Origin of the sequence: Pseudoflavonifractor hominis (genome assembly GCF_014288125.1) — a bacterium.
GTDB lineage: Bacteria > Bacillota > Clostridia > Oscillospirales > Oscillospiraceae > Pseudoflavonifractor_A > Pseudoflavonifractor_A gallinarum.
In genome coordinates this window covers 1-56,174 of the sequence record NZ_JACOPR010000001.1, presented here as the reverse complement: position 1 = coordinate 56,174, position 56,174 = coordinate 1, and the positions used below count along the sequence as shown (strand labels likewise).

Genomic DNA, 56,174 nt, shown 5'->3' with positions numbered 1-56,174 from the left:
GCCATCCCGGTGGCCCGGCGTCTGGAACAGCTGGGCGCGGACTACCTGGCGGTCGCCTCTCTGGATGAGGGCGCGGAGCTCCGGGTAGCGGGGATCACGGCCCCCATCCTGGTCCTGGGGCAGACTCCGACGGAGTTCGCGGCTGATGTGGTGCGTCTGCGTCTGACTCAGACCGTCTGGGATCTGGAGAGCGCCAAGGCCCTCTCTGCGGCGGCCCAGGCCGAGGGTAGAGAGGTGAAGATCCACCTCAAGGCGGATACCGGAATGTCCCGGCTGGGTCTGTGCTGCGATGCATCCCATTTGGAGCAGACGGCAGAGACCATGGCGGCTATCTGCGCCCTCCCGGGTCTGAACCATGAGGGCATCTTTACCCATTTTTCCGACGCCGACGGGAGCGAGGAGTTTACCATGCTCCAGTTTACCCGATTCCTGGACCTGATCGACAAGCTGAAGGACATGGGGATCACCTTTGCGATCCGGCACTGTGCCGCCAGCGCGGCCACCCTGCGCTTTCCGTGCACCCATCTGGATATGGTGCGGCCGGGGATCGCGCTCTATGGCCACTATCCCTCGCCGGAGTGTGAGGGACTGGACGGCGGTGCGCTGGAGCCGGTGATGACCCTCAAGACACGGGTGGCCGCCGTGGAAGAGCGGCCCGCCGGTGCCTGTGTGAGCTATGGCCGGACGGCCCGGCTGGAGGAGGATACCCGCCTGGCGGTGCTCCCCATCGGATATGCCGACGGCCTGTTCCGGGGCCTGTCCAACCGGGGCGTGGTCTCTTTGGGAGGCGGGCGGCGTCCCATTTTGGGCCGGGTATGCATGGACCTGTGCATGGTCCCCGCGGGGGAGAATGTCCACCCCGGCGATGTGGCCGAGGTCTTTGGAAAGGAGCTCCCGGTGGAGGAGCATGCAGACCTGCTGGGCACCATCTCCTATGAATTGCTCTGCGCCGTCTCCCGCCGGGTGCCCCGGATCTACCTGGAGTGAGCAAGGAACCACTGCCTGTGCCGGAGCATAAAATGACCCGGGGAGAGTATCGCCGGGCCGACGGAGGGCACACAGCTTCCGGGGGATTTTCCCGGCGCCGTGTATAAATCCCGCCGTGCCGTGGGAGAATCATAGTAGCTTGGCGAAGGGGGGAAAACCCCGGTGACGCCGGCCACTATCTTCCGGCGGAGTGTGAGCTTTTGTGGACAACAGCGTGAAACGTGGAGACATTTTTTATGCCGACCTGAGTCCTGTGGTGGGCAGCGAGCAGGGGGGCGTGCGTCCGGTTCTGATCGTGCAGAACGATACGGGCAACAAGCACAGTCCCACTGTCATCGCGGCGGCCATCACCTCTCAGACGGGCAAAGCGCGCCTGCCGACCCACATCGAGTTTGCGGCCGGGAGCTACGGGCTCCCAAAAGATTCGGTGGTCCTGCTGGAGCAGATCCGGACTCTGGATAAGAAACGGCTGCGTGAGCATATGGGAAGGCTGGACAGTACACTGATGAAACAGGTGGATTCCGCCATTGCAGTCAGCTTTGGCCTCCATCCCCAGCAGCTGGTCTGACCGCTGAGGCGGCAGAGACAGAACACACGGGACGCGGGCCGGCGAAAGGCTACATAGCAATATGCAGCATTTGCCGGCCTGGCGTCCGTTTTGGAATCGTACATAGGAGGACACCCATGAAAGCAACAAAGTGGATGCCGCGCCTGTTGGCCGGAGGATTGGTGACGCTGTCCCTGATGGGAGTAGCTCTGGCTGCCGCACAGGGCAGCCAGAGCGATCCCCTGGTGACACTGAGCTATCTCAATGAGAAGGCGACTCCCTCCATTCTGTCCCAGGTGGACAGCAAACTCACCCAGCGGGAGAGCGCCCTCAAGACCCAGCTGCAGCAGTTGGCGGACGGTTACGCCCAGGAGATACAGGGTTCCGGCGGAAGCGGGGGGAACGCCTCGGTCTATCAGGTGGTGACCCTGAAGCAGGGGCAGCAGCTGGTCGCGGGCACTTCCTGCGAGATCCTGCTGCGCAGCGGTACGGCGGTCTGTGTATCCGACTCCTCGCCCGGCCTGGTGGATATGACGGCCGGGAGCACCCTGGCGCCGGGAGGAGCATTGACTGCCAATCACCTCTACCTGGCCACCATTGAGGGGCGGGGCGTGAAGGCCTCCGGAGCAGTTACCCTGATGGTGAGAGGGAATTACAGCATCCGATAAGATGAAAAAGAGGGACAGCCCCCCAGGGGCTGTCCCTCTTTCTGTGATTATCCATTTCGCAGCCATATGGGCAGACGGGTGGGCTTCATCATGGCCATAAAGCAGAAGAAGACCCCTGCGGCCAGGCAAAAATCCCCTACGCTGGCAAAGCCCCGCAGAAGAGGAATGGGAAGATAAAAAATATCGCCCAAAAAGAGAAGCTTGGTCTCCGGACCGGCCAGGGCGTACATAGGGATGGCACCGGAGGAGAGGGCCTCCAGTCCCTGGGAGGAGAGCCGGAGAGCGGCTTGGGTACTGACCGGCATACGCCAGCCGTTGGCGGCAATAACCACCAGATTACACAGCAATCCAGCCCCGGCACACAGGGCCGTGCGTGTCCGCCGGCGGTTGCGCAGCAGGAACAGGCCCAGCATCAGATAGGAGAGGAGCAGCAGGGCCGGACCCCAGAAGCCGGAACCAGTCTTGGGCCAGGGGACCCAGGAGACGGCAATGTGCTGTATGAAAAGGGCTGCTATTGGTAGAAGAAGCCAGTGAATTCGGGCCTCCTCCCAGCGGGAGAGCCGTCCGCCGCCCATCCAGCCGATCAGCAGGCTGAGGATCACCGCGGCGGTCAGCATGGCGGGCCCTCCTCTTCCTCCGAGTGGGGATCGAGCAGACCGGACTCGGCCATGTCGGCGGCCACACGGGCCACCTCCGGGTGAAACTGTCGCCCTGCCTCGGCACGCAGAATTTCGGCGGCTACTTTGGGAGAGCGGCCGCTGCAATAGGGCCGGTCGCTGGTGATGGCGTCATAGGCGTCGGCCGCAGCCAGGATATAGACCTCCAGAGAGAGTTCCTCACCCCGGGTGCCGTCCGGGTAGCCGCCGCCGTCATAGCGCTCGTGATGATGGCGCACCATGTCCAGAATCTCCCGGTAAGAGTCGATGTTCTTCAAAATGTCTACCCCGATGACCGGATGCCGCTGAATGACGGCCCGCTCCTCCGGGGTCAGTTTTCCCGGCTTTTGCAGAATGGAATCGGGGATGCCGATCTTTCCGATATCGTGGAACACCGCCCCTGTCTGAAGCTGCCGGATCGCCTTGGAGGAGAGCCCCATGCGCCCGGCGATCTGCACGGCAAAGCGGGAGACTCGGGCGGAGTGACCCTCTGTATAGGTGCCCTTGGCGTCCAGAGCGGCGGTCAGCGCCTTCAGGATGCTGTATTGCTGCTGCACACTGCTCAGATAGAGCTTAAAGGAATAGCGGGCCAGCAGCAGCGGCAGCATGAAGAGGAAGGCCAGCCAGGCCCCTGCGGGCATCTGGAGCAGCATAGCCAGGAAATAGGCCATGGGAGCCGAACACAGGATACTGGGCAGCAGCCCCAGAAACATCTGAAGGATGGTAGGATAAAAGGAGACCTTGCCCTCCAGCAGGAAGAGGAAGAGCAGAATAAAGCTGTTGAGCACAATGGAACAGAACACGAAGAGCAGGGAGGGGAGCAGCACGCCGGGGAGAGACAGATCTCCCGGCACGCCATTCGCGGCGTGATAGAGGAACCCCGACAGAGTAAAGGACAAGTTGAGATTGCTGGTATTGAAGAGGGTTTTGACAGGGGCGGTATTGAAGATGTGGCAGTATCCGCCGCCGCTTTCCCGGGGATAGATCTCCAGCGGTTTGGTCAGAAAGACGATGGCAGTGGCGGTCTCAGGCCCCAGGAGCAAAACGGTGGCCAGAATGCTGATAAAGGACATATCAATGGTGCAGTCCGGACGGATATACAGCGGAAGACACCGGCAGAGCACACACAGAATCACCAGTGCCCCCAGCACATAGGGATCCTGCCAGGGGGCGTCCTGGAGACTGCGGCAGACAGAATAGATTCCGCTGCCCATTCCCAGCAGGATGACCAGGCCAATATACCAGGTAGAGGGTTGGTGTTTCTGCATGAGTGTCAAAACCTCCGAATAGACCCGTATGGACCGTCAGAATATGCGGGAACAGGCAAAAGCGGCCAGAAATTCCAGCCGCTTCTGCCTCACGAAGAATCGCTCAGCGCCAGTTAAAGTAAGCGCCGCCAGCGACCAGCAGGGAAACCAGGGAAGTCAGAGCAACCATGATTTTCGCCTTATTCATCGAATACAGCTCCTTTACCGGATACTCTGCCGTGTCGCTATAGGCAGGCTGTATTCGCTTCGCTCTATATGAAAAAGGGAAAAATTACAGGAGAGAGTCCGAAGAGGGGGGGAGGGTCAAAAGACGGCGGTTGACCGCATCCAGCGTGGCCAGAATCACGGAGAAATTGACGTCATCTCCCACATAGCAGGCGCCCAGCAGGGACTCGGTCTTTCCATCCAGTTTCAGGAAGAGACCGACCATCACCACCGGATGCTCTGCCAGAGCGGTGGTACGCACGGCCTCCACCGAGAACCGGCAGTTGGAAGCCAAAAGACAGTTGATGGCTTCTACCGTGGCGGCAGCAATGGCGCGGGTCCGTGTGCCCGAGGAAGGGGCGCAGCGGGACTCTCCCTCATAGAGCCGGTCGCCCAGACGGAGATGGACTTTGACCGAGACGCCGTCCCGGCTGCTGGCCATATCCAGACGCTCAAAGACCAGACGGCGGGGACCCTCCTTCAGCGGGGCAGGGATCTGAGCCACGCTGATGATCCGGTGGTCCAGCTCCAGCTGAAACTTGGCCAGCAGGGCGGACTGAACGTCCCGGACCACCTGTTTGGGACTGCGGGACTGATCGGAGAGAATATGGACCTCGCGCACGGTCTCTTCCTCCACATGAAATGCGGCGCCCAGCACACCTGGGAGCTGATTGACGAGCGCCTTCCAGGCCTCGGTATCCAAAACCATCGTCTGAGGTCCTCCTTTTGGTGGGACAAAAAAGTTACAACAACTGTTGCTATTATACAGAATCCGACGAAAAGGTGCAAGTATGTAACCGTATATTTTAGACAGAAAAAAGAGAAATTTTTTCCTTTTTCCCAAAACCTTCTCAACAGGGGCGGAAAGGCGGTCTAGGTGTGACAGCGCATGGTCTGACTGGCCGTCACATAGGAATAATAGGAGGGATGAGATTGCGGGAGAAATGAGGTGGAAGCGCGTGGAGATGCAGTTCGCACTGGCCGGTGGGCGGGGTTTTTTAAGGGTACAGGAAGAGGGGGGCAAGATCCACCTGTATGGGGAACTGCCGGAGGATGGACAGGGAATCTATAAAGGAAGGATACAGGGCGCCGGGGGAGGAAGCTACCTGGCAGGCACTTTTCTCCCAGAGGGGAAGAAGCTGTGTCTCCGGCGCGTGGTGTCCCGGGAGACGCTGAACGAGCTGGGGGCCTGGCCGGTGACGGGTGCGGAGGCGGTACTGGCCTTTTCCCGGGGCAAACCGGGCGGGGGAGAGCCCGTCCCGACCGGGTGGACACGCCTCTCTGATTTGCCTGCCCGTCTGGGAGACCCCCTTCTCCGCCGGGCGGCGGAGGGGGTGGCAGGGGCGCTCATCCGCCCGGTGGGAGAAGGCGTGGAAATCGCCGTACCCTTCACGGCGGGAGGACGATTTCACTTAACGCCGCTGTTCTGCCTGATGTGGGTGTGGGAGTGGGGTGGAGCCAGGTATGCCAGTGTCCGGCTGGACAAAAGGGGATGGCCGATTACGCCAAAAGACCGCCCCGGGAGAGAGCCGGAGCGGTCGAAAGGGAGGACAGATTAGCGGGAGGCGAGGAGGCGCATGCGGTGCAGGTGCAGGGCCATGTCGCCGCCCAGCTCCACCGAGCGGGAGCGGATTTTCTTGGGCACCGAGGGATAGTCCCGGTTCATCCGAATGAGGGAGGCGCGGGGCCACAGGGCGGTCATGCGCTGAAAGGGGTGACGGATGAGCCCGGGGGAGTTGAAGCCCACCCCCAACTCCAGAAAGACGGTATCGTCCTGGGCGGCCTCCGCCCAGAAGCGCTCAAAGGGGGCACGGTTGGCCATGACCTTCCAGGAGACAAAGACGTCCCTTCCGCGCATGTTCCGCACGGCGGGCGCGCCGCAGTGGGGACAGCGGGGGAGATCCTCCTCCCGACAGGCATAGGTGACTGGGTCCATATGGGCCACGATGGTGCGGTAGATGGCCTCGCCGTCCCACAGGGCGTCACAGCAGGGGACGGAACACTGAAAATCCGCGATGCTGTTCTGAGGACAGAAGATCCGGTCCGGATCAAATCCGGCCTTCTGGAACTGATCGTCGATGTTGCTGCTCAGGACGAAATAATTGCGCCCCTCCACCAGGGCCAGCAGGTCCCGATAGGCCTGGATGACCGGAAAATCGTACCGCGCCCAGAGGGCTTCGGCGGCGATCATGCCCTGCTTTTGCAGATAGGTGCGCGACGGGTCCCACAGGGCCTCCCAGAGGGTGTGGTAGCCCAGGGCGTGCAGAGCGGGAAAGTCCCGGCGCAGGACCTCCTCGGACTGGTAGTCCAGTCCGCCGGCGGCCGAGAGACCGGCCGCACCGCCGATGATGATATGTCCGGCCCTTTCCAGCAGAGAGACTGCCCGCTCCAGGGCGGGCGTGGGGTCCTGGGCCGCCAGCTCGGCCGCCCGGGCGGCATAGGCCGCCATCCGCTCGGCGTATGTCATGGAGTTCTCCTCCGTTTCATTTGAAACTGGTGCCTTTCTCCCAAAGGACGGCACACCCACATTATAAAAAGGAGCAAAGAAAAAGGCAAGGTTAAGGATAAAAACAGATTTTCGGAAAATAATACTTGCATCTTGGGAAAAGCTATTATATAATACCAGAGCATGATTACACACATCTGCTGATTCTGTGTCCGGTGCCCGCAAGGGTGGGCAGGGAAGATGAGGCGGATGGCGGTAACAACAAAAAGGAGGAAATAATCATGGCAGTCGTTTCTATGAAGCAGCTTCTGGAGGCCGGTGTCCACTTCGGTCACCAGACTCGTCGGTGGAACCCCAAGATGGCCACCTACATCTACACTGAGCGCAACGGTATCTACATCATCGACCTGCAGAAGACCGTGAAGAAGCTGGAGGAGGCCTACAACTTCGTCCGTTCTCTGGGCGAGTCCGGCCAGACCCTGCTCTTCGTCGGCACCAAGAAGCAGGCCCAGGAGGCCATCAAGGAAGAGGCCACCCGTTGCGGCGGTTACTATGTGAACGCCCGCTGGCTGGGCGGCATGCTCACCAACTTCAAGACCATGCGCGGCCGCGTGGAGCGCCTGAACCAGCTGAAGAAGATGCAGGAGGACGGCACCTTCGACATGCTGCCCAAGAAGGAAGTCATGAAGCACCTGGGCGAGATCGCCAAGCTGGAGAAGTACCTGGGCGGCGTCGTTGAGATGAAGAAGCTCCCCGGCGCTCTGTTCGTCGTGGATCCCCGCAAGGAGCGCAACGCCATCAACGAGGCCCGCAAGCTGCACATTCCCATCGTGGCCATCGTCGACACCAACTGCGATCCCGACGAGATCGACTACGTGATCCCCGGCAACGATGACGCCATCCGCGCCATCAAGCTGATCTCCGGTGTGATGGCCAACGCCATCCAGGAGGGCAAGCAGGGGCAGGACGCTCCCGCTGAGGAGACCGCCGAGGCTGCCGAGTAATTTTACAGAGATACAAACACATTGGGAGCGCCCGCCCGCGCGGGCGGGCGCTCCTTTTATACAAAAAATGGAGGTATGTGATCATGGCAATCACTGCTAAGGACGTACAGAAGCTGCGCGAAATGACCGGCGTGGGCATGATGGACTGCAAGAAGGCTCTGACCGAGGCCGAGGGCAATATGGACAAGGCCATTGAGATCCTGCGCGAGAAGGGCCTGGCCGCTTCCCAGAAGAAGGCTGGCCGCATCGCTGCCGAGGGTATGGCTTACGCCGCCGTCATCGACGGCATGGGCGTTGTGGTCGAGGTCAACGCCGAGACCGACTTCGTGGCCAAGAACGAGAAGTTCGTGGACTTCGTCAAGGGTGTGGCCGCCACTGTGGCCGCCAACAAGCCCGCCGACATGGACGCTCTGATGGAGTGCAAGTATGTTGGCACCGACCTGACCGTCACCCAGCAGCAGCAGGAGATGGTCCTGGTCATCGGCGAGAACATCAAGGTCCGCCGCTTCTCCTTCTTCACCGACGGCGTGTCTGTGCCCTACATCCACGCGGGCGGCAAGATCGGCGTGCTGGTGAACCTGGAGACCAGCCTCTCCGCCGAGCAGGTGGAGACCGTGGGTAAGGACGTGGCCATGCAGATCGCCGCTCTGAACCCCCGTTTCTGGGACAAGAGCCAGGTGACCCAGGACGTCCTGGACGAGGAAAAGAAGATCATGATGGTCCAGATGTCCAACGATCCCAAGATGGCCTCCAAGCCCGAGCAGGTCCGTGAGAAGATCGTCATGGGCAAGCTGAACAAGTTCTATGCCGAGAACTGCCTGCTGCAGCAGGAGTTCGTGAAGGACGGCTCCATGACCGTGGAGCAGTATATCGCTTCCAGCGCCAAGGCTCTGGGCGGCACCATCACCTTCAAGAACGCCGTCCGCTTCGAGAAGGGCGAGGGCATCGAGAAGAAGCAGGAGAACTTCGCCGAGGAGATCGCCAAGCAGCTGGGCAAGTAATTTCCCCTGCCGGCCAGATTTGAAGCAAGCGTCCCCGCTCTTTGCGACCGGGGAGCGAGAGGGACCAGGTACGTTTTGTACTTGGTCCCTTTTTTGCGCCGGCAGAACCGTATGCCGGTTGCGAACAAATTGTAAAAACTTTGCTTCAAGGCCTATGCAAACAGGGGAAAATAAGTTAAAATAACAAAAGACTGAAACTGGCGGTTTATCGGCATCCGCCCGGTGCCGCCTTACCATAGATATAAAAGGGGTTGACAGTATGAGTGAGCCGCAATACAAACGCGTTCTTCTGAAGATCAGCGGAGAGGCTCTGGCAGGTGACGCCGGCCGCGGACTGGATTTCGGTGTGATCGGCAGCGTATGCCAGGCGGTCAAACAGGCCATTTCCATGGGTGTCCAGGTGGGCATCGTGGTGGGCGGCGGCAATTTCTGGCGGGGCGTCAAGGACGGCGGCGGCCGGATGGAGCGTACCCGTGCCGACCACATGGGGATGCTGGCCACCACCCTGAACTGTCTGGCACTGGCCGATGTGCTGGAGCAGATGGGGGTGGAGGTCCGCGTGCAGACCGCCATTGAGATGCGGGCCTTTGCCGAGCCCTATATCCGCTCCAAGGCTATCCGCCATCTGGAGAAGGGAAGAGTGGTCATCTTCGGCTGCGGTACCGGCAATCCCTTCTTCTCCACGGATACCGCCGCAGTGCTCCGCGCCGCGGAGATCGATGCGGATGTGATCCTGCTGGCCAAGAATATCGATGGCGTGTACAGCGCTGATCCCAACAAGGACCCCACCGCGGTGAAGTACGACTCCATTACCTATGACGACGTGCTGGCGCAGCACCTCCAGGTGATGGATTCCACTGCCACCAGCCTGTCCATGGACAATAAGATTCCCGTCATCCTCTTTGCCCTGAAGGACCCCCAGAACATCATCCGGGTCCTGGAAGGCGAGAAGATCGGCACCATTGTGAAGGAGGAAAAGTGAGATGAACGCAGTCCACAAGCCCTATGACGAGAAGATGCAGAAGACCATTGACGTGGTCATCAGTGATTTCGCCAGCGTCCGTGCCGGCCGCGCCAACGCCGCCGTGCTGGATAAGGTGACGGTAGACTACTACGGCAGCCCCACCCCCATCAACCAGGTGGCCGCCATTTCCTCTCCCGATCCCCGCACCCTGACCATCCAGCCCTGGGATGCCACCATCCTGAAGGCCATTGAGAAGGCCATTCAGACCTCCGACCTGGGCATCAATCCCCAGAATGACGGCCGTCTTATCCGCCTGGCCTTCCCCCAGCTGACCGAGGAGCGCCGCAAGGAGCTCTCCAAGCAGGTGAAGAAGTACGCCGAGGCCGGCAAGGTGGCCATCCGCAACATCCGCCGGGACGCGGTGGACGCCTACAAGGCCATGAAGAAGAAGGCTGAGATCACCGAGGACGACCTGAAGGAGTACGAGAAGGAGATGCAGGACCTGACGGAGAAGCGCTGCAAGCAGATCGACGAGCTCTCCGCCAAGAAGGAAGCCGAGCTCATGGCGGTGTAAGCCCCGCTTGTTTGACAGTCTGAGTGCGGGACGCGGCGCGCCCCGCACTCAAATTCTGATTTGGTAGGAAGTAACACTATGCCCATCTTTAAACCGAAGCAAGCGCCGGGAGTCCAGGTGGACTTTACCCGGCTGCCCCGCCATGTGGCGATCATCATGGATGGAAATGGCCGCTGGGCCAAGCGGAGGGGCCTGCCCCGCACCGCAGGTCACGCGGCGGGGGCGGAGACCTTCCGAACCATCGCCACCTACTGCAAGGAGATCGGCCTGGAATATCTGACGGTCTATGCCTTTTCCACCGAGAACTGGAAGCGGCCGGAGGAGGAAGTCTCGGCCATCATGGGACTACTCAGAAAGTATCTGCAAGAGGCCATCGGCAAGATGGAGAAGGACCGGGTCAAGATGAAGTTCCTGGGCGATCTCTCACCGCTGAGCGAGGAGCTCCAGGCGTTGTGCCGCCGGACAGAGGAGATCTCCACCCACTACGATGGCTGTCAGGTCAATATCTGCCTCAACTACGGCGGCCGGGATGAGATCGTCCGGGCGGCCCGGGCCTTTGCGGCGGACTGCGCCGCCGGGCGGCAGGACCCCCAGGCGCTGGACGAGGCACAGTTTGCCTCCTATCTCTACACCGGCGGCATCCCGGACCCGGATCTGGTCATCCGCCCCAGCGGGGAGCTGCGCCTGTCCAATTTCCTGCCCTGGCAGTCGGCCTATGCGGAGTTCTATTTCACCGACGTGCTGTGGCCGGACTTTTCGAAAGAGGAACTCCACCGGGCGCTTCACGCCTATCAGACCCGCTCCCGCCGATTCGGAGGTGTCTGATGGGGAAGCGTATTCTGGTGGCCGTGGTCTTTATCCCGGTCATTTTTCTGGTACTCTTCGGCTTGGCACCTCAGTTTCCCGTGGTATTGCCGGCGGCGGTGGCCATTTTATCCATGATCGCCGTCCATGAGGTGCTCTGGTCCACGGGCTTTTTGAAGGATGCCGCCCTTACCTGGGGCTCCATCGTGCTGGCGGGTCTCATCCCTTTCTGGGTCTACCTGGGGGGCGATGAGGCCTGGGCCATGACGGGCCTCTTTGTGTATGTGCTGCTCCTGTTCCTGCGGGCTATCCGCAGCCACAAGACGATCACCACGGAGAAAATGGGAGGGGCCTTCTTCTTTACGGTCTTTATCCCCTTTTTTCTCTCCTCCTTTGTGCGCATCCGTGGGATGGAGCACTGGCAGGTGCTGATTCTGCTGCCTTTCCTGGCGGCCTTCCTCAGCGACGCCTTTGCCCTGTTCGCCGGGATGCTCTTTGGAAAGCATAAGCTGGCCCCTGAGCTCTCCCCCAAGAAAACGGTGGAGGGGGCCGTGGGCGGCTTTGTGGGAAGCATTCTGACGCTGCTGCTCTATGGAGCGGTGCTCCAGTTTGGGTTCCAGTTCCAGGTGAGCTATCCGCTCCTGGCCCTGTACGGCGCGGTGGGCAGCGCGGTCTCCCAGATCGGGGACCTGTCCTTCTCCTACATCAAGCGGGAGTATGGCATCAAAGACTATGGCAAGATCTTCCCCGGACACGGCGGTGTGCTGGACCGGTTTGACAGCGTGATTTTCTGTGCCCCCCTGATGGAGGCGCTGGTCCGGTGTCTGCCCGCCATCCGGGTCTGACGGAGGGAGGAGAGCGCATGCAGAAGATGATCTCGATCCTGGGCTCTACCGGCTCCATCGGCCGGCAGACATTGGACGTGGCCCGGGCCTGTCAGATCGGCGTGGCCGCCCTGACGGCCAACCGGGACGTGGTGCGCCTGGAGGCCCAGTGCCGGGAATTCCGGCCCAAGCTGGCCGTTCTGATGGACCCGGCGGCAGCCGACGACCTGCGGGTCCGGCTGGCCGACACGGGCATCCGGGTAGCCTCCGGCATGGAGGGTCTTCTGGAGGCGGCCACGCTGCCCCAGGCGGACACCGTGATCACCGCTGTGGTGGGAAGTGTGGGCCTGCGCCCCACTTTGGCCGCCATCCGGGCGGGCAAGCGGATCGGCCTTGCGAATAAGGAGACCCTGGTCTGTGCCGGAGAACTGGTGATGGACGAGGCTGACCGCTGGGGCGCTGAGATCGTCCCGGTGGATTCGGAGCACTCGGCTATTTTTCAGTGCCTCCAGGGCTGCCGGGACCGGGGAGAGGTCAAGCGCCTCATCCTCACCGCCTCGGGCGGTCCCTTCTGGGGAAAAACCCGGGAGGAGCTGGAGCATGTGACCTTGGCGGATGCCCTGCGCCATCCCAACTGGTCCATGGGCGCCAAGATCACGGTGGATTCGGCCACGCTGATGAACAAGGGCCTGGAATTTATCGAGGCCATGCGGCTTTACCGCCTTCCGCCGGAAAAAATCGCGGTGGTGGTCCACCGGGAGAGTATAGTTCACTCCCTGGTGGAATACACTGATAACGCGGTGCTCGCCCAGCTGGGGGTGCCCGATATGCGCCTGCCCATCGAATATGCCCTCACCTGGCCCAACCGGGGAAGTGCGGTGACCGAGCCGCTGGACTTGGTCAAGTGCGGGAACCTCACTTTTGCCGAGCCGGACGAGGAGACCTTCCGGTCCCTGCCGCTGGCCAAGGAGGCCGCCCGCCGGGGCGGAACGGCGACCGCCATCCTCAACGGCGCCAATGAGGCGGCCGTGGCCCGGTTCCTGGCCGGAGAGATCGGGTTCCTGGATATCCCGCGCCTGGTGGAACGGGCGCTGGAGCGGGTCCCCGCCGGACCGGCAGACACATTGGACGATGTTTTCGCAGCGGATGAGGCCGCCCGCGCCTGCGTCCGCTGAGAGTTCCCATCGGGGCGGCGCGGTCACGCGCCGCCCCTGCTTTTTCATTTGATTGGAGGTCCCATGCTGTATATTTTGATCGCGATCCTGATGTTTGGCCTGCTCATTGCCGTCCACGAATTCGGCCACTTCTTTACCGCCAAGCTCCTTGGGGTAAAGGTGAACGAGTTCTCCATCGGCATGGGGCCGGAGCTGTTCTCCCGCAAGAAGGGAGAGACCCAGTATTCCCTCCGCCTGCTGCCCATCGGCGGATTCTGTGCCATGGAAGGGGAGGAGGGGGACTCCTCCGATCCCCGCTCCTTTGAGAACAAGGCGGCGTGGCGCAAGGTCATCATCCTGGTGGCGGGGTCCTTCATGAATTTCCTAACCGGCGTGGTCATCCTCCTGCTGCTGTCCATCCCGGCCCGGGCCTATCTGCTGCCGGTGGTGTCCAGCTTCTCGGAGGGGTACGGGCTGGAGGACAGCGGCCTCCAGATCGGGGACCGGTTTCTGGAGATCGACGGCCATCCGGTCTGGATCTTCGGGGACGCCAAACTCCTGCTGGACCGGGCCGGGGACACGGTGGACGTGGTGGTGGAGCGGGACGGCGCCCGGGTGGTGCTGGACGATCTCCACATCCCCTATCAGGAGCGGCAGACCGAGCAGGGTATGACCCGCCTGCGGGGGATCAACCTGGGCGCGGTGGAGCGTCCGGCCACGCTCCTGGTGAAGGTGGAGATGTCGGTCAAGCAGTCCCTGGACTATGTGCGTATGGTTTGGTTCAGCCTGGGCGATCTGATCCGGGGCGCGGTGGGCTTCCAGGATCTCTCCGGCCCCATCGGCATTGTCAATACCATCGGTGAGGTGGGGAGCCAGTCGGCCACGCCTATGCAGGCCGTGCAGAATGTGATGAGCCTGGTGGCCTTCATCGCCATCAACCTGGCGGTGATGAACCTCCTTCCCATCCCGGCGCTGGACGGCGGACGGATCTTCTTCCTGCTGATCAACACGGTGGTGACCCTCTTTACCCATAAGAAGCTGGACCCGAAGTATGAAAACGCGGTCAACGTGGCGGGCTTTTTCTGCCTGCTGGCCCTGATGGCGGTGGTAGCCGTCAACGACGTGTACAAACTCATCCAATAAGAAGGGAGCGGCAGGTATGAGCAGACAGATTCATGTGGGAAATGTCCCTGTGGGAGGCGGAGCCCCGGTAACCATCCAGTCCATGACCAATACCCGCACCGATGACGTAGCGGCCACGGTGGAGCAGATCCTCCGTCTGGAGGCCGCCGGGTGTGAGATCATCCGGTGCGCCGTCCCGGACCTGGCCGCCGCAAAAGCGGTGGGGGCCATCCGGGAGCGCATTCACATCCCGCTGGTGGTGGACATCCATTTCGACTACAAGCTGGCCCTGGAGGCCGCGGCGGCTGGGGCCGACGCAGTGCGCATCAATCCGGGCAACATTGGCGGAGAGGACCGGGTCAAGGCGGTGGCCGCCGCCTGCCGGGCGCGGAACATCCCCATCCGCATCGGGGTCAACGGCGGCTCTCTGGAAAAGGAGCTGCTGGCCAAATACGGCGGCCCCACGCCCGAGGCCCTGGTGGAGTCGGCCTTTGGGCATATCCGGCTGCTCAACCGGTATGATTTTGACGATATCTGCGTCTCCCTCAAGACCTCCAGCGTGCCCAACACCATCGCGGCCTACCGCCAGATGGCCGCCCAGAGCGACTATCCCCTCCATGTGGGTCTCACCGAGGCGGGGACGCCCCGCATGGGCGTGCTGAAATCCGCGGTGGGGATCGGGGGACTCCTGGCCCTGGGGATCGGAGATACCATCCGGGTCTCTCTCTCGGCGGACCCGGTGGAGGAGGTCTATGCGGCCCGGGATATCCTCAAGGTGGTGGGCCTGCGGCGGGAGGGGGCCGAGCTGGTTTCCTGTCCCACCTGCGGGCGGACCAAAATCGACCTCATCGGCCTGGCCGAAGAGGTGGAGGAGCGCCTCAAGACGGTGGACAAGCCCATCACCGTGGCCGTTATGGGCTGCGTGGTCAACGGCCCCGGCGAGGCCCGCTCTGCCGATGTGGGCATTGCCGGAGGGGACGGCGAGGGCCTCCTCTTCCGGCGGGGCGAGATCGTCAAGAAGGTCCCCCAGAGCCAGCTGGTGGACGAGCTGTTCCGGCTCATCGACCAGATTTGAGCCGCATACCGATACATAGCTAGGAGCGTAGGTCCATGTCTGAGCAGAAGATACCCTTTTTACAACTTTTTTCCGCCTGGCGATCCGAGCCCGAAGTGATGGATGGGCTCCGGGGCCTTCTGGTGAAGCGGGCGGTGATTGACCCGGCGGAGCGCACGCTGCAGGCGGAATTGGAGGAGCCTCCCCACCTGGAGAGGGCGCTCCTCGCCCGTCTGGAGGGGGAGCTGCGGGAGGCATACCGTCTCCAGCTGGTGGAGCTGCTCCAGAGCGCGCCCGCGGCGGCGCCTCCTGAGACGCACCCGCCCATTCCAGCTCCGGAGCCGGTACCGGCTCCCGCACCGGCCCCAGCCCCTGTGGAAGCGCCCGTCCCCAGCGGCGTGGACGCCGATGCGGCCGAGGCCTTTGCCCGTACTGAGGCCATCCGGCAGGAGGCTCTGCGCAAGCTCAAGACGGCCCGGCCCAAGGCAAAGCCCAAGGCCGCCGCCAAGAGCAGCCGCCTTCTCTTCGGCAAGCGGGAGGTGAAGGGGGAGGCGGTGCCCATGAACACCCTGGAGCTGGACATGGGGACCGTTATTGTGGAGGGCGATGTGTTCGCCGTTGACCACAAGGAGCTCAAGAAGCGGGGCGCCTGGGTGGTCTCCTTCGATATGACCGACTATACCGGATCGGTGCGGATCAACAAGTTCTTCCCCGGCGAGGAGGGCAAGCCCATCGTGGACGGGGTGAAGAAGGGGCAGCACCTGGTGGTGCAGGGCCGCCTGAACATTGACCGCTTCACCAACGACATGGTGCTGGAGCCCTATGCCATCATGGAGGGGAGCAAGACCGTCAAGATGGATGACGCCCCGGAGAAGCGGGTGGAGCTCCACCTGCATACCACCATGTCCTCCATGGATGCCCTGACCCAGGTGGGCCCCAAGCTGGGACCGGACAAAAACGTGGTCAAGCGGGCCGAGTCGTGGGGACACCGGGCCATTGCCATCACCGATCACGGCGTGGCCCAGTCCTTCCCGGACGCCTGGCACTCGGCCAAGAAGATCAAGATCCTCTACGGGGTGGAGGCCTATTTTGTCAACGACGTGGACGACCGGGTGGTGGTCCACGGGGAGACCGAGCAGGACTTTTCAGGGGAGATCGTCTGCTTTGATATTGAGACCACCGGTCTCAATAAAAAGCGGGACCTCATCACCGAGATCGGCGCCGTGGTGCTGCGGAACGGGGAAGTGGCCGAGACCTTCAACACCTTTGCCGACCCGGGCCGCCCTCTGGACCGGAACATCGTGGAGCTCACCGGCATCACCGACGAGATGCTCCAGGGCGCGCCCTCCCAGGAGGAGGCCATCAACGCCTTCCTGGACTTTGCCGCCGGCCGGCCCCTGGCCGCCCACAACGCGGAGTTCGATATGGGCTTTATCGCCGAGGGATGCCGCCGGATGGGCCGGCCCTTTGAGAATACCTCTCTGGACAGCCTGATCCTGGCCCAGAACCTGCTGCCCCAGCTCTCCAAGCACAAACTGGACATCGTGGCCGAGCACCTGAACCTCCCGGCTTTCAACCACCACCGGGCCAGCGACGACGCGGCCACGGTGGCCTATATGCTGGTGCCCTTCTTCCGGATGCTGGAGGACCGGGGAGTCCACACCCTCCAGGCCATCAACCCGGCCATGACCAAGCTCCGGGGCGCGGGCAAGGCCAAGCGCCAGCCCAAACACCTCATCGTCCTGGCGAAAAACCAGCTGGGTCTGCGCAATCTCTATCAGTTGGTGTCCAAGGCCCATCTGGAGCACTACAAGCGCTATCCCATCATGCCTAAGAGCCTCATCAACCAGCACCGGGAGGGCTTGATCCTGGGATCGGCCTGTGAGGCGGGTGAGCTCTATGACGCGGTGGTCAAGCACAAGGACTTCCAGGAGCTCAAGCGCATTGCCTCCTGGTATGACTATCTGGAGATCCAGCCGGTGTGCAACAACGCCTTTATGCTCCGCAAGGGCATCGTTCAGAGCGTAGAGGAGATCCGGGACTTCAACCGCACCATCGTGGAGCTGGGCCGGGTGCTGGACAAGCCGGTCTGCGCCACGGGGGACGTCCACTTCCTGGACCCGGAGGACGAGGTCTACCGGCACATCCTGCTGGCCACCAAGGGCTTTGAGGACGCCGACTCCCCGCTTCCCATCTACTTCAAGACCACCACAGAGATGCTGGAGGAGTTCTCCTATCTGGGAGAGGAAGAGGCCTACAACGTGGTGGTGCGCAATACCAATCTGGTGGCCGACTGGTGCGAGGATGTGGTCCCCCTGCCCAAGGGACTCTTCGCCCCCAATCTGGAGGACTCGGAGGGCGAGCTCAAGCGCCTGGTGTGGGGCAAGGCCAAGGCCTTCTATGGGGAAGAGCCGCCCCAGCTGGTGGTGGACCGCATCAACATCGAGCTGGATGCCATCCTGGGCCGCCACTACGACGTGATCTACATGTCGGCCCAGAAGCTGGTGCAGGACTCGCTGGACCACGGCTATCTGGTGGGCTCCCGTGGATCGGTGGGCTCCTCCCTGGTGGCCTTTATGTCGGGCATCACGGAGGTAAACTCCCTGCCGCCCCACTACCGCTGTCCCAACTGCAAGCACTCCGACTTTGAGACCGGCGTGCGGGAGGGGTACGGCTGCGGCGCGGATATGCCCGACGCGGTGTGTCCCGTGTGCGGGACGCCCTATGTGAAGGACGGCTTCAACATCCCCTTCGAGACCTTCCTGGGCTTCGGCGGCGACAAGGTGCCCGATATCGACCTGAACTTCTCGGGAGAATATCAGGCCAAGGCCCACCGTCACACCTTTGAGCTCTTTGGAGAGAGCCACGTGTTCCGGGCGGGCACCATCGGCACGGTGGCCGAAAAGACCGCTTTCGGCTATGTGAAGAAATACCTGGACGAGCGGGCGGCCCATGTGACCCGGGCCGAGGAAAACCGCCTGGCCCTGGGCTGTACCGGGGTCAAGCGGACCACGGGCCAGCACCCCGGCGGCATGGTGGTTATTCCCCAGGACCGGGAGATCTACGATTTCTGCCCGGTCCAGCACCCGGCGGACGACACGGGGACCGACATCATCACCACCCACTTCGAATATCACTCCATGGAGTCCAACATCCTCAAGCTGGACATGCTGGGACACGATGACCCGTCCATGATCCGCATGCTGGAGGACCTGACGGGGATGGACGCCAAGACCATTCCCCTGGACGACCCGGACACCATGTCCATCTTCACCTCCTCCGAGGTGCTGGGCTATGCCAACGACAAGGTGTTGGGCCCAACCGGGGCGGTGGCCATCCCGGAGTTCGGTACCTCCTTTGTCCGGGGAATGCTGGTGGATACCCAGCCCACTCAGTTTGACATTCTGGTGCGTCTGTCCGGCTTCTCCCACGGAACCGACGTGTGGCTGGGCAACGCCAAGGATCTGATCGTCAACCAGGGCATCCCGGTCGGACAGGCCATCGGGTGCCGCGACGACATCATGATCTTCCTCATCTCCTGCGGTATGCCGGAAAAGCGCTCCTTCAAGATCATGGAGTCGGTGCGAAAGGGGAGAGGGCTGCCCGAGGGGGCGGAGGAGGAGATGCAGGCCGCGGGGGTCCCCGACTGGTACATCGGCTCCTGCAAGAAGATCAAGTATCTCTTCCCCAAGGCCCACGCGGTGGCCTATGTGATGATGGCCTACCGCATCGCCTGGTTCAAGGTGCATGAGCCGCTGGCCTTCTATGCCGCCTACTTCTCCATCCGGGCCAAGGCCTTCGACGCCACCTGCATGTGCTGGGGCATGGAGACCGCCCAGGCCAAGATGAAGGAGATCGCGGCCAAGGAGAAGGCGGCCACCGCCGTGGAGCAGGATATGATGACCACGCTGGAAGTGGTCTATGAGTTCTATCTCCGGGGCTTCACCTTCCGGCATGTGGATCTCTACGAATCCCACGCCACCCTCTTCCGGGTGGACCGGGAGAAGCGGGCCCTCATCCCGCCCTTTACCGCCATTCCCGGCCTGGGTGAGACCGCAGCCTGGTCCATCCTGGAGCAGCGGGAGGGGAAGCACTTCATCTCCATCGAGGAGTTCTCCGCCGCCTGTCCCAAGGTGTCCAAGACCCATATTGAGCAGCTCAAGGCGGCCGGAGCCCTGGACGGGATGCCGGAGACCAGCCAGATCACCCTCTTCTAAGGGGATACAGGCTTGCGTTTTCCGACCGAGGGTGATACCATGAAATCAGATTATTTTTATAGATAAGGAGTGTTTCACAATGCTGGACGCAAAGGTAGCCGAGCTTTTGAACAATCAGGTGAACAAGGAATTTTATTCCGCTTATCTCTATCTGGATTTCTCCGTCTATTTTGACGACATTGGTCTGGACGGGTTTGCCAACTGGTATCAGATCCAGGCCCAGGAGGAGCGGGACCATGCCATGCTCTTCCTGAAATATCTCCAGAACAACGGCTGCAAGGTCACGCTGGATGCCATTGCCAAGCCGGACAAGGTGCTGAAGGACAAGCTGGAAGTGCTGGAGTTTGGCCTGGAGCACGAGCGCTATGTCACCAGCCTGATCCACGAGATGTACGAGGCGGCCCATGAAGTCAGGGATTTCCGCACCACTCAGTTCCTGGACTGGTTTGTCAAGGAGCAGGGCGAGGAGGAGAAGAACGCCGAGGACCTCATCAAAAAGATGAAGCTCTTTGGAGATGACGCCAAGAGCCTGTATATGCTCAACAGCGAGATGGCGGGACGGGTTTATTCCGCCCCTTCGCTGGTGCTGTAAGAGGAACGGCCCCTGTCCGCACTGCGGACAGGGGCCGTTTTGTCGGATCTCCGGTTCTCCCAGAGCAAAAGAACTTGACAAAGTGCTTTTGTTATAGTATATTAGCGTGGTAAAGTGATGAAGAAGGAGGGCGGCGCGCTATGGCCTATACGATTCACACCCCGGAGGGGACCCGGGATCGACTCTTTGCGGAATGCCGGGACCGGCGGGATACGCAGACCGCACTGACCGATCTGTTCCGTCGGCGGAGCTATTCTGAGGTGAGTACGCCGGAGGTGGAGTTCTACGACCTGTTTCTCCGCTCGGGGAACCCGATTCCCCAGGAGGCCATGCTCAAGATCATCGACCGCAGCGGGAAGATCATGGTCATGCGGCCCGACTGCACCGCCCCCATCGCCCGGGTAGCGGCCACCAAGCTCAAGCATCTGCCGCTCCCCCAGCGGCTCTACTATGCCGAGACGGTGTTCCGCTCCGGCGACCAGCACCGGGGAGGCAGCAGCGAGATCGCCCAGTGCGGGGTGGAGCTCATCGGCGCGGCGGGCCGGAAGGCGGACCTGGAGATGATCGCCATGGCGGTGGACGCCCTGCGCGCCTGCGGGCTGGCCCGGTTCCACATTGAGCTGGGACACGCCGGATTCTTCCGCTCTCTAGCCGAGCGCATGGAGCTGGAGGAGGATCAGGTGGAGGAGCTTCGGACTCTGATCGAGGGCAAGAATTTCGCCGCGCTGGGGGATTTCCTGGCCCCCTATCAGGGGCAGAGCGCCACAGCCGCCCTGGGAAAGCTCTCCCGTCTCTTCGGCGGGGCAGAGGTGCTGGAGGAGGCCGAGGCCCTGGCCGGGGAGAACGAGGCCCTCTCCTATCTGCGGGAGCTCTATGAGGCCCTGTGCGGCGCGGGTTATGGAAAGTATCTGCGCTTTGACCTGGGACTGGTCCACCAGATCGACTACTACACCGGCGTGGTCTTTCGGGGCTATGTGGAGGGGGCGGGGGACGCCGTCCTCTCCGGCGGGCGCTATGACCGTCTGGTGGGCGATTTCGGCCGTCCTGCCCCGGCCACCGGCTTTGCAGTGGATGTGGACGCGGTGGCCGCCTGCCGGCCGGGGACAGAGCTCCCCAGGGTGGGCACGCTGGTCCACTTTGCCGCAGGGGAGCTGGACCGGGCACTGACCGCGGTGGACGGCCGGGCGGCCGGGACCTGTGAGCTCTCCCCCTGTGAGACACTGGAGGAGACGCTGGCCCTGGCACGCTCCAAGGGCGCGCTCCATGTGCTGGTACTGGATGCCGACGGAGAGAGGATGGTAGAGGTATGAGACAGAATCTCCGCATTGCCCTGACCAAGGGGCGCTTGCAGGACAAGAGCGTGGAGCTCTTCGAGGCCATCGGGCTGGACTGTTCGCCCATCCGCAGCCCCGGGCGGCGGCTCATCCACGCTCTGCCCAACTATCCCCTGGAGGCGGTGCTGGCCAAGGCCCCTGACGTCATTACCTATGTGGAGCACGGGGTCTGCGACCTGGGGATCGTGGGCAAGGATACCATTCTGGAGCAGGGAAAGTCCTTCTACGAGGTGCTGGACCTGGGCTTTGGCCGCTGCCGCTTTGCCCTGGCCGTCCGGGAGGGAAGCGACTTCTACGGCACCTACCGCACCCGGCGGGTGGCCTCCAAATACCCCAATGTGACCAAGCAGTTCTTTGCCCGGAAGGGAATGGACGTGGACATCATCAAGATCGAGGGCTCGGTGGAGCTGGCGCCCATCCTGGACCTGGCCGACGGCATCGTGGACATCGTGGAGACCGGAGCCACCCTGCGGGAGAACGGGCTGGTCCCCATCGAGGACGTGGCCCAGGTGAGCGCGCGGCTCATTGTGAATACGGCCAGCATGAAGCTCCACAAGGCCCAGATCGAGGACCTGATCGGCCGCTGTGAGGCGGAATTGAAACGGCGGAGGGAAGAGACATGATCGAGATCATTCAGGCCGACGGCACGCGGGAGCAGGCGGTGATCGCCGCCATGCGCCAGCGGGCGGCCGAACAGAATAGCGAGATCGAGCGTGCGGTGCGCGCCGTGATGGAGGATGTGCGTGCCCGCGGGCTGGAGGCGGTGCGGGAGTGCTCCCTCCGCTTTGACGGGCGGGAGCCCTATGAGATCACCCGGGAGCAGATGGAGGCAGCCTATGCCGCCTGTCCGCCCGAGCTCATCCGGGCCATGGAGCACGCCGCGGCCAATATCCGGGATTACAATGAAAAGCTCCTCCACCGGAGCGTGGAGTGGGCATCCCCGGACGGCGGCCGAGTGGGCCGGGTGGTCCGGGGAGTGACCCGGGTGGGGATCTATGTCCCCGGCGGCACGGCGGCCTATCCCAGCAGTGTGCTCATGAACGCGGTGCCCGCCCGTGTGGCGGGGGTGGAGGAGATCGTCATGGTGACGCCCCCCACGGAAAACCTGAGCAATGCCGTTCTGGCCGCCGCCAAAATCGCCGGCGTGGACCGCTGTATTGCGGTGGGCGGGGCCCAGGCAGTGGCTGCCCTGACCTGGGGCGCGGGCTTCATTCCCCGGGTGGATAAGCTGGTGGGTCCGGGCAACGCCTATGTGGCCACCGCCAAGCGCCTGGCCTACGGTACGCTGGACATCGATATGGTGGCCGGTCCCTCCGAGGTGCTGGTCATCGCTGACGGTTCGGCCGATCCCCGGTTTGTGGCCGCCGACCTCCTCAGCCAGGCGGAGCACGATAAGCTGGCCTCCGCGGTGCTCCTCACCACCAGCGGCGCGCTGGCCGAGGCTGTCCGGGCGGAGATCGTGCGGCAGACCGGCTACCTGAGCCGCTCGGAGATCATGGAGTGCTCTCTGCGGGACTTCGGATGCGCCATCGTATGCCGGGACCTGGAGGAGGCCGCCGCCCTCGCCAATGAGATCGCGCCCGAGCATCTGGAGATCATGACGGAGGATCCCAGGGCCCTGCTGCCCGCCATCCGAAACGCGGGGGCGGTGTTCCTGGGGGCGTGGTCTCCCGAGCCGCTGGGCGATTACCTGGCTGGTCCGGACCATGTGCTCCCCACCAGCGGGACGGCGCGGTTTTTCTCTCCCCTGAGCGTGGAGAGCTTTTTGAAGAGTATGAGCGTCATCGAGTACAGCCGGGAGAGCCTGTTCCCCATTCGGGAGGAGATCATCGCCCTGGCCGAGACCGAGAAGCTCACCGCCCATGCCAATTCCATCCGCGTGCGCTTTGAAGCTGCCGGAGCGAGAGGGGAGGGGAAGTGATGGAGGCTTCCATCTACAACGAGAAAGACGGACCCATCCGGGCCTATGTTCTGGAGCGGAAAACCAAGGAGACCTGCATCCGCGCAGACCTCTGCCTGAGCGGGGGAGAGATCCAGGTGTCCACCGGCATCGGCTTTTTCGATCACATGCTCACCGCCTTTGCCTTTTATGGCGGGTTGGGGCTGAAGCTGGAGGTCGAGGGAGACCTCCAGGTGGACGGCCACCACACAGTGGAAGACGTGGGCATTGTCTTGGGACAGGCCCTGAGCCGGGCCCTGGGGGACCGAAAGGGAATCCGCCGCTTTGCCTCCGCTTACATCCCCATGGATGAGGCCTTGTGCCTCACGGTCCTGGACTTCTCTAACCGTCCCTTCCTGGTCTTTGACGCGGAGATGCCTCAGCCCATGATCGGGAGCTATGACGCCTGCCTTACCGAGGAGTTCATGCGGGCCTTTGCCATGAACAGCGGGCTCACCCTGCATATGAAATGCCTCTACGGCAAAAACGCCCACCACATCACCGAGGCCCTCTTCAAGTCTCTGGGGGTGGCCGTACGGGAGGCCGTGGAGATCACCGGTACCGGCGTCACCTCCACCAAGGGGGTGCTGTGATGGGATATACGGCCATCGTGGATTACGGCGTGGGCAACCTGAAGAGCGTGACTAACGCCCTGCGCTATGTGGGGGTTTCAACTCAGATCACCGGGGAGGCCGCCGTGCTGGAGCGGGCGGACGCCATCCTCCTGCCCGGAGTGGGGGCCTTTCCCGACGCGGCGGAGCGGCTGCGGGAGAGCGGCCTGGACCGGGTGCTGCTGGAGCAGGCCGGACGCAAGCCGCTGCTTGGCATCTGCCTGGGCATGCAGCTCCTCTTTGAGCGGGGAGAAGAGGTCAGAGACTGTGAAGGATTAGGGCTTGTCAGTGGATGTATCCGTAAGATAGAGACGGCGGAGAAGCTGCCTCACATCGGCTGGAACCAGCTCGCCTTTCCCAATGACTCCCCGCTCTTTGCCGGGGTAGAGGAGGGGAGCTGCGTCTACTTTGTCCACTCCTTCTGCGGGGTGGAGACCCGCCCTGAGCAGGTCATCGCCACCACCGACTACGGCGCCACGGTGGTGGCGGCGGTCCAGAACGGCAACGTCTACGGCTGCCAGTTCCACCCGGAAAAGAGCGGCGAGACAGGGCTTCAGATTCTAAAAAATTTCGGAGGGCTGAACCGATGATCTTATTTCCGGCCATTGACCTGAAAGACCGAAAAGTAGTTCGGCTTTACAAAGGAGATTTTACAACGGTTCACCAGGTGGCAGAGGACCCGCTGGAGACTGCCCGGGCCTTTTGGCAGGCGGGTGCGAGATATGTCCACATGGTGGACCTGGACGGAGCCAGGGACGGGGTGCGCCAGAACGGCGCGCTGGTCCGGGCGGTGGCAGAGCAGTCCGGCCTGCGGGTGGAGCTGGGCGGCGGCATCCGCAGCATGGAGGATCTGGAAGAGGTCTTTGGGCTGGGGGTGTGGCGGGCCGTCCTGGGCTCTGCCGCGGTGGAGGACCCGGCCTTTGTCCGGGAGGCGGTATCCCGGTACGGGGAGCGGATCGCCGTGGGCGTGGACACCAAAGACGGAAAGGTGCGCACGGCCGGATGGATCCAGGACTCCGGTCTGGATTATCTGGATTTTGTCAAAGAGATGGAGTTTGTTGGTGTAAAGACGATTATCTTTACAGATATCGATACCGATGGAGCTCTGAGCGGTCCGTCGTTTGCCCGGCTGGAGGCCCTCCGCCAGAATTATTCCGGACAGATCGTGGCGTCGGGTGGCGTCTCCTCCAATGAGGATCTGCGTGCCCTCAGCCGTCAGGGCCTGTATGGGGCCATCATCGGGAAGGCCTGGTACACCGGGGCGGTGGATCTGGCCCAGGCCGTCCGGGAGGAGGGAGCGCAGTGTTAGCCAAGCGGATCATACCCTGTCTGGATGTCCGGGACGGAAGGGTTGTAAAGGGAGTTAACTTTATCGATATCCGAGATGCGGGCGACCCGGTGGAGCTGGCAAAGTACTACTCGGACCAGGGGGCGGATGAGATCGTCTTTCTGGACATCACCGCCACGGTGGAGGCCCGTAAGACAGTGGCCGATGTGGTGGAGCGGACAGCACAGCAGGTCTTTGTTCCCCTTACCGTAGGGGGCGGCATCCGCACGGTGGAGGATGTGCAGACCCTGCTCCGCTCGGGGGCGGACAAGATCTCCATGAACTCGGCCGCCGTGGCCAACCCGGAATTGATCGCCCGGGCGGCGGAGCGCTTCGGCTCCCAGTGCGTGGTCCTGGCGGTGGATGCCCGGGCCAGAGGAGACGGCGGCTGGGAGGTCGTGGTGGCCGGGGGACGAAAGCCCACCGGACTGGACCTCATCGAGTGGGTGCGCCGGGGAGAGGCCCTGGGTGCCGGAGAGATCCTGCTCACCTCCATGGACGCCGACGGGACGAAAGCCGGCTTCGACATCCCCATGACCCGGGCGGTGACCCAGGCGGTGGGGATTCCGGTCATCGCCTCGGGCGGCTGCGGCAAGCTGGAGCACTTCGAGGAGGTGTTCCGGGAGACCGGCTGTGACGCGGCGCTGGCCGCCTCGCTGTTCCACTTCCGGGAGTTGAGCATCCCACAGGTCAAGGAGTATCTGCGGGGCCGAGGTATCCCGGTGCGCTGATCCGGGAGAGAAGGAAAAGGGAGCCGCAGCTCCCGGAAAGGGGAAAGGGATATGTTTGATCTGGACCGCCTGTTCACCAAGTCGGATCTGATCCCTGTGATCATTCAGGAGGCCGACACCAAGGAAGTGCTGATGCTGGGCTTCACCAACCGGGAGGCGGTGGAGCGCACTCTCCAGACCAGGACGGCCTGGTTCTGGAGCCGGAGCCGGAAGAAGCTCTGGAACAAGGGGGAGAGCTCCGGCCATTTCCTCCGGGTGCAGCGGATGATCACCGACTGTGACACCGACACGCTGCTCTACCTCTGCAAGCCGGTGGGGCCCACCTGCCACACTGGGCGGGAGAGCTGCTTTTTCAATGAGATACCAATGGAACCACAGGAGGGATAAACCATGTGCGAGAAAGACGTACTGGAGAGATTATACGAGGTCGTACTGGAGCGCAAACGCAATCCGCAGGAGGGCTCCTATACCTGCTATCTCTTTGACAAGGGGCTGGACAAGATCCTGAAAAAGGTGGGCGAGGAGTCCGCCGAGACCATCATCGCCGCCAAGAACGGGGTGGCCCCCGAGACGGTGGGAGAGATTTCCGACCTCATCTATCATCTGATGGTGCTTCTGGCGGCCCAGGAGATCCCGCTGGGCGCCGTGATGGAGGAGCTGGACCGGCGCAGTCAGAAAATCGGCAACCTGAAGCAGTTCCACACCGTGGATCGGGAGACTTAAGACAAAGAGAAGCAAACAGCGGGGGACGGCTTGCCGTCCCCCGCTTTGGTATGTTTTAAATGGATGCTCCGTAACAGCCGGAACAGCGGCGGGCGGAGCGGTGGAGTGCGGCAAGGACGGAGAGCAGGGTGTCGTCCATCACTCCGGTCTGTGCCAGCCCCAGGGAGCGCTGGAGCCACATGACATTGCGGACAGAGGCGCCGGTGTGCAAACCGGTGGCGGGGCAGCGTTCGATTCCGGAGAGAGCGGTGGAGAGCTCCAGAAAGAGCCGCTGGGCATGGGCGCACTCCGGGCAGCGTGTCCCGGGGGGAATCGCATGGTACACAAGATCACCTCCTATCGGTAAGGTCAGGGGCTGTTTGTACCGGGCTGGCCCTGCTCCCCGACAAATGAGGCCAGGGGGAAGAGGTTTCCGTCAATGATGACGGTATCGCGGATGCCCTCATAGGCGCGGTAAAGGGCGGTCCAGGTGGCGGAATCCACCGCCCCGGTGGCCGGCAGACCTACGTGCCGCTGAAAGGCCATCACAGAGCGCCGGGTGCTGTCACCATAGATGCCGTCCTGTTCCACCGCGGGGACATCGGGGTAAAATTCCGAGAGCACGGTGAGCATGTATTGCAGTACCTTGACGCCGTCGCCCTGGCTGCCCAGGGTGAGGAGCCCGTCGTTGAGATTTTGCAGCTGGAAGCTGTAAAAGGTCTGTCCCTCGCTGACCAGTTCGGACAGGTCGCGGATTCCCACATAGAGATAGACCAGACGATACCAGGTGGCATTCCCCACGACGCCGTCCGGGGTGAGTCCGAAGATCTCCTGAAAGCGGATGACGGACTGTTCCGTGGAGGGGCCGAAGATCCCGTCCACCGGCTGGATACGGGGAATGGCGGGATAATCTCTGGCCACTTGGTTGAGCATGGTCTGGAGCTGGACCACGTCGGGGCCCTGGGCTCCCTGCCGGAGCGGAGCGCCGGGATAGGAGTACTGGATGCCCAGAATGGGCGCGTTGCTGACCAGCTCGATGTTGTCGCCGTAATAATAGCGGAGAATGTCCATGGTGTCATAGCCCTGTTTGGCCAGATCCTGGCTGCCCCATTGGGAAAGGCCATCGCAGGTGGTGGTGGTGCCGTTGCAGAATTTTGCGGCCAGAGGTTCCACATAGCCGATCCGGCGGATGTAGGTATTGAAAATCTCGTCCACGATCTGGTCGATATTCTCATAGGTGTTGCGTCCATGGATGTATTTTTGGTCGTACGCGGTGGAAGAGGTGATGTTAAACGGATAGCCCTGGCTGGGGTAGTACTCGGTATAGACCCGGTTGAGGGCGTAAGAGATGATAGCCAGGATATTGGCCCGGAGCGCTGCGGGCTCCCAGGTGGGGTAGATCTCACTGGAGGCCACATTTTTTACATAGTCCGGAAAGGAGACCGTGACATTTTCGGCGTCTGACCCGGGAGGGCCCAGATGCACGGTAATATATTGCGGGATGTACGGGAGTACGGTGGACGGCATGGCGTTCACTCCAATCGAATCAAAGCTCTTGGGGGGTAATCTGGGCGGTGTCGGTATTTTGGTGGTTGGGCAGCGTGAGGGGGAGAGGGGTGAGTTCGATCTCCTGGATGGTCTCCGTACCGGGAAAGACCTGTACCCCCTGTATGACATGGTATTCGTATCCGGGGGCCTCCGCCCAGATATTGCACAGGGCATAGGGGGTTTCTCCGCCGGGACTGGTACCCTGGGACTGGCTGGGTGTCGTAAGGCGGACGGGGGCGGTCTGACCGTTTGCGTCGGAGACCCGGACGGCCAGCAGAGTCTGCCGCTCATTGGCGGCGCCCTGGGTAAAGGCCACGGTGGCACCCTGGATCGGGAGACGGGCCTGGGAGGCGTAAATACGGGTGATGATGGTTCCGATGGAAGCCAAAGCGCATTCCTCCTTTTTCTTTTTCAGTGTATGGAAAGGCCGCTTCCGATGTGTCAAAAATTTTTTGAAAAAAGGGCTTGCCAAAGGAGGAAAGATATGCTATATTATATAAGCCGTCTGGTGAGGCGACGAAATCCGGGTGTGGCGAAGTTTGGTATCGCGCTTGAATGGGGTTCAAGAGGCCGCTGGTTCGAATCCAGTCACTCGGACCATGCGGAGTATCCTTTGGGGTACTCCGATTTTTTATTTTTTAAATTGTTCTGTGATAGTTGTACGGAAGCGTGCAACTTTTTGCTTATTCTCTCCTACTTATAAAAAGCGGGATTTTTATAGATTTTTTATGATAGCCAGACCAAAGGGGAAGTCCTCACGGGATTTCCCTTTTTGTTTTGTGAAGTTCCATACCGAACATCTCGTTTGTGTCCGGTTTGACGGAAAAGGATGTTCTGTCTGCGGTGTGGAGACATGCCGTCTTTTCATAGATATGTTGGATGGTTTCCCGGGAAAATCATTTGCAGAAGTGTGTGTGACATGGTATACTAATCAATTGGAATGGAGTGACCTGACCGGCACCTGCGGTGCGGTTCAGGCAGGGAAACAAACATAAGCGAGCGTGATATGGATGCGGAAGCAAAATGTGTCGGGAGCGGTGATCCGGAGATTGCCGCGGTATTACCGGCATTTGAATGAACTGAACCAGGCCGGCGTGGTGCGGATCTCCTCCAGCGCCCTGGGAAAGTCCATGGGACTGACAGCCTCCCAGATCCGGCAGGACCTCTCCTGTTTCGGGGAGTTCGGACAGCAGGGCTACGGCTATAATGTGGACAATCTGCTCAATGAGATCGTGGATATTCTGGGCATGAACCGGGGCCACACGGCGGTAATCCTCGGCGTGGGAAACCTGGGGCGTGCTCTGATCGAGAATTTCAACTTTGGCTGGAGCGGATTCCATCTCAATGCGGCATTTGACGTGCGTCCGGAGGTCGTGGGACAGATCATGGCCGGGACGCCGATTTTTCATATAGACCAGCTGGAGAACTATTTGCGGGAGCATCCCGCCAGCGTGGGCGTGCTCACCGTTCCCCGCAGCATTGCGGAGGAGATGGCGGACCGCTTGGTCAAATCCGGTGTGAAAGGAATCTGGAATTTTACGAATACAGAGCTGAATATCCGGGAAGAGGGAATCTTCATTGAGAATGTACATTTCTCTGACAGCCTTCAGACCCTGAGTTATCTGATTTCGGAGGATGCATGAAGCGAGCGTGGGCGTTTTTACTGATTGCGGTGGTCCTGATCGGCAGCGGTCTGGCCTATGCGGCGGGCGGCTCGGCGGAGGACCCGCTGGTCTCACTGAGTTTTTTGAACGGGACGTATCTGCCTGACGTACTCTCGCAGGCAGAGAAACGGATCGAGACCCGCACGCAGACCACCTATGACCAAGTCTTCCAGGAGCTGAATCAGGCCTACCAGGAGAATCTGGCCGAGGCAGGCGGAAGCAGCGGACTGCGGGATGACCGCTATAAGGAAGGGGATGTGCTCTCCGTTTCCACGGGATCGGGGCTGCTCTTCCTGGCCGGGGAGGCAGCTGCAACCTACTCCGCCGGTGCGGTAGTGGATGTGACGGCGGGGAATGTGGTGCCCTCCGGGCAGCGGCTCACCCCGATGCACCGCTATCTGGCTGCGGAAGGGACCTCTGCCGTGGTCTCCATCGTGAGTGAGACGGCCGTGGTCAGTACCGAGGGGGTAGTCACCCTCTCGCCCAGCGCAGCCACCGACTACAATGCCCTGGCGGAGGCGCTCCAGCAGATGGGTATGTTTGCGGGGACCGGGACGGGATATGGCTCCGGGTATGACCTGGAGAAGATCCCCACCCGCATTGAGGGCCTTATCATGTTCCTCCGTATGATTGGGGAGGAGAAGCAGGCCCAGGCCTATACCGGTGCGTGCCCCTTTGTGGATGTGCCCGACTGGTGCCGCAGCTATGTGGCCTACGCCTATGAAAAGGGGTATGCCGCCGGCGTGGGGCCCACCGCGGAGGGAAAGCCCGCCTTTGGACCGGAGCGGACCATCGGCGCGGGGGAGTATCTCACCTTCCTGCTCCGCGCCCTGGGATATCGGGACAGCGGGAGCAACCCGGACTTTACCTGGCAGACGGTTCTGCCCAGAGCGCGGGAGCTGGGTGTGATCACACCGGGCGAGTACACACTGCTGAGCAGCAGTACGTTTCTGCGGGCCCATGTGGCATACCTTTCCTACTTCGGGCTGGATGCCACCTGTAAGGAGGGCGGAACCCTGCTGGAATCTCTGAGCGCCTCCGGCGCACTGGACGGGGAACAGGTCAAAGCGATCCGCAGTCAGGTCACGGTAAGCCGGATCGCCTAATACGCAAGCCACTGGCGTGGAGTGCTCACAGGAGCGCTCCACGCCTTTTTCTGTCTCTGCACCATCTGCCCCCGCCGGCATAGTATGGACTGTGGCCGACAGAGTCCCGAGGGCATCGGACCACCACAATTTTTCAGGAGGTACTCATTATGGGTTGTAACAATGACCGCTTTGGGGAACGAACTGCACTGCAGGGGAGAGAGGGAGCGGTCAGTCCGGCGGCGAAGCAGGAGCGTAACGGCTTTCCCAGACGGTGAGTGCGTCCACCAGCTGCCGCTGTTTGTCAGGGTAGAGGTGGGCATAGGTGCCGAGCGTGGTCTCGATTTTCTCATGCCCCAGCCGCTGGGCCACCAGAATGGGAGGAAAGCCCTGCTCAATGAGAAAGGAGGCGTGGGAATGCCGCAGATCGTGGATGCGGATGCGCTTCACGCCGGAGCGGGCGCAGCCTCTGGCCATCCGGCCCCGGATCAGGTGCTCCGTAAAGGGGAAGAGCCGCTCCTGGGGGAGACAGCCGGTCTGCGCGATGTAGTCCTCCACCTGCCGGGAGAGGGCGGGGGTGATGTAAATGGTCCGGCGGCTGTTGGGAGTCTTGGGCGGGGAGAAGAAATCCTGTCTGTGGCGGCGCTGATAGGTCCGACGGATGGAGATACTGTGCGCGGAGAAATCAAAGTCCGCCGGGGTGAGGGCCAGAAGCTCTCCCACCCGCATCCCGGTCCAGAACAGCAGGGAGAACAGGACCCGGGAGAGGGGGTCCCCCGCCACAGCGGCGAGAAAGCGGTGAAACTCCTCCACCGTCCAGAAGGACATATTTCCCCGGCTGCGCCGTCCCAGGGAGCCGGCCAGCCGGCAGGGATTTTCCGGCAGGCCGTAATAGCGCACCGCATAGCCGAACAGGGCGGAGGCCTGGCTGCTGATGGAGCGCAGGTAACCGGGGGAGAGCGCCTGCCGGAGCAGCTCACCCTGCCAGGTGCGCAGAACGGCGGGCGTGACCTCCCGCACCGGCAGAGCCCCCAGAGCGGGGAGCACGTATCGCTCCAGCAAAAATTCCTTGGTCTCTGCGGTGGATGGCCGGAGCCGAAGCCGGAAATCAGCCCGGTAGTGCTGGTAGAGAGTCTCCACCGTCATGGCGGGGCCGGTATTCTGGCGGTCCAGAAAGGCCCGCTCATAGGCTTTGGCGTCGCACTGACGGAGAAAGCCCTCTTTCTTATGCTGACGGACCGCGCCGGTCCAGTCCCGGTAGCGGACCGAGACATACCAGCGCCTGCCGTCTTTCATTTTGGCCACAGACATGGCGGAAACCTCCTCTTGACGGGTATGGGGCATAGGAAGCGCACGGGCGGCATTCAATGGCTGTGAGGTGAATGAGATGAGAATGCTGGGTGCGGAGGACGTGATGGTCCTCCTGAGCGTGAAAAAGAGCAGCGCCTATGAGGTGATCCGGCAGCTCAACGAGGAGCTGCGGGAAAAGGGGTATCTGACCGTCCGGGGCAAGGTGCCGGAGAAATATCTGCGGGAGCGCTTTTACGATCTCTGACGGGGAGCGGTTGCGCGGAACGGTTCTGATATGCTATACTGCCGGTATCAAAAAAATATGCCGCCAGGGCGGAGATGGAAGAGGGAGCGAGTGGATATGACAAGAGAGGAACAGCTCATTTCATTTTGCAGAGAGGCCATCCGGATTTCCAGCTTTTCCGGACGGGAGGAGGGCGTGGCCCGCCTGATGAAGCAGCGGATGGAGGAGTACGGCTTTGACGAGGTGATCATAGACCGGTACGGAAGCGTCTTGGGCTGCATCCGGGGCAAGCGTCCGGGACGGACCATTCTGATGGACGGACACATCGACCATGTGGATGTGATCGACGCGGAGGAGTGGGAGCACGACCCCTTCGGGGCGGAGATCGTGGACGGACGGATCTACGGCCGGGGCGCCTCGGATATGAAGGGAAGCGTCACTGCCATGATCTCCGCCGCGGCCCATTTTGCCCAGGACAGCGGCCGGGATTTTGCCGGAGAGGTGTGGGTCTCCTGTACGGTGCATGAGGAGTGCTTCGAGGGAGTCTCCTCCCGGGAGATCACCCGCCTGTGCCACCCGGACTTTGTCATCATCGGAGAGGCCACTTCCACCACGGTGAAGATCGGCCAGCGGGGCCGCGCCGAGGTGGTGGTGGAGACGGAAGGTGTGAGCTGCCACTCCTCCAACCCGGAGAAGGGAGTCAACGCAGTCTATCATATGATGGCTGTCCTGGAGGAAATCCGGGCCATCGTGCCTCGTGAGCACCCCATTCTGGGAAAAGGCATTCTGGAGCTGACTGACATCGTCTCCGCTCCCTATCCGGGCGCGTCGGTGGTGCCCGCCCGGTGCCGGGCCACCTTTGACCGCCGGACCCTGGTGGGGGAGGACGAGAGCATCATTCTGGGCCAGGTGGAGGAGGCCATCCGCCGGGCTACCGCACGAGTGCCCGGCCTGCGCGCCCATGCCTACCTGGCGGAGGGGAGAGAGCAAGCCTGGACCGGGGAGACCATTGCCGCCAAGCGCTATTTCCCCGCCTGGCTGATGGATGAGAAGGACGCGGACGTCCAGAAGGTGCTGGCCGGCCTGCGCAAGGCAGGGATCGAGGCGCCCATCTCCCACTTCTCCTTCTGCACGAACGGGAGCCATTTCTGTGGAGAGGCCGGGATCCCGGGCATCGGATACGGCCCCTCGCTGGAATCGCTGGCCCACGTCCGGGACGAGTACATCGAGATCGCGCAGCTCACCAAGGCGTGCAAGGGTTTTGCCTGCATCCTGGAGCAGCTGACCCGCTGAGTTACAAAACGCCCCCGCCTGCCGGAAGCAGGCGGGGGCGTTGTCATAGCAGATCAGGCCTCAGAAGGAGAGAGCCGTACTGGACTGATATCCCATGTCCGAGAGTTTTTGACGGATCTGGGGCTGCTGAATGCCCGAGGCATCGTACTGTACTGCCACCTGCTGCCGGCGTATGCTGACCTGAACGGACAGAACGCCCGGAGTGGTGTTGAGCTGTTGCATGATCTGTGCAGCGCCCCGAGTCCCATTCAGATTGGCGATGGAAAAATAGGCGTGTTGAGAATCCATAAAAAGCACCTCCGGATACAGTTTGTCCCAAAGATTCCGGTGTCATGCCCTGAGAGTGCAGCGTAACGGCTGCGTAACAGGAGAAGGTGCAGCGGGTACAGGGAGATGGAATGGATGGAAGGAGCGGCATGATTTGGACATCACGGAAAGAGCGGCAGACGACGCCTTGGAGGGCGTCATTGGGTTGTAACAATGGTTTTGGCGGCGGCTGCCTGTGGATCGTGCTCATCATCATCGTTCTGTGCTGCTGCTGCGGCTGTGGCTCCGGCTCCGGCAATAGCTGTGGCTGCGGTAACTGCGGCTGCAACAACAATAACGGCTGCTGCTGAGCGGCAAAAAGAGACTCACTTCTGTACGATAGCCGGTAACGGCAGCCCCACGGCGGAGGCCTCCGCCGTGGGGCTTTTTCAAAAAAATCAATTTTTTTGAAAAAAGGGCTTGCAATCTGTCGGAGAGTGTGCTATTATAAATAAGCTGTCAGCGACGAGTGATTGCGAAACGGTATGCGGCTGTAGCTCAGCTGGATAGAGTGTTTGGCTACGAACCAAAAGGTCGGGGGTTCGAATCCCTTCAGCCGTACCAAAAAGGCTCTGGAACGCAAGTTCCAGAGCCTTTTTGTCATATGCGGTTGAGCCACCAGACCCCCAGATTGAGGTATGCGGCAAAGATCAGCCAGAGCAGATAGGGGATCTGGAGGAGTGCGGCCGTGTGGTCCAGCGGGTAGAAGAGCGCGATCATCCAGGCCACCAGGCCGATGAGAAGCAGGATCCAGAAAAAAGCGGGCAGCAGCCATCCCCAGCGGAAGAAGAGCAGGGGCCACAGGAAGTTTACCAGCAGCTGAAGCGCATACAGGACCAGGGCCCGCTCCCGCCCCGGGAGCTTACTTCGCCAGATACGATAGGCCGAGTATCCCATCAGAAGGAAGAGGATGGTCCATACAATGGGAAAAACGGTACCGGGCGGGGAGAGGGGCGGGCGCTGCCAGACCTCATAATGTTCCATGCTGTTCCGGGTCAGGAGAGCGGACAGACCGCCCACCAAAAGCGGGATGGCCAGGTGTGCAAGAAGAGCTTCCCAGGATGCTTTCATGGCGATACCTCCGATCAAGATGGGGCATTCATGCAAAATTTATGTCAGGGATAAGAGAAACAGAACGTGGTATGCTGATTTAGGATAGCCCAATGGGATACGCCCTATGTATCCGGGCAGCAAATGGGCAGATGTTTACAAAATGTCCCTTGATTTCGCATGGGAGGTTCTTTATCATCGTAACAGCGCAGTGTGCGCAGACGAAAACAGAGGAGGATGGGCATGGAGCGACCGCTGGTCAGCATTATTGTGCCGGTTTATCGGGTAGAACGGGAGATTGCGCGGTGTCTGGAGAGTATCCGGACACAGAGCTGGGAAAAAATAGAGGTATTGCTGGCCAATGATGGAAGCCCGGATCACAGTCTGGAGATCTGCCGGCAGTTTGCCGAGCAGGACAGCCGTTTTCAGGTGCTGGATCTGCCCCATCGGGGCGTTTCTGCCACCCGAAATACCGCTATTTCCAGAGCGAGCGGGAAATACATTCAGTTTGTGGATGGGGACGACTATTTGCCTTCTGACGCCACGGAGTGCCTGGTGCGGGCAGCGGAATCCACCGGTGCAGATCTGACAGTGGGCCACTTTTACCGTGTCTCGGGGGAGCATATGGCCGTCAGGGGGCATATTAAAAAGCGCTGTGTGCTGACACTGGGCGAATATGCCACGGAGATGCGAAAGGCGCCGGCCAACTACTACTATGGCGTGCTCTGGAACAAGCTATACCGGCGCAGCATCATCCAGCGGGAAGAGCTGAAGTGCCCGGAAGGACTGAGTTGGTGCGAGGACTTTTTGTTTAACCTGGAATATCTGCGGCATGTGCGCCTGGTGGCCGCAGTACCCCATCCGGTCTACTATTATGTGAAGCGCCCGGAGAGCCTGGTCGTGACACAGGCCACGGTACGCAATACCATTGAGATGAAGCGGGTCACATTTTCCTACTATAAAAAGCTCTATCAGGCGCTGGATCTGTACGAAAAGCAGAAGATGCAGGTCTATGGCTACCTGATCTCCGGGGCGGTAGACGGGATCACACTTCCGGATTTCCCGGCCCGCCTGAGAGAAGTGTTTCCCGCGAAAAAGCCGCGTGGCAAGACACGGCGGGGACGCACCCGGACCAGGACGAAAATGCGGTTATGGGAGTAGGGGAGCTGTACGGAGAACAGGATTCCTCCTGGATTTAGCAGGAGAAGCATAAAGCCGGAGCATCCATATTATAGATGCTCCGGCTTTCGTAATAGAGGAGGGGAGCCGATGGTTAACCGCCCAGAGTCACATCCTGCTCTTGATACCATTGCAGCGCCTGAGCGAAGTCCTCTACTTGAAAATCAGGCCAGAGCCGATCCACAACAAAGAAATCCGCATAAACGGACTGCACCGGCAAAAAGCCGGATAATCGGCGCATTCCGCCCCAACGGATCACCAGATCAACCCGTGAAATATCATGGGAATGAAGTTCCCTGCAAATGTTCCGGCGATTTCTGCCGGGATGATCTAACCCGGCGAGATCCCATTCCCATCCATAGTTCACCAGAAAATTGACACGAGTGCCGCCGCCATTTAAGTCGGTTCGCGTGGTATATGGCAAGAGTTCTTTCGGAAATGTAGAGGCATCTTCGTCGCCCACGACAAGGAGCGAGACAGGTTCCGATGCGATCAGATTTACTGCGTCAACACAGGCCTTGGAAAAAGCCTTGACTTGTTCCGGAGGTCGTCCGCAGTTATCGGTTGTAAAACCATAGTAAGTGATTTCCTGGATCCCTGCATCCTTTGCCAGTATCAACAGATCCAAGCCAGGCTTCAAACCGTGGGCATAGCCTTCCTTCTTTTGTAGTCCTGCATATTTGGCCCAACGCCTGTTTCCATCTGGAATAATTCCGATGTGCTTTGGAATTCGCATATCATCACCTTCTTTCCTTTAGTATTTGCTTTTTCTTCCATTATGATACATGGAATAAAAAGTGGCTTTTGCAGAGTATGCAGGGGATCCAGGTTTTGAAGGAGAAAAAGACCGCCGGTACATACCGACGGTCTTTCTGTTTTGGTCCGAGTATCGCGATGGGGATTACTTGGAATTTTATCATGGTTTGATGGGCCCTTGAAGATGCGGGGGAGGAGTTAGTCTCCAAAGTACCGGTAGAGGAAGGTGACCACCTGGCTGCGGGTGCAGGTCTTGTCAGGGGAGAAGTGGCTCTTGTCGGTACCGGAAGTGATGCCATACTCCGCCGCCCAGAGGACGGCGTCCCGGAAGTAGTCGTCGTTCTCCACATCCACAAAGGGATTGCTCTGAGCGCGGGCGCTGGACTCATTCAGGGAGAGCGCCCTCCACAGAAGGGTGACTACCTCGGCCCGGGTGCAGGGGCGGTAGGGGGAGAAGGTGTTGGCCCCGGTCCCGGTGGTAATGCCGTTCTCCACCGCCCAGACCACCGCGTCGTAGAAGTAGTCGTCAGAGGAGATGTCGTCGAAGAAGCGGACGCTGTCGGGCTTCTGGGAAACGGTACCGTTGGTGGATGACTCGTTCTTGTCGCCGGTAGATGGCTCGTTCTTGCCGCCAGTGGATGGCTCATTCTTGCCATCAGCAGTGACGCTCAGTTCCTTGCCCGGCTCCACCTGCTCCGTCCAGGTCTTGCCGTTTTCATAGGTCACGGTGACTGTGCCGCTCTCCCCGCCGGAGAAGCGGACGGTGTCGTCAGTCCGGTTCACGCGGACGCCGTCTTTGGCAGTGCCAGAGAAACGGGTAGAGACAGTGCCGTTTTCCCCCTCGTAGGCACAGGTGATGGTCAGTGTTCCTTCGCCGGTGACATGGACGCTGTCCAACCCCTCCTTCAGGGTGAGGTCGGTGCTTCCGCCGTCGGCGTCGATGGTGTAGAAGGTCTCGTCATCGGCAATCTCCGCCTGAGCCGTGAGGCTGGACAGACTCAAGGTGCCCTGGCCGGAGACCCAGGCGGCGTTGAGGCCCTGGAACCGGTTGGGATCAAAGACGGTGATATCTAAGCCTCCGTCCTTCAGGGTGGAAAAGTCATAGCCCGCAATGCTAATCCAGATATCATCCTCCTGCTGCATGGGGTAACTCCGACTGGTAAAGTAGGTGAGACCGTATTTCTGGAGTACATCATCTATCAGGGACCCGCCTTGGACTTTGAGCTCCCCCTCGCCGCCTCTAAACTGTTCCCGATAGACCCAGAAAGGATCACTGCTCTCATAATTGTAGATGAGGATATAGCTTCCGATGATATCAGGATGATTGGGGTCGTATACATCGATGCGCATGTTGCCCTTTCCATCCGGTTCGGCGGCATAGGCGGCCAGGGCGTGGACATAGTCTGACGCGCCCTCCTGGGGCACCGAGATGATGACCACCGGCATAGCACCGATACCGCGCTCATAAGACTCCACTGCATCGATGAGTCCCGTCAGATCCTCCCGGTTCTCTTTTCGCTGGCGGACGATACTGTCGAAATACTGCCGGGCCTGACAGGCCTTGATCAGGTCCAGGGCTGTATAGCCTTTCATAGACCCGGTCAGAGGGGTGTCCTTTTGGACCTGTCCGAGCTCGGTGCAGCCGGAGAAACCGATTTCCCCGATGCCGTCGCTGTTGATGAGGGAGACCAGCAGGGACATGCCGACACACAGACCATCTCCGCCTAATGTATCCGACTTGGCTGCCTTAAAGATGGCCTTCGCCCGGCTCTCCGAATAAAACTGCTCCAGGAACGCCTGGTCAAAGGGACTGTTGGGATTGCCAAAGCTCCAGAGCTGAAGGGGGAAGGTCTCGCAGTTGTAGGTGAGGATCTCCTTCCCCGTGTCATCCATGATCCGGAACTGGATCTCTCGTCCACTGGGGAGGTAGCCACCCACGCAGTCTTCCGGTCTAAACACAAAGTCAAAGTGGTGGGACTCTGCGATGGAACTACTGGTGTAGTAGTGGATGGTATCGGAGCGCCACAGCTGTGCTCCGCTTTCCCGGTCCATCAGGACCACATAACCTGGGTCACTGCCGTGCTCGATACCCGCATCCTCTTTGATATAAATATAAACTTTTGACTGTGCACCCGTCCACAGCGTATCCGTGTTCAGGCCGTTCTTTCCTCCTTCTATTCTGAATTCCACGTTCTTCACTTCGACCGTCACCGGAACGGTTACCGGACGGGTGAAGGTGATGGTTTTCCCGGTCTGGTCGTAGTCCCCGGTCTGGTCCTGGTAATAGGCCTGGATGGTGTAGGTGTAGGTCTGGCCCTCCTGGACCGACGTGTCCGTATACAGATTGTCGTACTCTCCCACCTGGCCGACGCGCTGGTAGCTGCCGCCGGCGGTCTTGCGCAGGATATAGAAGCCATCCACGGTGTGAGGTTTGTCCGGTACCTCCAGAGGCAGGGTCCAGGAGAGGGATACTCCCTCCTCCGTGCAGGCCGGCTCGTCCAAAATTGGAGTGGGGATAGCGCCGGAGGGGGGCTGGGTGGTAGAGCCGCCAGAGAGATCCATGCTTTTCAGAACGGGGTATAAGTAGCTGCCGCTGCCCATAGTCCATACGCTGTCAAAGTTAAAGCCGCCGAAGCTGCCGCTGTTTTTCATCTGGTCGGCGGTCAGGGAGCGGATGTTGTTGAGGGTGGGAGTGCCGTTGACCTTCTCATAGGCGGGCAGGTCGCCGGCCAGATAGTAGCAGTTGGAGGAGATACCCATAACTTCCCCAAATAGAGCGCCGCAACCATAAGCTCCGGCCAAAGCGCCGGCAGTGGCCGGGTTGTCCAAATGTACGTACCCCACGTTGTAACTGTTATCCGCATGGCCGTTCTCGGCAGTGATTCCCCCGACATAGGAGGCGCCATCGGCAGTGATATCGCCGCAGTTGAAGCAGTTACTGATGTTGGCGGTGGTAGCGGTAATACCACCTAGTCGTGAGCGGGAGACGGCACCATTTCCCACCATCTGGATATCCGCGGCATTCATACAGGACTCGATTTCAGGTGTCCAAAGTCCGCTGACAATGCCACCGATATTGGCATATTGGTCGTACTGAGTAATGGAGCCGTAGTTCTGGCAGTTGGAGATGGTCCCCTCTGCCATGCCGCTGATTCCACCGACATAAGTTGCATAACCAGAGGTTTCAATGGAGCCACTGTGGATACAGCCGGTGATGGTCAAATTACTGTAGTTGGATTGACCGATAATACCGCCTACCAGCGGCTCATTATAGCTGCTACCCGCATTGGTGGAGCGGATGCTGCCTGCCATCCAGCAGTATTCCACCGGTTTTTCGTTGCTGTGATTTCCTACGATACCGCCGATCATATTGGCGTTGCTGTCGATATCCCCCTGAAAATAGCAGTTGGAGATGGTGGTGTCACCTTTGGCATAAGCAACGATGCCGCCAATGATTCCTGACCACTGATTTTCATATTGCGCGTGGATGGAGGCATTTTCGATGCCCAGATTCCGGATTTCTGCTCCGCTACTTCCGGCAGCTGTATAGGAGAACAGGCCATTGACGCCTTTCAGGCTGGAGATCACATGGCCGTTGCCCTCAAAAACACCGGTAAAGGGCGCTTCGGAATCGTTGCATAAGGGAGTCCAGTCATAGCCGGACAGATCAATGTCGGCCATCAGAATGTAGTTGCCGTTGGGAGCGTCTGAGATGGCCAGCAGGTCAGTGGCGGTGTACACGCCGGTGTATCCGGTGGGGACCTTCGTGACCTGGGAAACCGGTACCAGAAAGTCGTCCAGCACCGGTGCGGCGAGTTTGGGGGAGCTTGCCGCCTCCGCTTTCGGCACCAGCCCGCCAAATGGCGTACACAGCCCAAGAGCCAGGGCCAGTGCGGTCAGAATGCTTAGGATTCGTTTTTTTTCTGTCTCTCATGTTCCTCTCTCCTTCTCTCATGTTCTGCAGGTCCTCCCCAGTGTCTCCAGCGCCTCCGCCGTTTCCTCCGCCCCCAGAGCCTGGGCGCTGGCGGGCAGATGGGTGAGCCAGCCGTGGAAGGCCCGGCACAGGTCGGGCTCCTTCACCTGGACGGAGCAGAAGCCATCCTGGAGCGGGAAGCGCTCCGTGGTAAAGAAGCCCACACCCGAGCGCTGGGAGGTGGTCATGCTCAGGTAGTCGGGGAAGGTCCCCGGCGACAGGATGCGGCCAGTGATGTCCCCGCTGCGGATGTGTCCGGCCAGGGCGTTCAGGAGCTGCCGCCGCACCTCCGGCGGGAAGGGGGCCACAAAGGCCACCGGGAAGTCGTCCAGGGAGCCGGTTTGGCAGAACCGCTCCACAGTTCGCAGCTTTCCGAATCGCTTCCGTGCTACACCCTCCAGCCGGTCGTGGAAAGGCAGTTCGGCGCGCAGATACTGGCCAATGGTGGCCTCATCATAGAACCGTCCGAAGCAGGGTTGATCCATGATCATGTAGAAACCATCCATATCGGTGCAGCTGTCATAGGACTCCAGGATCTCTACCGGATCGGAGGTGTATTGGATCAGGGGATGGCACCGCTCCAGCAGGGTCTGAAAGTGCCGATGATAACCCTCTACCTGATCTGCGCCCCGTAGGAGCATAGCCTGTCCGCCATCCTCGGAGAGACAGACCACGCAGCTGTGGGTGACCAGAAAATAGGGGTAGGGATCGGTGTACTGGGCGGTCAGGGTATTATCGTAGTAATAGTAGGGGTGGTAGTGCCGCTTGGACAACAGGCAGATGGGGAAGATACTGCAAAAGCACTTTAAATTATGGAGATTGATGTCCTCCAGAGAGCCGGAGGCATCAAATGCGATGATCTGACGCACATCTGCTCCCATACGGCCGTCCAGATACCGGCGCAGCAGCTCCCCGGCCAGAAAGGCGTCGGTAGGGGGGACCGTGAGTTCCACCCGGGCGTCCGTTCGGGTGAGCTCCTGGAAGAGCACCAAGCGCAGTAAGGGCTGCACATTGGTGGTGCCGGTAAAGATGGGCCGCTGTCCGGCATAGCCATCCAGGTCCAGCAACAGCCGGCTCTCCTCGAAGGCCGGTGGAGTGAAATCCAGTTCGGCCAGGTCAGAAAACATCCGGCCCACCATCTCCCGAGAACGGCGGATGCCTTCTTTTTCAAACTGGGCGTCGGAATAACCGCGCAGTCGGCTCTCCTCTCTCGGGGTTAGGCGCAAGTGGTAAATAAGACTGTCCAGAGCGGCATAGGGCAGTACCCGCTGACCGGCCAGAGTTTTGGAGAGAGCCGTTCGCTCTACACCGGAAAGCCGGGACAAGGCAGAGATTGACATCTGCTTTATTTCCAGCAGTTCTCGGAGATATTGACTGAATAAGAGCATGCCTGTCCCCCCTAAAAGATTAGAATTGAGATTAAATTCAGTATAGCACAGGGCCTTTTGAAATGGTGTGCACGATGCTTGTTTTTTCTTTGCACAGTTTGAAGCTCAGTTTCCTCTTCTGAGAGATCTGGCGCTTGCCGCAGCCCACGGTAAGGTGACGGCCGGAACCAGTACTGTGTGCTGCAAGGGGCTGACCAATATGAGAGAAGGCGTAGCATTCATGCTACGCCTTCTCTCAGAGTGCCATATAGATTTGAACATAAAAATGCGGAGTATCATCCAAAGAACATTTCGGATCCTTTCATGATACTCCGCATGCGTGAATGGTTTGTCCACCGGAGATATCGGGGCACATACATTCACTTGGCAACCTGTTCAATGTGGGACAGATGTTCCTGCATCAGTTTGCCGGCCCGCTCAGAGTCGTTTACCCGCAGAGACTCAATTAATGCCCTGTGGTCCTGTAAGGAAGTGTTCAGCAGGTTTTTGCCGAACTGCTCCTTTACAAACCGCTCATAGACAATACGGATGGTATTGAAGGAGATCATCAGCAGCTCATTGCCAGTAATCCGGGCCAGAGTAGAGTGAAACTGAAAATCCAGCTGGGTCAGAGTCTCCGGATCATCCCCATTTTTCTCCATCTCAGCCACAATGGACTCCAGCTCTACAATATCCTCCCGGGCAGCTTTCTGCGCAGCTAACTGGGCCACTCCTACCTCTACAATCCGCCGGTACTCAATCATATTTTGGGGCTGGGTATATTGAGCAATGGCATCAAAGTTCATAGCATTGCGCCGATCTGACTCTTTGCTGACACAAGTGCCTGTCTTAGTGCGGGTAATCAAGTGCAGCGTTTCCAAGGGAGCATAGGCTTCCCGCAGAGTGCTGCGTCCGATATTGAGCTTCTTGCATAGTTCATTCTCGTTGGGAAAAGGGTAACCTTCGGGCAGTGCCCCGGAGAGAATAGCTTCCCGCAGTTTCTCAAACAGCTCCTCTGAAATAGCCCTCCGACTGGTGACGGTGAGATGGGAGAACACCTCGGAGGGAGAAAGGGGAGAGGTCTGCGGCTGCTGTACCTGGTTCATACAAACACTTCCTCATTTAAACACGGCCGCCCGCACCAGAAACAGGGGCGGGCACGCAGAAAAACAGTTTCATTTATTTTTTATTATACCTGTTTGTATGACATCATGCAATTTGAAAATAGCCATCGATTTACACAATTTTCACAGATGCTATTGGCAATATGACTAAAATTATAGGGCCGTTAAATTAATGTTTGACATTTATGATAGATGTGATAATATTATTGCATGAAGTCAGACAACATACGTCAGAGGAGCTGAGGGATGTGACGTTGAGAAGCAGCACCAATTTGACCGGGACGGACAATGGGCTGTGCCGCTCCCTGTACAAGGCCATGGGGTATTCCGAGGAAGAACTTACGAACCGGCCTGTCATCGGAATTGCAAACTCTTGGAGTACCTTGGTTCCAGGCCATTACAACCTGCGGGAGCTGGCCGACTTTGTGCGCAAGGGGATCTACCGCGCAGGGGGAACGGCGGTGGAGTTCGGAGTTATCTCCTGTTGTGACGGGATTACCAACGGCCACGAGGGGATGAAGTATATTCTGCCTGCTCGTGAGGTGGTATGCAATTCGGTAGAAATCGAGGCCCAAGCGCACCGACTGGATGCCCTGGTGCTGCTGGCCTCCTGTGATAAGATCCTGCCTGGGATGCTTATGGCTGCGGCCCCTGGAGGATGTAAGCTGTCCTGGCTGTGGGTCCTGTTCCTTTTTGGGCACGGCCAACACCATGGCCTGTGTCAGTGAAGCTCTGGGAATGAGCCTTCCGGGCAGTGCCCTTATCCCGGGCGTCTGGGCTGACCGGCAGCGCAGCGCCTATGAGGCGGGCATCCGGATCTGTCAGCTGGTGGAGGCGGGAATTACCCCTCGAAAAATCCTGGATGAAAGGGCCCTGCGCAATGCGGTGCGGGTAGTGCAGGCCATCAGCGGCAGCACAAACGCAGTGCTTCATCTCAGCGCGGTGGCCTATGAGGCGGGATGGAGCGGAAGTGTCATGGATCTTTTTGATCAGATGTACCACACTACGCCCCACTTGGCAAAGGTGAATCCTGCGGCGGCCTATGATATGGAGGAGTTCCACCGTGCGGGTGGGATTCCACGGCTGATGGAACGGCTGGGTGATCTTATCGACTCCACCGCCCTCACCTGTACCGGACAGACGGTGGGGGAGAACCTGAAGGGGTACCACTACCTCTTCCCGGATGACCCGGAGCTCATCCGCACACGGGAGACTGCCTATGGCCTCCACGGGGGTGTGGCGGTGCTTCGGGGAAATCTGGCCCCCCACACAGCGGTTACCAAGCCGGGGGCATATGGACCTCATTTACAGCGATTCCGCGGAAAGGCCCGCGTGTTTAACCGGGAGGAAGCAGCGAACGAAGCTATCCTGGCCGGGACTGTTCAGCCAGGCGATGTGGTGGTCATCCGCTATGAGGGGCCCAAGGGGGGGGCCCGGTATGCGGGAGATGTACAAGGCGATGAAATTCCTCTATGGTCGAGGGTTAGCCGAACAGACGGCCTTAGTCACCGACGGACGGTTTTCAGGCACCAACAATGGCTGCTTTGTGGGGCATATCTCCCCCGAGGCCGCCGAAGGGGGGCCTATCGCTCTGGTAGAGGACGGGGATGAGATTGTCATCGACGTGCCCGCCGGACGGTTGGACTTGCTGGTAGAGGAAGATGAGCTGGCTCGCCGCCGGGCCAAGTGGACACCCCCGCCGGTGCAGGCCCCCAGAGGATATTTACAGTGTTATGCCCGTTGGGCCTCCTCGGCGGCCCAGGGCGCGGTCATCCATTGTGGAGAAGAGGAGGTAGAACGATGAAACAGGCAGCAGACATCCGGCATGTAGTATTGGCGGGATCCGGGGTGATGGGGGCATCCTTTGCCCAGATTTTTGCGGCCCATGGCTATTCCGTCACTCTTTACGACATTGCCAAGGAGGCGTTGGATAAGGCGGCCTCCCTCATCGCCATCAACCAAAAGGCCATGGTGGACCAGGGGGCCCTTACCCAGGAGGAGTCCAGGGACTTGGTGCAGCAGATCCGCTACACGACCGAGAAAGCGGTATTTACCCGTGCAGACTTCGTGCTGGAGGCCATTGTAGAGAAGATGGCGGTGAAGCATAGCTTCTGGCCTGAGGTATCCGAGCTGGTGGGAGAGGATGTCGTGCTGGCCACCAATACCTCCGGCCTCTCCATCTCTCAGATTGCCCAGGCCGTGAAGCATCCGGAGCGCTTTGCCGGGATGCACTGGGTCAATCCACCCCATCTCATCCCCCTGGTGGAGGTCATCGCCGGGGAGAAGAGCAGCACGGACTGTCTGGAGACGATTCGTTCTCTGGCCCTCCGCTTGGAGCAGCACCCGGTGATGGTCCACAAGGATCCGCCCGGCTTTGTGCTCAATCGACTCCAGTATGCACTGCTGCGGGAGGCCTGCCACATTGTGGAGGAGGGGTATGCCAGCCTGGAGGACGTAGACAGCGTGATGAAATACGGCCTGGGGATGCGCTATGCCTGCTTGGGCCCCTTTGAGACCGTGGATTTTGGCGGGATCGATGTCTTTTACAATGTGGGCAGCTATCTCTTCGGCCAACTGTGTAACGACACCTGTGTGCCTCGAATCATCCAGGAGAACTTTGAAGCGGGCCGACTGGGAGTCAAGAGCGGTGCTGGTTTCCACGACTACAGCGGAGATAAGGCGGCCAAGGCCATCGCCAAACGGGATGCGGAATTTCTCAAACTGTCTCAGTGCCTGTTCGGAAAGAGAGAGGATGTATGAACCAGTATACTTACAAGGCGGCCATGGATGGGAACACAGCCGCTGCCCACGTGTCATACTTCTTCACCGAGGTAGCGGGTATTTTTCCTATCACCCCTTCGTCCCCCATGGCCGAGCAGGTGGACGAGTGGGCAGCGTCCGGACGTAAGAACCTATTTGGACAACCTGTCCGAGTGGTGGAGATGCAGAGTGAGGGAGGCGCTGCCGGTACCGTCCACGGCAGCCTGGGGGCGGGTGCCCTGACCACCACCTACACCGCATCTCAGGGGCTGCTGCTGATGATCCCCAACATGTACAAGATTGCCGGTGAGCTGCTCCCGGGCGTGTTCCATGTATCTGCCCGGACCTTGTCCGCTCATGCCCTGTCCATCTTCGGAGATCATTCCGATGTGATGGCCTGCCGCCAGACCGGCTTTGCCCTGCTGGCTTCTGCCAGTCCCCAAGAGGCGATGGATCTGGGAGCGGTGGCCCATCTGTCAGCAATCAAGGGACGAGTACCGTTCCTCCACTTCTTTGACGGATTTCGCACCAGTCATGAGATCCAGAAGATTGATGTGATCAAAGATGAGGCATTGGCGCCTCTGGTGGATTGGGATGCCATCCGGGCCTTCCGGGCCAGGGCCCTTAACCCAGACCATCCCTGCACCCGGGGCACTACGCAGAACCCAGACATCTTCTTCCAGCAGCGGGAGGCATCCAATCCCTTCCACAATGCGGTGCCCGGTATCGTTCAGGGCTATATGGACCAGATTTCTGCACTTACCGGCCGCAGTTACCACTTATTTGACTATTACGGAGCGGAGGAGCCCCGGGACATCATCATCGCCATGGGATCGGTGTGCGGTGCCATCATGGAGACAGTGGACTACCTCAATGCACAGGGGGGCAAGGTAGGTATGGTGGCGGTACACCTTTATCGGCCCTTCTCGGCCGAACACCTGCTGGCGGCCATTCCCCCTTCGGTCGAGCGCATTGCCGTGCTGGATCGGACCAAGGAGCCCGGGGCAACCGGGGAGCCCTTGTACTCCGATGTATGCAATGTCTTTTACAGAGCAAACCCCGATATGCGCATCGTAGGCGGCCGATATGGTCTGGCGTCCAAGGATACCACTCCCGGTCAGATTCTCTCAGTCTATGAGAACTTGGCCAGCGACCAGCCCAGAAATGGTTTTACCATTGGCATTGAGGATGACGTCACCCATCTCTCTCTGCCCATGCTTCCTGACCCGGATCTCTCTGTCCCAGGGGATTTTGCCTGCAAGATTTGGGGCCTGGGGAGCGATGGAACCGTCGGGGCCAATAAAAACAGTGCCAAGATCGTGGGAGAGGCCACCGACCTGTATACCCAGGCCTATTTTGTATACGACTCCAAGAAGTCAGGGGGCCTGACCCAGAGCCATCTGCGTTTTTCCCACAGACCGATCCGGGGTTCCTATCTGGTTACCCGGGCTGACTTGGTGGCCTGCCATACCCCTGCCTACCTCCGAGTTTATGACATGACTGCTGACCTGAAGCCTGGAGGCACCTTCCTGCTCAACTGTCCCTGGACCGACGAGGAACTGGAATGCCACCTGCCCGCTTCGTTCAAGCGGGGGCTGGCGGAGAAGAATGCCAAGCTCTGCCTCATTGATGCTGGAGGGATTGCCCAGCGCTTGGGACTGGGAGGACGAATCAACACGGTACTCCAGGCGGCCTTCTTCCAGCTGGCCGGCTTGTTGCCCATGGACCAGGCGGCCCAATTGATGAAGCAGGCCATCTACAAGACCTATTATAAAAAGGCGGGGCAAAAGGTAGTGGATCTCAACTGCGCCGCTGTGGATGCGGGGCTCAGCCAGCTGCGCAGCTTTCCCATTCCGGAGCACTGGGCCCAGGCTGAGGATGTACCTGTCCCTGTGCGCTCCGTCCCGATCTATGTAGAGAAAATGGCCAGTGTAATGAATCGTCAGCAGGGCGATCGCCTGCCGGTGAGTGCCTTTGTGGGGATGGAGGATGGCTCCTTCCCGCCAGGAAGCACGGCCTATGAGAAGCGGGGTACCGCCTATCAGGTCCCTTGCTGGCTGCCGGATCACTGCATCCAGTGTAACCGGTGTAGCCTGGTCTGTCCCCACGCGGCCATCCGTCCCTTCCTGCTGAATCAGGAGGAGGAAGACAAGCGCCCCGACACCTTTGTGACCCTGCCCGCCCGGGGCAAGGGATTGGAGAAATATACCTACCGGATTCAGATTTCCCCCTTGGACTGCACCGGCTGCGGCAGCTGCGTCAACTGTTGCCCGGCCCAGGAAAAGGCCTTAAAACTGGTTCCTCTGGACCAGGCCCGGGAAGAGGATGCCAACTGGACCTACGCGGTAGAGCAGGTGCAGGTGAAAAAGGACGCGGTGAGTGCCGCCAACGTAAAGTCCAGCCAGTTTGCTCAGCCGCTCTTTGAGTTCCCCGGAGCGTGTGCCGGCTGTGGGGAGACCCCCTACATTAAGCTGCTCACCCAGCTATTTGGGGATCGGATGTACATTGCCAACGCCTCGGGGTGTTCCACCGCCTATGGCGGCTCCACGCCATCGACCCCCTATACCACCAACCGTGAGGGCAGGGGACCGGCCTGGGCCATGTCTCTGTTTGAGGATTGTGCAGAATATGCCTACGGTATGTTTCTTGCGGCTCAGCAGGAACGGGAGGCTCTGGCCGAGCCGGTTCGGGTACTGGCTCAGGCCGGTATAGCAGAGGCTCAGGCCTACTTGGATACCGACGCCGCTCCCGCCGCCTCCGACGACCTGTTGGATGCCCTGGAGGGAGCCCAACTCACCGGGGAGGCCGCCCGTGCCGCCCAGACTGTGCTGGAGGGCAGATCCTATCTGGCGCGGAAATCGGTGTGGGCCTTTGGAGGAGACGGCTGGGCCTATGACATTGGCTTTGGCGGCCTGGACCACGTGCTGGCCAGCGGAGAAAATATCAACATGCTGGTGCTGGACACTGAAGTCTACTCCAATACTGGCGGTCAGTCCTCCAAATCTACCTCGGCAGGTGCAGTGGCCAAATTTGCCGCCGCCGGGAAGGAGACCGGCAAGAAGGATCTGGGACGGATCGCCATGAGCTACGGTTATATCTATGTGGCCCAGGTGGCTCTGGGAGCCGATCCAGAACAGTGCCTGCGAGCCATGCGGGAGGCGGAGGCCTATCCCGGCCCATCTCTCATCATTGCCTATTGTCCCTGCATCGAACATGGCCTCAAGTGCGGCATGGGATGCAGCCAGCAGGAGATGAAGCGGGCAGTGGAGGCGGGTTACTGGCATCTCTACCGCTACGATCCCACACGGGCCCAGGCGGGGAAGAATCCCTTCCAGCTGGACTCCAAGGCACCCACCGGCTCCCTGGAGGACTTTTTGCGGGGAGAGAATCGGTATGCCTCCCTGGCTCTTCGCTTCCCGGATCGAGCCCAGCGCCTGGAGGAGAAGGCCTGCCGGGATGCCCGGGCCCGCCGGACAGCCTATGAGATCCTGTCTCACCCCGAGACATAACCACGATTGGTTCCACCGCGCCCTAGGGCGCGATCCATAGAAGCTACCAACCATTCTATTTGATCAAGAAAGGAAGCTGAGTTACTATGGCAAACAACGTACCGAAGAGTGACGGACGGGGCATCATCTCTGGTGCCTATGTCAACCAGGATCACCCCATCGACCGGACCCAGTGGCTGGAAGACAGCTTCCCTGAGTGGGGGACCTTCCTCAACCAGGAGATTGAATCCTATCAGGTGCCCAAGGGACAGGTAAGCCTGTGGTGGTGCGGCGGCCCCTCCTGGGTGCTCAAGACGGATGAGGGGGGTATCTTCTTCATCGACCAGTACTGTGGACCATCCATGTACACCGAGCTCTATTACTGCGGAGTGTGCAAGCAATCGGGGGCTGATTCCATCAACTGGATCCGCCTCAATCCTCAGGTGATTGACCCCTGGCGGTTCAATCAGCTGGACGGAGTATTCTGTACGCATGCCCATCAGGATCACTGCGACCTGTATGCAGTCAAGGCTGCCCTCCAGACCACCAATGCGCCCTTCTACGGCCCGCCTACGGCAGTGGAGAAGCTCAAGGGCTTCGGTGTGCCGGATGACCGAATCGTTCTGGCCAAGGTAGGGGAGAGCGTGAAGGTAAAGGGAGCCGAGGTGGACTTCCTCATCTGCTATGACCAGACAGCCATTAAGACTGGTGAGGGGGATGTGCTGCTGCCCTTTGAGCAGGCGGCCTGCTGCTACCTCTTCAAGACCAGCGCGGGCAACATCCTCTTCATGGGTGACACTTGGTACCATGACGGCTATGTGGCCATCCGGGACAAGTATGACATCGATGTGGCGATTTTCGACATGGGTTCCAACGCCCCCGGTGCCACCGACAAGATGACTCCCTACGACTGTGCCCGGGTGGGTCAGATCCTCCAGGCTAAAGTACTTATCCCCGATCACTACGACAACTGGGCCAATACCGCCGGGGACCCGGAACTGCTGGTCAAGCAGTTTGAGCGTATTGTCAGTGAGAACACTCCCGAGATCAAGACGATGATCATGCGCTGCGGCGGACGATTCAACTACCCCGCCGACAAGGACAAGGGACGCTACCGCTATCCCGATGGCAGCGAGAACTACGATTTTAGCAAGTCGGTCTTTGCCAAGAAATAGGAGGAAATGCCATGAGAGAATACCGGTTCTTTGCACCGGATGACTTCCAGGCCCTCTTTGAAACGGTGTCCGCCCAGCAGGGAGCTCAGATCAAGTTCCTGGCTGGCGGCACCGACCTGGTACCCCGGATCAATATGGAGCGGGATCAGATCCCCTATGAGGAGAAGCCGCCCATGGCCCTGATCTCCCTGGCCAAACTTGGGCTGGGCGGTATCCGGGAGGAGGGAGAGGCCATCTGCATTGGTGCCATGACCACCATCACTCAGATCCAGGACAGCACTCTGCTGCGGGATAAAATCCCTGTGCTGTGCCAGGCTGCCGACCTCATGGCTGGCTTTGCGGTGCGCAATACAGCCACCTTGGGAGGGAACATCATGAATGCCTCTCCGGCGGCGGATACTTTACCTGCTCTGTTGGTGCTGGGTGCCCAGCTCACCCTTCAGGGCCCGTCCGGTGAGCGGAAGGTGCCCCTGGCCGAGTTCTTTACCGGTCCGGGCAAAACGGTGGCAGCGGCGGATGAGGTTCTCACCCAGATTACGGTCTTTCCCGGCACGGGCCATGCTAATTTCCAAAAGCTGGGGCGCCGGGCGGCCGAAACGCTCTCTGTGGTCAATGCTGCGGCCTACATTGAACAGTCGGGCGGCGTGTGTACCGCTGCACGGATCGCCGTGGGCAGTGCTGCCCCTACCGTCAAACTGTGCGAGGCGGCGGCCCAGGCCTTGGTGGGGAAGCCCTTGGACGATGCAGCTGTGGAAAGGGCGGCTGGATTGGTCAACCAAGCGCTCTCGCCCATTGATGACATCCGCTCTACCGCCTGGTATCGGATGGAGACCGCGCCGGTGTTGGTTCGGCGGGCTATCCTGGCCGCCGCCGGCATGGCCGATCAGGCATAAGGGAGGAAACGGACATGAAACAGATGGTATCCTTTGTGTTGAACGGCATCCCCGTGGAGGTGGCGGTAAAGCCCGAAGCCACCCTGCTGGAGATGCTCCGGGACGAGATCGGCCTGACCAGCCCCAAGTGCGGCTGTAACCATGGGGACTGCGGCGCCTGCACGGTCCATCTGGACAACCAAGCGGTAAAGAGCTGCCTGGTTCTTGCCATGACAGTCCAGGGCCGTGAAGTAGTTACTTTGGACGGCATCACCCCCAGCCAGGGGCTCCACCCGATCCAGCAGGCTTTCTATGAAAAAGGCGCGCCCCAGTGCGGATACTGCACACCCGGCATGGTGATGGCCGCCGATGCCTTCCTGCATCGCAATCCTCATCCCACGCTGGAGGAAATCAAGGAGGCACTGAGCGGCAACCTGTGTCGCTGCGGCTCCTATGAGAAATACGCCCAGGCGGTGCTGGCTGTGGCAAATGGCGAGTACGGTCCGCTGTCCGAAGGGAGGGAGCAGGATGTTTAATGCCATCGGTAAGCCTATCCCACGTTATGACGGCCTGGGCCACGTAACTGGCCGCACGATCTATGTCAGCGACGTGACCATGCCCGGCACGCTGACCTGCAAGGTATTGCGCTGCCCCTATCACCGTGCCCGCATTGTCTCGCTGGATGTGACCCAGGCAAAACGGATGCCCGGGGTGTACGGGGTCATCACGCGGGAGGACGTGCCATACAATCGTTTTGCCATGGTACCTGACAACCATGTGCTGGCCGAGGAGATCACCCGCTATCGGGGGCAGCCGGTGGCAGCAGTGGCAGCAGTGAGCAAGGAAGCTGCCTTGGATGCCCTGGCCAAGATTAAGGTAGAGTACGAGGAGCTAGAACCTGTCTTTGACCCGGAGAAGGCCATGGAGCCTGATGCCCCCCAGATCCGGCCGGAAGGCAATGTTCACCTCTTTGACGGGACCTCGCCAGTGCGGCGTGTCCGCCGGGGAGATATTGAGAAGGGCTTTGCCGAAGCCGATGTCATTGTGGAGGGGCGCTACACCACGCCATGCGAGGAGCATGCCCCGCTGGAGTGCTGCTCCACACTGGCCTATGTAGACGAAAGCGGTAAGCTGGTGCTCTACAGCAAGACACAGGGTGTTTACTTTGTCATGGGCGACCTGGCTAATGTGTTTCAGCTTCCCATGAATAAGCTGAAGTTCATTGGCAATACCATTGGTGGTAGCTTCGGCTCGGGCAACAGTGTGGCCACTGACCATATCGCTGGCCTGCTGGCCCTCAAGACGGGCAAACCGGTGCGCTACACGCTCACACGGGCCGAGGAGATGATGTTCACCACGATTTCCACCCCCTGGATTTTCAAGATCAAGGACGGCGTGCGCAGGGATGGAAAGATCACTGCCCGGCATGTGGAGGTTATCCACGACTGCGGAGCCTTTACCGAACTGGGCCTTTATGCCGCCGAGAAGAATGCAAACCTGGTGGCAGGAGCGAACCTGATTGAGAACCTGGCAGTAGACACCCATATGGTGTTTACCAACAAGCTGCCCAGCGGATCCCGCCGGGGATTCGGAGTCAATGTGGGCCAGTTTGCCGAGCAGGTTCAACTGGATCGGGACGCCCGTGCAGTAGGAATATCTCCCATGGCTATCCGGTTTATCAATGCCTTCCACGAGGATGACATCAGCCATGTGGGCAACCGGCTGCGGGCAGTGTCCACCATAGAGACGCTCCAAGGGGTAGCTGACCTGGCGGGCATCTCTCTGGAAGAGCAGTACCGGACGATGAGCTCCAAGGAGGTGGAAAAATGATTCGGACAGGACGGGGGATCTCCACCATCTACTATCCCTCTGGATTCAATGGGGGCGGAGATCCAGATCTGGTCTCCTTGCGGATCAAGCCCGACGGCACCATCGACGTGTCGAATGCCTCCTGTGAGATGGGGCAGGGTCTCAAAAATGTAGTGGTTCAGATTACCGCTGAGCGGCTGGAAATTGAGCCCGGGCAAATTAATTTTGATAATACGAACTCTGATACCGCCGCCTTCAGCATGGATACGGCAGGTACCCGCTCTACCGTCATCGTGGGCAATGCCATCCTGGCGGCTGCCGACGATCTGATAGGAAAGCTTAAGGCCTTCGTGGGGGAGAAGCTGGGCGTGCCTGCTGCGGAGATGTCCTATGAGAAGGGCCGGACGTTTATCACAACCCAGCCGGAAAAGGGAATGACTCTGGCGGAGATAGGGGCGGCCAGCAACTATGGCGGGGTATTTCTCATGGGGACCGGGGGATACCTTCCCGAGCCCGCCCCGCCGCGTGATCCGGAGACAGGAGCTACTCTGCCCAGTAAAATCATGGCCTACGGCTCCTGCGTGGCCGATGTGGAGGTGGATGACGAGACCGGGGTGGTACGGGTAATCAACCTGTACAACTGTTATGATATGGGCACGGTGATCAATCCTCTCCAGGCCGAGGCCCAGGCTGACGGAGGCAATATCCAGGGAATTGGTATGGCACTCTTTGAGGATTTGGCCCCCCGTTTCCCGGAGCGTATGGAGCCCTATGCCGACAGCTTTACCGACTATATTATCCCTACGTTTATGGATATGCCCCAGCATAGTGCCACCTCTTTTTATGAGAACTACGACCCCAATGGTCCTTACGGAGCAAAGGGCTGCGGCGAGATGGTGGTAGACACCCAGTCCCCGGCCATCGTCAATGCCATCTATGACGCAGTTGGGGTGGTGGTGGACAGCCTTCCTGCCACCCCGGAGAAGGTGCTGCGTTTGATTAAGGAGAAAAAGTCCAAATAATTTCCATCTTGCCCGGATGATACACCCCAGGACAGATGCCTTCTGCGGAAGACGTCGTTCTGGGGTGTATTGCTGTCCATATTAGGGATAGGGATAAGGTGTCTGCTTATATGTTTAGAAAATAGAAAATTTAGAAGGAGCGGGAGAATGCATACATTCCCCAAATACCGCCCTGAAGATTTTGTTCAGCAGCAGTCTCTTGGCCGTTTGCAACTGCCTGGATGAGAGAGATGATCTGTTCGCCAACCTCTTCCAGCGTTTTTCCTTCCAGAATTTCACCAGCGTTAATATCCATATCCCCGGGCATCGCATGGAAAACCTTGCTGTTGCTTGCCACTTTTACTACGGGACAGCATGGATGGCCAATCGGAGTTCCATGGCCGGTACGAAAGATACAGATCTGAGCGCCACCCGCTACCAGGCTGGTCATGGACTCTGTGTCAAAACCTGGCCCATCCATAATCGATAGACCGGAACAACAGGGGATTTTTCGCCCAGATTGATCAAATCACAGATTTCACGGCAAATTTCGCTGTTTGCCGGATTGGCCGTGATGTCTGAGAGAGCATCTAACCCGCCACATTCCAGCCCAACCGTCAGCTTGGAAAAGGGGACTGCCTGGCGCTCCAGCTGTGCGGTCGTTTGAACCATGGTGCAGGCAAAGGCTGCGGTCTTTTCTGCGTTTTTTGCTGCCGCTATCTTCTTTGAATCGCCGCGGCGAATACTGTATTTCAGGCGCGTGGTATGGGGAAACGGGCACTGAGTTTTGCAATTCTGCGGAAAATTGTGTTGGAGATTCCTGCTTTGTTTATTTGGAACCTGTTTTGGCCTCTTTTTGGTCTGGCCTATGCTCAACTTACAGCAGAGGTTATCCTGGCGGCAGTGGCGATTGTTACCTTGTACCGCCTGAGTCGGGAGCTGGAGTTAAAATTTCGTGCGGACGAAGGGAGTTCTTCCAAACAGAAGAATGGGTTGCGCATTTGATATTTTTTCCATTCCAATTTGCTATCAATGCGGAAAGATAAGATCTGGATGACATGCACAGCAGGATATGTTTTATAAACTTTGAACGGACGCTCTATTGGGAGCGTCCGTTCAAAGTTTAATTGCAATGTTTGGATAGGATAGAGATAGAATATTTTATACCAATTGGGTCTTTACAACCATCACAGAACAATCTAAAAAATAAAAAATCGGAGTGTAATTATAGGACTTGGAAAAATCCAGTCATATCAATGGTTTTAGCGTAGCAAGCAAGAGGTTTTTATCCCATTAGATACGATAATTAGAAAGATCATCCAGCTTTTCGGCAAATGTTTTGAGACTTCTTCAAATTATGTGTAAACCTCCTGAGTGGTGTAAAATAGAAGCATCACACAGGAGGTTATACATATGGCCAGAAAGAATCGCACGCCGGAAGAAAAAGCCCGGCGGGAGAA

55 protein-coding genes, 2 tRNA genes and 1 pseudogene (1 of these 58 running past the window's edge) are annotated in these 56,174 nt (G+C 59.8%); 42 read left to right on the top strand and 16 right to left on the bottom strand.

Features of this window, described 5'->3' with window-relative positions:
- From alr to H8S34_RS00275, 3 genes are all read left to right on the top strand, one after another.
- Positions 1-987 carry the 3' portion of an alanine racemase gene (alr, locus tag H8S34_RS00285; protein ID WP_186962740.1) on the top strand. 138 nt of this gene lie to the left of the window's left edge, so 987 of the gene's 1,125 nt are visible here — the last part of the coding sequence; the start codon falls outside the window, past its left edge; the stop codon is at positions 985-987.
- Between the two features lie 202 nt (positions 988-1,189).
- Positions 1,190-1,555, top strand: coding sequence for a type II toxin-antitoxin system PemK/MazF family toxin (locus tag H8S34_RS00280; protein ID WP_101693379.1), 366 nt, complete (start codon positions 1,190-1,192; stop codon positions 1,553-1,555).
- Between the two features lie 116 nt (positions 1,556-1,671).
- Complete coding sequence (locus tag H8S34_RS00275; RefSeq protein WP_186962739.1) at positions 1,672-2,202, top strand: hypothetical protein; 531 nt, start codon at positions 1,672-1,674, stop codon at positions 2,200-2,202.
- A 47-nt stretch (positions 2,203-2,249) separates the two neighbouring features.
- On the opposite strand, the gene H8S34_RS00270 is transcribed toward H8S34_RS00275, so the two are convergent.
- From H8S34_RS00270 to H8S34_RS00260, 3 genes are all read right to left on the bottom strand, one after another.
- Complete coding sequence (locus H8S34_RS00270; RefSeq protein ID WP_186962738.1) at positions 2,250-2,819, bottom strand: DUF5317 family protein; 570 nt, start codon at positions 2,817-2,819, stop codon at positions 2,250-2,252.
- Entirely contained in the window at positions 2,813-4,126 is a 1,314-nt protein-coding gene (locus tag H8S34_RS00265; protein WP_186962737.1) for an HD-GYP domain-containing protein, read from the bottom strand. Before H8S34_RS00265 ends, H8S34_RS00270 begins: the two co-directional genes overlap by 7 nt.
- Before the next feature lie 271 nt (positions 4,127-4,397).
- Positions 4,398-5,039, bottom strand: a complete 642-nt coding sequence (locus H8S34_RS00260; RefSeq protein ID WP_101693375.1) for a hypothetical protein — start codon at positions 5,037-5,039, stop codon at positions 4,398-4,400.
- Between the two features lie 235 nt (positions 5,040-5,274).
- Here H8S34_RS00260 and H8S34_RS00255 point away from each other — a divergent pair, with 235 nt between their 5' ends.
- The gene (locus H8S34_RS00255; RefSeq protein WP_186962736.1) at positions 5,275-5,889 is read left to right on the top strand and encodes a hypothetical protein; all 615 of its coding nucleotides are present in this window, start codon (positions 5,275-5,277) and stop codon (positions 5,887-5,889) included.
- Here the strand turns inward: H8S34_RS00255 and H8S34_RS00250 are convergent.
- A complete protein-coding gene (locus H8S34_RS00250; protein WP_186962735.1) occupies positions 5,886-6,797 on the bottom strand; it encodes an SIR2 family NAD-dependent protein deacylase in 912 nt (303 codons plus the stop codon). The two genes, H8S34_RS00255 and H8S34_RS00250, sit on opposite strands and share 4 nt — an antisense overlap.
- Before the next feature lie 260 nt (positions 6,798-7,057).
- Between H8S34_RS00250 and rpsB the strand changes: the two genes are divergently transcribed.
- The 20 genes from rpsB to hisE all read left to right on the top strand — a co-directional run bounded on the left by rpsB (position 7,058) and on the right by hisE (position 26,751).
- The gene (rpsB, locus tag H8S34_RS00245) at positions 7,058-7,780 is read left to right on the top strand and encodes a 30S ribosomal protein S2 (RefSeq protein ID WP_101693372.1); all 723 of its coding nucleotides are present in this window, start codon (positions 7,058-7,060) and stop codon (positions 7,778-7,780) included.
- A gap of 83 nt (positions 7,781-7,863) precedes the next feature.
- Positions 7,864-8,781: a translation elongation factor Ts gene (tsf, locus tag H8S34_RS00240; RefSeq protein WP_101693371.1), complete on the top strand. Its 918-nt coding sequence runs from the start codon at positions 7,864-7,866 to the stop codon at positions 8,779-8,781.
- A 259-nt stretch (positions 8,782-9,040) separates the two neighbouring features.
- Positions 9,041-9,763 (top strand): UMP kinase, encoded by a 723-nt coding sequence (gene pyrH, locus H8S34_RS00235; RefSeq protein WP_101693370.1) that lies wholly within the window; start codon positions 9,041-9,043, stop codon positions 9,761-9,763.
- Between the two features lies 1 nt (position 9,764).
- Positions 9,765-10,319 (top strand): ribosome recycling factor, encoded by a 555-nt coding sequence (frr, locus tag H8S34_RS00230; RefSeq protein ID WP_101693369.1) that lies wholly within the window; start codon positions 9,765-9,767, stop codon positions 10,317-10,319.
- Positions 10,320-10,397: 78 nt separating this feature from the next.
- Positions 10,398-11,144: an undecaprenyl pyrophosphate synthase gene (gene uppS, locus H8S34_RS00225; protein WP_101693368.1), complete on the top strand. Its 747-nt coding sequence runs from the start codon at positions 10,398-10,400 to the stop codon at positions 11,142-11,144.
- Positions 11,144-11,968, top strand: a complete 825-nt coding sequence (locus H8S34_RS00220; protein ID WP_101693367.1) for a phosphatidate cytidylyltransferase — start codon at positions 11,144-11,146, stop codon at positions 11,966-11,968. The genes uppS (H8S34_RS00225) and H8S34_RS00220 overlap by 1 nt, the downstream gene beginning before the upstream one ends.
- 17 nt (positions 11,969-11,985) lie before the next feature.
- Complete coding sequence (locus H8S34_RS00215; protein WP_186962734.1) at positions 11,986-13,122, top strand: 1-deoxy-D-xylulose-5-phosphate reductoisomerase; 1,137 nt, start codon at positions 11,986-11,988, stop codon at positions 13,120-13,122.
- A 63-nt stretch (positions 13,123-13,185) separates the two neighbouring features.
- On the top strand, positions 13,186-14,244 hold the full coding sequence (locus H8S34_RS00210) for a M50 family metallopeptidase (protein WP_101693365.1): 1,059 nt from the start codon (positions 13,186-13,188) through the stop codon (positions 14,242-14,244).
- A gap of 16 nt (positions 14,245-14,260) precedes the next feature.
- Positions 14,261-15,298, top strand: coding sequence for a flavodoxin-dependent (E)-4-hydroxy-3-methylbut-2-enyl-diphosphate synthase (gene ispG, locus H8S34_RS00205; RefSeq protein WP_186962733.1), 1,038 nt, complete (start codon positions 14,261-14,263; stop codon positions 15,296-15,298).
- Positions 15,299-15,333: 35 nt separating this feature from the next.
- Positions 15,334-19,494, top strand: a complete 4,161-nt coding sequence (locus H8S34_RS00200; RefSeq protein ID WP_186962732.1) for a PolC-type DNA polymerase III — start codon at positions 15,334-15,336, stop codon at positions 19,492-19,494.
- 79 nt (positions 19,495-19,573) lie between these two features.
- The gene (locus H8S34_RS00195; RefSeq protein WP_186962731.1) at positions 19,574-20,086 is read left to right on the top strand and encodes a ferritin; all 513 of its coding nucleotides are present in this window, start codon (positions 19,574-19,576) and stop codon (positions 20,084-20,086) included.
- A 140-nt stretch (positions 20,087-20,226) separates the two neighbouring features.
- Positions 20,227-21,396 carry an ATP phosphoribosyltransferase regulatory subunit gene (gene hisZ, locus H8S34_RS00190; RefSeq protein WP_101693361.1) on the top strand — a complete coding sequence of 390 codons (1,170 nt, stop codon included), beginning with the start codon at positions 20,227-20,229 and terminating at the stop codon, positions 21,394-21,396.
- The gene (gene hisG, locus H8S34_RS00185) at positions 21,393-22,043 is read left to right on the top strand and encodes an ATP phosphoribosyltransferase (protein ID WP_101693360.1); all 651 of its coding nucleotides are present in this window, start codon (positions 21,393-21,395) and stop codon (positions 22,041-22,043) included. Before hisZ ends, hisG begins: the two co-directional genes overlap by 4 nt.
- Complete coding sequence (gene hisD / locus H8S34_RS00180; RefSeq protein WP_186962730.1) at positions 22,040-23,341, top strand: histidinol dehydrogenase; 1,302 nt, start codon at positions 22,040-22,042, stop codon at positions 23,339-23,341. The genes hisG and hisD overlap by 4 nt, the downstream gene beginning before the upstream one ends.
- On the top strand, positions 23,341-23,952 hold the full coding sequence (hisB, locus tag H8S34_RS00175) for an imidazoleglycerol-phosphate dehydratase HisB (protein ID WP_186962729.1): 612 nt from the start codon (positions 23,341-23,343) through the stop codon (positions 23,950-23,952). The genes hisD and hisB overlap by 1 nt, the downstream gene beginning before the upstream one ends.
- On the top strand, positions 23,952-24,560 hold the full coding sequence (gene hisH, locus H8S34_RS00170) for an imidazole glycerol phosphate synthase subunit HisH (protein ID WP_101693357.1): 609 nt from the start codon (positions 23,952-23,954) through the stop codon (positions 24,558-24,560). The genes hisB and hisH overlap by 1 nt, the downstream gene beginning before the upstream one ends.
- Positions 24,557-25,279, top strand: a complete 723-nt coding sequence (gene hisA / locus H8S34_RS00165; RefSeq protein ID WP_101693356.1) for a 1-(5-phosphoribosyl)-5-[(5-phosphoribosylamino)methylideneamino]imidazole-4-carboxamide isomerase — start codon at positions 24,557-24,559, stop codon at positions 25,277-25,279. The genes hisH and hisA overlap by 4 nt, the downstream gene beginning before the upstream one ends.
- A complete protein-coding gene (hisF, locus tag H8S34_RS00160) occupies positions 25,273-26,028 on the top strand; it encodes an imidazole glycerol phosphate synthase subunit HisF (RefSeq protein WP_101693355.1) in 756 nt (251 codons plus the stop codon). Before hisA ends, hisF begins: the two co-directional genes overlap by 7 nt.
- Before the next feature lie 51 nt (positions 26,029-26,079).
- A complete protein-coding gene (gene hisI, locus H8S34_RS00155) occupies positions 26,080-26,415 on the top strand; it encodes a phosphoribosyl-AMP cyclohydrolase (protein ID WP_101693354.1) in 336 nt (111 codons plus the stop codon).
- 3 nt (positions 26,416-26,418) lie between these two features.
- On the top strand, positions 26,419-26,751 hold the full coding sequence (gene hisE / locus H8S34_RS00150) for a phosphoribosyl-ATP diphosphatase (protein WP_101693353.1): 333 nt from the start codon (positions 26,419-26,421) through the stop codon (positions 26,749-26,751).
- 55 nt (positions 26,752-26,806) lie between these two features.
- Here the strand turns inward: hisE and H8S34_RS00145 are convergent, their stop codons facing one another.
- The 3 genes from H8S34_RS00145 to H8S34_RS00135 are packed head-to-tail and all read right to left on the bottom strand — an operon-like array spanning position 26,807 to position 28,666.
- Positions 26,807-27,076, bottom strand: a complete 270-nt coding sequence (locus tag H8S34_RS00145; protein WP_101693352.1) for a hypothetical protein — start codon at positions 27,074-27,076, stop codon at positions 26,807-26,809.
- Positions 27,077-27,099: 23 nt separating this feature from the next.
- A complete protein-coding gene (locus H8S34_RS00140; protein ID WP_101693351.1) occupies positions 27,100-28,257 on the bottom strand; it encodes a peptidoglycan-binding protein in 1,158 nt (385 codons plus the stop codon).
- A 19-nt stretch (positions 28,258-28,276) separates the two neighbouring features.
- The gene (locus tag H8S34_RS00135; protein WP_101693350.1) at positions 28,277-28,666 is read right to left on the bottom strand and encodes a spore cortex-lytic protein; all 390 of its coding nucleotides are present in this window, start codon (positions 28,664-28,666) and stop codon (positions 28,277-28,279) included.
- Between the two features lie 135 nt (positions 28,667-28,801).
- Between H8S34_RS00135 and H8S34_RS00130 the strand changes: the two genes are divergently transcribed.
- The 3 genes from H8S34_RS00130 (at position 28,802) to H8S34_RS00120 (ending at position 31,048) form a co-directional block, all read left to right on the top strand.
- A tRNA-Pro gene (locus tag H8S34_RS00130) sits at positions 28,802-28,878 on the top strand.
- Between the two features lie 410 nt (positions 28,879-29,288).
- Positions 29,289-29,921 (top strand): redox-sensing transcriptional repressor Rex, encoded by a 633-nt coding sequence (locus tag H8S34_RS00125; RefSeq protein ID WP_101693349.1) that lies wholly within the window; start codon positions 29,289-29,291, stop codon positions 29,919-29,921.
- The gene (locus tag H8S34_RS00120; protein ID WP_186962728.1) at positions 29,918-31,048 is read left to right on the top strand and encodes a hypothetical protein; all 1,131 of its coding nucleotides are present in this window, start codon (positions 29,918-29,920) and stop codon (positions 31,046-31,048) included. The genes H8S34_RS00125 and H8S34_RS00120 overlap by 4 nt, the downstream gene beginning before the upstream one ends.
- A gap of 210 nt (positions 31,049-31,258) precedes the next feature.
- Here H8S34_RS00120 and H8S34_RS00115 read toward each other — a convergent pair whose 3' ends face one another.
- Positions 31,259-32,338: a site-specific integrase gene (locus H8S34_RS00115; RefSeq protein WP_186962727.1), complete on the bottom strand. Its 1,080-nt coding sequence runs from the start codon at positions 32,336-32,338 to the stop codon at positions 31,259-31,261.
- A 76-nt stretch (positions 32,339-32,414) separates the two neighbouring features.
- Here H8S34_RS00115 and H8S34_RS00110 point away from each other — a divergent pair, with 76 nt between their 5' ends.
- Together H8S34_RS00110 and H8S34_RS00105 are read left to right on the top strand one after the other, a co-directional pair.
- Positions 32,415-32,582: a transcriptional regulator gene (locus tag H8S34_RS00110; protein WP_207724867.1), complete on the top strand. Its 168-nt coding sequence runs from the start codon at positions 32,415-32,417 to the stop codon at positions 32,580-32,582.
- 96 nt (positions 32,583-32,678) lie between these two features.
- The gene (locus H8S34_RS00105) at positions 32,679-33,854 is read left to right on the top strand and encodes a YgeY family selenium metabolism-linked hydrolase (RefSeq protein ID WP_186962726.1); all 1,176 of its coding nucleotides are present in this window, start codon (positions 32,679-32,681) and stop codon (positions 33,852-33,854) included.
- A gap of 60 nt (positions 33,855-33,914) precedes the next feature.
- Here H8S34_RS00105 and H8S34_RS00100 read toward each other — a convergent pair whose 3' ends face one another.
- The gene (locus tag H8S34_RS00100; protein ID WP_186962725.1) at positions 33,915-34,142 is read right to left on the bottom strand and encodes a heavy-metal-associated domain-containing protein; all 228 of its coding nucleotides are present in this window, start codon (positions 34,140-34,142) and stop codon (positions 33,915-33,917) included.
- Between the two features lie 179 nt (positions 34,143-34,321).
- Between H8S34_RS00100 and H8S34_RS00095 the strand changes: the two genes are divergently transcribed.
- Both H8S34_RS00095 and H8S34_RS00090 read left to right on the top strand, forming a co-directional pair.
- Positions 34,322-34,471, top strand: a complete 150-nt coding sequence (locus H8S34_RS00095) for a hypothetical protein (protein ID WP_180956877.1) — start codon at positions 34,322-34,324, stop codon at positions 34,469-34,471.
- Between the two features lie 176 nt (positions 34,472-34,647).
- Positions 34,648-34,724 (top strand) — tRNA-Arg (locus H8S34_RS00090).
- Positions 34,725-34,760: 36 nt separating this feature from the next.
- Here the strand turns inward: H8S34_RS00090 and H8S34_RS00085 are convergent.
- Positions 34,761-35,231, bottom strand: a complete 471-nt coding sequence (locus tag H8S34_RS00085; RefSeq protein WP_186962724.1) for a TspO/MBR family protein — start codon at positions 35,229-35,231, stop codon at positions 34,761-34,763.
- A 222-nt stretch (positions 35,232-35,453) separates the two neighbouring features.
- Here H8S34_RS00085 and H8S34_RS00080 point away from each other — a divergent pair, with 222 nt between their 5' ends.
- On the top strand, positions 35,454-36,371 hold the full coding sequence (locus H8S34_RS00080; RefSeq protein WP_101693346.1) for a glycosyltransferase family 2 protein: 918 nt from the start codon (positions 35,454-35,456) through the stop codon (positions 36,369-36,371).
- 112 nt (positions 36,372-36,483) lie between these two features.
- Here the strand turns inward: H8S34_RS00080 and uppS (H8S34_RS00075) are convergent, their stop codons facing one another.
- The 4 genes from uppS (H8S34_RS00075) to H8S34_RS00060 form a co-directional block, all read right to left on the bottom strand.
- On the bottom strand, positions 36,484-37,125 hold the full coding sequence (gene uppS / locus H8S34_RS00075; protein ID WP_186962723.1) for a polyprenyl diphosphate synthase: 642 nt from the start codon (positions 37,123-37,125) through the stop codon (positions 36,484-36,486).
- 218 nt (positions 37,126-37,343) lie between these two features.
- A complete protein-coding gene (locus tag H8S34_RS00070) occupies positions 37,344-40,949 on the bottom strand; it encodes an S-layer homology domain-containing protein (protein WP_186962722.1) in 3,606 nt (1,201 codons plus the stop codon).
- A 147-nt stretch (positions 40,950-41,096) separates the two neighbouring features.
- Positions 41,097-42,443, bottom strand: a complete 1,347-nt coding sequence (locus tag H8S34_RS00065) for a hypothetical protein (RefSeq protein WP_186962721.1) — start codon at positions 42,441-42,443, stop codon at positions 41,097-41,099.
- Between the two features lie 422 nt (positions 42,444-42,865).
- Positions 42,866-43,591, bottom strand: a complete 726-nt coding sequence (locus tag H8S34_RS00060; RefSeq protein ID WP_186962720.1) for a FadR/GntR family transcriptional regulator — start codon at positions 43,589-43,591, stop codon at positions 42,866-42,868.
- 203 nt (positions 43,592-43,794) lie between these two features.
- Between H8S34_RS00060 and H8S34_RS00055 the strand changes: the two are divergent.
- The 9 genes and pseudogenes from H8S34_RS00055 to H8S34_RS15270 form a co-directional block, all read left to right on the top strand.
- Positions 43,795-44,980, top strand: a pseudogene (locus H8S34_RS00055) (dihydroxy-acid dehydratase domain-containing protein); the annotation flags it as partial.
- The gene (locus tag H8S34_RS15410; protein ID WP_366485579.1) at positions 44,904-45,413 is read left to right on the top strand and encodes a dihydroxy-acid dehydratase domain-containing protein; all 510 of its coding nucleotides are present in this window, start codon (positions 44,904-44,906) and stop codon (positions 45,411-45,413) included. The pseudogene H8S34_RS00055 and the gene H8S34_RS15410, both read left to right, overlap by 77 nt.
- Positions 45,410-46,369, top strand: a complete 960-nt coding sequence (locus tag H8S34_RS00050; protein WP_186962719.1) for a 3-hydroxyacyl-CoA dehydrogenase family protein — start codon at positions 45,410-45,412, stop codon at positions 46,367-46,369. Before H8S34_RS15410 ends, H8S34_RS00050 begins: the two co-directional genes overlap by 4 nt.
- Positions 46,366-49,878, top strand: coding sequence for a pyruvate:ferredoxin (flavodoxin) oxidoreductase (nifJ, locus tag H8S34_RS00045; protein WP_186962718.1), 3,513 nt, complete (start codon positions 46,366-46,368; stop codon positions 49,876-49,878). The genes H8S34_RS00050 and nifJ overlap by 4 nt, the downstream gene beginning before the upstream one ends.
- Before the next feature lie 86 nt (positions 49,879-49,964).
- Entirely contained in the window at positions 49,965-51,032 is a 1,068-nt protein-coding gene (locus H8S34_RS00040) for an MBL fold metallo-hydrolase (protein ID WP_186962717.1), read from the top strand.
- 11 nt (positions 51,033-51,043) lie between these two features.
- The gene (locus tag H8S34_RS00035; RefSeq protein ID WP_101693337.1) at positions 51,044-51,925 is read left to right on the top strand and encodes an FAD binding domain-containing protein; all 882 of its coding nucleotides are present in this window, start codon (positions 51,044-51,046) and stop codon (positions 51,923-51,925) included.
- Between the two features lie 14 nt (positions 51,926-51,939).
- Positions 51,940-52,440, top strand: coding sequence for a (2Fe-2S)-binding protein (locus H8S34_RS00030; protein WP_186962716.1), 501 nt, complete (start codon positions 51,940-51,942; stop codon positions 52,438-52,440).
- Complete coding sequence (locus H8S34_RS15275; protein ID WP_180956876.1) at positions 52,433-53,734, top strand: xanthine dehydrogenase family protein molybdopterin-binding subunit; 1,302 nt, start codon at positions 52,433-52,435, stop codon at positions 53,732-53,734. The genes H8S34_RS00030 and H8S34_RS15275 overlap by 8 nt, the downstream gene beginning before the upstream one ends.
- Entirely contained in the window at positions 53,731-54,735 is a 1,005-nt protein-coding gene (locus H8S34_RS15270) for a xanthine dehydrogenase family protein molybdopterin-binding subunit (RefSeq protein ID WP_186962715.1), read from the top strand. The genes H8S34_RS15275 and H8S34_RS15270 overlap by 4 nt, the downstream gene beginning before the upstream one ends.
- Before the next feature lie 130 nt (positions 54,736-54,865).
- Here the strand turns inward: H8S34_RS15270 and H8S34_RS00015 are convergent, their stop codons facing one another.
- Positions 54,866-55,165 carry a UxaA family hydrolase gene (locus H8S34_RS00015; RefSeq protein WP_243207861.1) on the bottom strand — a complete coding sequence of 100 codons (300 nt, stop codon included), beginning with the start codon at positions 55,163-55,165 and terminating at the stop codon, positions 54,866-54,868.
- The gene (locus H8S34_RS15055) at positions 55,162-55,386 is read right to left on the bottom strand and encodes a UxaA family hydrolase (RefSeq protein WP_101693311.1); all 225 of its coding nucleotides are present in this window, start codon (positions 55,384-55,386) and stop codon (positions 55,162-55,164) included. The genes H8S34_RS00015 and H8S34_RS15055 overlap by 4 nt, the downstream gene beginning before the upstream one ends.
- A 93-nt stretch (positions 55,387-55,479) precedes the next feature.
- Between H8S34_RS15055 and H8S34_RS00005 the strand changes: the two genes are divergently transcribed.
- Positions 55,480-55,719 carry a hypothetical protein gene (locus H8S34_RS00005; RefSeq protein ID WP_180956923.1) on the top strand — a complete coding sequence of 80 codons (240 nt, stop codon included), beginning with the start codon at positions 55,480-55,482 and terminating at the stop codon, positions 55,717-55,719.
- Positions 55,720-56,174: the final 455 nt, after the last annotated feature.

Coding starts and splice junctions, on each gene's coding strand:
- H8S34_RS00050 (WP_186962719.1), top strand. CDS start 45,410: ATGAAACAGGCAGCAGACATCCGGCATGTAGTATTGGCGGGATCCGGG.
- H8S34_RS00140 (WP_101693351.1), bottom strand. CDS start 28,257: ATGCCGTCCACCGTACTCCCGTACATCCCGCAATATATTACCGTGCAT.
- ispG (WP_186962733.1), top strand. CDS start 14,261: ATGAGCAGACAGATTCATGTGGGAAATGTCCCTGTGGGAGGCGGAGCC.
- H8S34_RS00105 (WP_186962726.1), top strand. CDS start 32,679: ATGACAAGAGAGGAACAGCTCATTTCATTTTGCAGAGAGGCCATCCGG.
- H8S34_RS15055 (WP_101693311.1), bottom strand. CDS start 55,386: ATGGTTCAAACGACCGCACAGCTGGAGCGCCAGGCAGTCCCCTTTTCC.
- H8S34_RS00030 (WP_186962716.1), top strand. CDS start 51,940: ATGAAACAGATGGTATCCTTTGTGTTGAACGGCATCCCCGTGGAGGTG.
- hisA (WP_101693356.1), top strand. CDS start 24,557: ATGATCTTATTTCCGGCCATTGACCTGAAAGACCGAAAAGTAGTTCGG.
- H8S34_RS00200 (WP_186962732.1), top strand. CDS start 15,334: ATGTCTGAGCAGAAGATACCCTTTTTACAACTTTTTTCCGCCTGGCGA.
- H8S34_RS15275 (WP_180956876.1), top strand. CDS start 52,433: ATGTTTAATGCCATCGGTAAGCCTATCCCACGTTATGACGGCCTGGGC.
- H8S34_RS00035 (WP_101693337.1), top strand. CDS start 51,044: ATGAGAGAATACCGGTTCTTTGCACCGGATGACTTCCAGGCCCTCTTT.
- uppS (WP_186962723.1), bottom strand. CDS start 37,125: ATGCGAATTCCAAAGCACATCGGAATTATTCCAGATGGAAACAGGCGT.
- H8S34_RS00250 (WP_186962735.1), bottom strand. CDS start 6,797: ATGACATACGCCGAGCGGATGGCGGCCTATGCCGCCCGGGCGGCCGAG.
- H8S34_RS00215 (WP_186962734.1), top strand. CDS start 11,986: ATGCAGAAGATGATCTCGATCCTGGGCTCTACCGGCTCCATCGGCCGG.
- H8S34_RS00120 (WP_186962728.1), top strand. CDS start 29,918: ATGAAGCGAGCGTGGGCGTTTTTACTGATTGCGGTGGTCCTGATCGGC.
- uppS (WP_101693368.1), top strand. CDS start 10,398: ATGCCCATCTTTAAACCGAAGCAAGCGCCGGGAGTCCAGGTGGACTTT.
- H8S34_RS00265 (WP_186962737.1), bottom strand. CDS start 4,126: ATGCAGAAACACCAACCCTCTACCTGGTATATTGGCCTGGTCATCCTG.
- rpsB (WP_101693372.1), top strand. CDS start 7,058: ATGGCAGTCGTTTCTATGAAGCAGCTTCTGGAGGCCGGTGTCCACTTC.
- pyrH (WP_101693370.1), top strand. CDS start 9,041: ATGAGTGAGCCGCAATACAAACGCGTTCTTCTGAAGATCAGCGGAGAG.
- hisD (WP_186962730.1), top strand. CDS start 22,040: ATGATCGAGATCATTCAGGCCGACGGCACGCGGGAGCAGGCGGTGATC.
- H8S34_RS00210 (WP_101693365.1), top strand. CDS start 13,186: ATGCTGTATATTTTGATCGCGATCCTGATGTTTGGCCTGCTCATTGCC.
- hisE (WP_101693353.1), top strand. CDS start 26,419: ATGTGCGAGAAAGACGTACTGGAGAGATTATACGAGGTCGTACTGGAG.
- H8S34_RS00260 (WP_101693375.1), bottom strand. CDS start 5,039: ATGGTTTTGGATACCGAGGCCTGGAAGGCGCTCGTCAATCAGCTCCCA.
- H8S34_RS00270 (WP_186962738.1), bottom strand. CDS start 2,819: ATGCTGACCGCCGCGGTGATCCTCAGCCTGCTGATCGGCTGGATGGGC.
- H8S34_RS00080 (WP_101693346.1), top strand. CDS start 35,454: ATGGAGCGACCGCTGGTCAGCATTATTGTGCCGGTTTATCGGGTAGAA.
- H8S34_RS00110 (WP_207724867.1), top strand. CDS start 32,415: ATGAGAATGCTGGGTGCGGAGGACGTGATGGTCCTCCTGAGCGTGAAA.
- hisB (WP_186962729.1), top strand. CDS start 23,341: ATGGAGGCTTCCATCTACAACGAGAAAGACGGACCCATCCGGGCCTAT.
- H8S34_RS00040 (WP_186962717.1), top strand. CDS start 49,965: ATGGCAAACAACGTACCGAAGAGTGACGGACGGGGCATCATCTCTGGT.
- hisI (WP_101693354.1), top strand. CDS start 26,080: ATGTTTGATCTGGACCGCCTGTTCACCAAGTCGGATCTGATCCCTGTG.
- H8S34_RS00060 (WP_186962720.1), bottom strand. CDS start 43,591: ATGAACCAGGTACAGCAGCCGCAGACCTCTCCCCTTTCTCCCTCCGAG.
- H8S34_RS00015 (WP_243207861.1), bottom strand. CDS start 55,165: ATGACCAGCCTGGTAGCGGGTGGCGCTCAGATCTGTATCTTTCGTACC.
- hisG (WP_101693360.1), top strand. CDS start 21,393: ATGAGACAGAATCTCCGCATTGCCCTGACCAAGGGGCGCTTGCAGGAC.
- nifJ (WP_186962718.1), top strand. CDS start 46,366: ATGAACCAGTATACTTACAAGGCGGCCATGGATGGGAACACAGCCGCT.
- H8S34_RS00275 (WP_186962739.1), top strand. CDS start 1,672: ATGAAAGCAACAAAGTGGATGCCGCGCCTGTTGGCCGGAGGATTGGTG.
- H8S34_RS00100 (WP_186962725.1), bottom strand. CDS start 34,142: ATGGATTCTCAACACGCCTATTTTTCCATCGCCAATCTGAATGGGACT.
- H8S34_RS00220 (WP_101693367.1), top strand. CDS start 11,144: ATGGGGAAGCGTATTCTGGTGGCCGTGGTCTTTATCCCGGTCATTTTT.
- H8S34_RS00005 (WP_180956923.1), top strand. CDS start 55,480: ATGGGGAAACGGGCACTGAGTTTTGCAATTCTGCGGAAAATTGTGTTG.
- H8S34_RS15270 (WP_186962715.1), top strand. CDS start 53,731: ATGATTCGGACAGGACGGGGGATCTCCACCATCTACTATCCCTCTGGA.
- frr (WP_101693369.1), top strand. CDS start 9,765: ATGAACGCAGTCCACAAGCCCTATGACGAGAAGATGCAGAAGACCATT.
- hisZ (WP_101693361.1), top strand. CDS start 20,227: ATGGCCTATACGATTCACACCCCGGAGGGGACCCGGGATCGACTCTTT.
- H8S34_RS15410 (WP_366485579.1), top strand. CDS start 44,904: ATGGACCTCATTTACAGCGATTCCGCGGAAAGGCCCGCGTGTTTAACC.
- tsf (WP_101693371.1), top strand. CDS start 7,864: ATGGCAATCACTGCTAAGGACGTACAGAAGCTGCGCGAAATGACCGGC.
- H8S34_RS00255 (WP_186962736.1), top strand. CDS start 5,275: ATGAGGTGGAAGCGCGTGGAGATGCAGTTCGCACTGGCCGGTGGGCGG.
- H8S34_RS00085 (WP_186962724.1), bottom strand. CDS start 35,231: ATGAAAGCATCCTGGGAAGCTCTTCTTGCACACCTGGCCATCCCGCTT.
- H8S34_RS00125 (WP_101693349.1), top strand. CDS start 29,289: ATGCGGAAGCAAAATGTGTCGGGAGCGGTGATCCGGAGATTGCCGCGG.
- hisH (WP_101693357.1), top strand. CDS start 23,952: ATGGGATATACGGCCATCGTGGATTACGGCGTGGGCAACCTGAAGAGC.
- H8S34_RS00195 (WP_186962731.1), top strand. CDS start 19,574: ATGCTGGACGCAAAGGTAGCCGAGCTTTTGAACAATCAGGTGAACAAG.
- H8S34_RS00115 (WP_186962727.1), bottom strand. CDS start 32,338: ATGTCTGTGGCCAAAATGAAAGACGGCAGGCGCTGGTATGTCTCGGTC.